Annotated in this window: 55 protein-coding genes and 1 tRNA gene (2 of these 56 cut by a window edge); 23 read left to right on the forward strand and 33 right to left on the reverse strand. The window is 67.2% G+C overall.

Features of this window, described 5'->3' with window-relative positions; translation table 11 throughout:
• On the reverse strand, positions 1-853 hold the 5' portion of the coding sequence (locus Q0053_RS04525) for a polyhydroxyalkanoate depolymerase (protein ID WP_298096626.1). The gene continues 428 nt to the left of window position 1, outside the view; only the first 853 of its 1,281 coding nucleotides appear in the window; its start codon is at positions 851-853; its stop codon lies off the left edge, out of view.
• A gap of 93 nt (positions 854-946) precedes the next feature.
• Positions 947-1,576, reverse strand: coding sequence for an SCO family protein (locus Q0053_RS04530; protein WP_367276676.1), 630 nt, complete (start codon positions 1,574-1,576; stop codon positions 947-949).
• Between the two features lie 51 nt (positions 1,577-1,627).
• Between Q0053_RS04530 and Q0053_RS04535 the strand changes: the two genes are divergently transcribed.
• Positions 1,628-3,121 (forward strand): ActS/PrrB/RegB family redox-sensitive histidine kinase, encoded by a 1,494-nt coding sequence (locus tag Q0053_RS04535; RefSeq protein WP_298096629.1) that lies wholly within the window; start codon positions 1,628-1,630, stop codon positions 3,119-3,121.
• 71 nt (positions 3,122-3,192) lie between these two features.
• Complete coding sequence (locus Q0053_RS04540) at positions 3,193-3,747, forward strand: ActR/PrrA/RegA family redox response regulator transcription factor (protein ID WP_298096632.1); 555 nt, start codon at positions 3,193-3,195, stop codon at positions 3,745-3,747.
• Between the two features lie 375 nt (positions 3,748-4,122).
• Here the strand turns inward: Q0053_RS04540 and pnp are convergent, their stop codons facing one another.
• The 16 genes from pnp to Q0053_RS04620 all read right to left on the reverse strand — a co-directional run bounded on the left by pnp (position 4,123) and on the right by Q0053_RS04620 (position 20,892).
• Positions 4,123-6,351 carry a polyribonucleotide nucleotidyltransferase gene (pnp, locus tag Q0053_RS04545; protein WP_298096634.1) on the reverse strand — a complete coding sequence of 743 codons (2,229 nt, stop codon included), beginning with the start codon at positions 6,349-6,351 and terminating at the stop codon, positions 4,123-4,125.
• Between the two features lie 293 nt (positions 6,352-6,644).
• Positions 6,645-6,914, reverse strand: a complete 270-nt coding sequence (rpsO, locus tag Q0053_RS04550) for a 30S ribosomal protein S15 (protein ID WP_292097849.1) — start codon at positions 6,912-6,914, stop codon at positions 6,645-6,647.
• A gap of 48 nt (positions 6,915-6,962) precedes the next feature.
• Positions 6,963-7,892 carry a tRNA pseudouridine(55) synthase TruB gene (truB, locus tag Q0053_RS04555; protein WP_298096637.1) on the reverse strand — a complete coding sequence of 310 codons (930 nt, stop codon included), beginning with the start codon at positions 7,890-7,892 and terminating at the stop codon, positions 6,963-6,965.
• Positions 7,892-8,365, reverse strand: a complete 474-nt coding sequence (gene rbfA, locus Q0053_RS04560; RefSeq protein ID WP_298096639.1) for a 30S ribosome-binding factor RbfA — start codon at positions 8,363-8,365, stop codon at positions 7,892-7,894. Before rbfA ends, truB begins: the two co-directional genes overlap by 1 nt.
• A 61-nt stretch (positions 8,366-8,426) precedes the next feature.
• Positions 8,427-9,101 (reverse strand): DUF2459 domain-containing protein, encoded by a 675-nt coding sequence (locus tag Q0053_RS04565; RefSeq protein WP_298096642.1) that lies wholly within the window; start codon positions 9,099-9,101, stop codon positions 8,427-8,429.
• A 131-nt stretch (positions 9,102-9,232) separates the two neighbouring features.
• Positions 9,233-9,745 (reverse strand): hypothetical protein, encoded by a 513-nt coding sequence (locus tag Q0053_RS04570; RefSeq protein WP_298096645.1) that lies wholly within the window; start codon positions 9,743-9,745, stop codon positions 9,233-9,235.
• A gap of 70 nt (positions 9,746-9,815) precedes the next feature.
• The gene (infB, locus tag Q0053_RS04575; RefSeq protein WP_298096648.1) at positions 9,816-12,818 is read right to left on the reverse strand and encodes a translation initiation factor IF-2; all 3,003 of its coding nucleotides are present in this window, start codon (positions 12,816-12,818) and stop codon (positions 9,816-9,818) included.
• A gap of 80 nt (positions 12,819-12,898) precedes the next feature.
• Positions 12,899-13,567, reverse strand: coding sequence for an RNA-binding protein (locus Q0053_RS04580; protein ID WP_298096650.1), 669 nt, complete (start codon positions 13,565-13,567; stop codon positions 12,899-12,901).
• Positions 13,568-13,585: 18 nt separating this feature from the next.
• A complete protein-coding gene (nusA, locus tag Q0053_RS04585) occupies positions 13,586-15,310 on the reverse strand; it encodes a transcription termination factor NusA (RefSeq protein ID WP_298096653.1) in 1,725 nt (574 codons plus the stop codon).
• A 3-nt stretch (positions 15,311-15,313) separates the two neighbouring features.
• On the reverse strand, positions 15,314-15,856 hold the full coding sequence (gene rimP, locus Q0053_RS04590) for a ribosome maturation factor RimP (protein ID WP_298096655.1): 543 nt from the start codon (positions 15,854-15,856) through the stop codon (positions 15,314-15,316).
• 145 nt (positions 15,857-16,001) lie between these two features.
• The gene (locus Q0053_RS04595) at positions 16,002-16,496 is read right to left on the reverse strand and encodes a hypothetical protein (protein WP_298096658.1); all 495 of its coding nucleotides are present in this window, start codon (positions 16,494-16,496) and stop codon (positions 16,002-16,004) included.
• A gap of 12 nt (positions 16,497-16,508) precedes the next feature.
• A complete protein-coding gene (locus Q0053_RS04600; RefSeq protein ID WP_298096661.1) occupies positions 16,509-17,018 on the reverse strand; it encodes a DUF1993 family protein in 510 nt (169 codons plus the stop codon).
• Between the two features lie 17 nt (positions 17,019-17,035).
• Complete coding sequence (gene trmB, locus Q0053_RS04605) at positions 17,036-17,731, reverse strand: tRNA (guanosine(46)-N7)-methyltransferase TrmB (RefSeq protein WP_298096663.1); 696 nt, start codon at positions 17,729-17,731, stop codon at positions 17,036-17,038.
• A 29-nt stretch (positions 17,732-17,760) separates the two neighbouring features.
• Positions 17,761-18,960, reverse strand: a complete 1,200-nt coding sequence (metK, locus tag Q0053_RS04610; protein WP_298096666.1) for a methionine adenosyltransferase — start codon at positions 18,958-18,960, stop codon at positions 17,761-17,763.
• Between the two features lie 226 nt (positions 18,961-19,186).
• On the reverse strand, positions 19,187-20,443 hold the full coding sequence (locus tag Q0053_RS04615) for a pilus assembly protein TadG-related protein (RefSeq protein ID WP_298096669.1): 1,257 nt from the start codon (positions 20,441-20,443) through the stop codon (positions 19,187-19,189).
• Positions 20,440-20,892, reverse strand: coding sequence for a response regulator (locus Q0053_RS04620; protein WP_298096672.1), 453 nt, complete (start codon positions 20,890-20,892; stop codon positions 20,440-20,442). Before Q0053_RS04620 ends, Q0053_RS04615 begins: the two co-directional genes overlap by 4 nt.
• A gap of 193 nt (positions 20,893-21,085) precedes the next feature.
• Here Q0053_RS04620 and Q0053_RS04625 point away from each other — a divergent pair, with 193 nt between their 5' ends.
• Positions 21,086-24,442, forward strand: coding sequence for an EAL domain-containing protein (locus tag Q0053_RS04625; protein WP_298096675.1), 3,357 nt, complete (start codon positions 21,086-21,088; stop codon positions 24,440-24,442).
• Positions 24,443-24,506: 64 nt separating this feature from the next.
• Positions 24,507-24,920: a response regulator gene (locus Q0053_RS04630; RefSeq protein ID WP_298096678.1), complete on the forward strand. Its 414-nt coding sequence runs from the start codon at positions 24,507-24,509 to the stop codon at positions 24,918-24,920.
• Positions 24,921-25,023: 103 nt separating this feature from the next.
• Here Q0053_RS04630 and Q0053_RS04635 read toward each other — a convergent pair whose 3' ends face one another.
• The 6 genes from Q0053_RS04635 to Q0053_RS04660 all read right to left on the reverse strand — a co-directional run bounded on the left by Q0053_RS04635 (position 25,024) and on the right by Q0053_RS04660 (position 30,772).
• Positions 25,024-25,794 carry a hypothetical protein gene (locus Q0053_RS04635; RefSeq protein WP_298096680.1) on the reverse strand — a complete coding sequence of 257 codons (771 nt, stop codon included), beginning with the start codon at positions 25,792-25,794 and terminating at the stop codon, positions 25,024-25,026.
• A gap of 250 nt (positions 25,795-26,044) precedes the next feature.
• Entirely contained in the window at positions 26,045-27,139 is a 1,095-nt protein-coding gene (locus Q0053_RS04640) for a sugar kinase (protein WP_298096683.1), read from the reverse strand.
• Complete coding sequence (locus tag Q0053_RS04645) at positions 27,136-28,416, reverse strand: TRAP transporter large permease (RefSeq protein WP_298096686.1); 1,281 nt, start codon at positions 28,414-28,416, stop codon at positions 27,136-27,138. The genes Q0053_RS04640 and Q0053_RS04645 overlap by 4 nt, the downstream gene beginning before the upstream one ends.
• Before the next feature lie 2 nt (positions 28,417-28,418).
• Positions 28,419-28,931, reverse strand: a complete 513-nt coding sequence (locus Q0053_RS04650) for a TRAP transporter small permease (protein ID WP_298096689.1) — start codon at positions 28,929-28,931, stop codon at positions 28,419-28,421.
• Positions 28,932-28,970: 39 nt separating this feature from the next.
• Positions 28,971-29,963, reverse strand: a complete 993-nt coding sequence (locus Q0053_RS04655) for a TRAP transporter substrate-binding protein (protein WP_298096692.1) — start codon at positions 29,961-29,963, stop codon at positions 28,971-28,973.
• The gene (locus Q0053_RS04660) at positions 29,960-30,772 is read right to left on the reverse strand and encodes a 2-keto-4-pentenoate hydratase (RefSeq protein ID WP_298096694.1); all 813 of its coding nucleotides are present in this window, start codon (positions 30,770-30,772) and stop codon (positions 29,960-29,962) included. Before Q0053_RS04660 ends, Q0053_RS04655 begins: the two co-directional genes overlap by 4 nt.
• Positions 30,773-30,898: 126 nt before the next feature.
• On the opposite strand from Q0053_RS04660, the gene Q0053_RS04665 reads away from it, so the two are divergent.
• The gene (locus tag Q0053_RS04665) at positions 30,899-32,293 is read left to right on the forward strand and encodes a pectate lyase (protein ID WP_298096696.1); all 1,395 of its coding nucleotides are present in this window, start codon (positions 30,899-30,901) and stop codon (positions 32,291-32,293) included.
• 50 nt (positions 32,294-32,343) lie between these two features.
• Complete coding sequence (locus Q0053_RS04670; RefSeq protein WP_298096698.1) at positions 32,344-33,411, forward strand: LacI family DNA-binding transcriptional regulator; 1,068 nt, start codon at positions 32,344-32,346, stop codon at positions 33,409-33,411.
• Positions 33,412-33,423: 12 nt separating this feature from the next.
• Here Q0053_RS04670 and Q0053_RS04675 read toward each other — a convergent pair whose 3' ends face one another.
• Positions 33,424-34,065, reverse strand: a complete 642-nt coding sequence (locus Q0053_RS04675) for an RpiB/LacA/LacB family sugar-phosphate isomerase (protein ID WP_298096700.1) — start codon at positions 34,063-34,065, stop codon at positions 33,424-33,426.
• 120 nt (positions 34,066-34,185) lie between these two features.
• Between Q0053_RS04675 and kduD the strand changes: the two genes are divergently transcribed.
• Positions 34,186-34,944 carry a 2-dehydro-3-deoxy-D-gluconate 5-dehydrogenase KduD gene (gene kduD / locus Q0053_RS04680; RefSeq protein WP_298096701.1) on the forward strand — a complete coding sequence of 253 codons (759 nt, stop codon included), beginning with the start codon at positions 34,186-34,188 and terminating at the stop codon, positions 34,942-34,944.
• On the opposite strand, the gene Q0053_RS04685 is transcribed toward kduD, so the two are convergent.
• A complete protein-coding gene (locus tag Q0053_RS04685) occupies positions 34,945-36,315 on the reverse strand; it encodes a pectate lyase (RefSeq protein WP_298096703.1) in 1,371 nt (456 codons plus the stop codon).
• 150 nt (positions 36,316-36,465) lie between these two features.
• Here Q0053_RS04685 and Q0053_RS04690 point away from each other — a divergent pair, with 150 nt between their 5' ends.
• The 3 genes from Q0053_RS04690 (at position 36,466) to Q0053_RS04700 (ending at position 42,471) form a co-directional block, all read left to right on the forward strand.
• A complete protein-coding gene (locus Q0053_RS04690; RefSeq protein ID WP_298096705.1) occupies positions 36,466-39,456 on the forward strand; it encodes a TonB-dependent receptor in 2,991 nt (996 codons plus the stop codon).
• Between the two features lie 1,170 nt (positions 39,457-40,626).
• Positions 40,627-41,481: an alpha/beta hydrolase-fold protein gene (locus Q0053_RS04695; protein ID WP_298096708.1), complete on the forward strand. Its 855-nt coding sequence runs from the start codon at positions 40,627-40,629 to the stop codon at positions 41,479-41,481.
• An 87-nt stretch (positions 41,482-41,568) separates the two neighbouring features.
• The gene (locus tag Q0053_RS04700; RefSeq protein WP_298096711.1) at positions 41,569-42,471 is read left to right on the forward strand and encodes a PHB depolymerase family esterase; all 903 of its coding nucleotides are present in this window, start codon (positions 41,569-41,571) and stop codon (positions 42,469-42,471) included.
• Between the two features lie 111 nt (positions 42,472-42,582).
• Here the strand turns inward: Q0053_RS04700 and Q0053_RS04705 are convergent.
• From Q0053_RS04705 to hemC, 3 genes are all read right to left on the reverse strand, one after another.
• Positions 42,583-42,658, reverse strand: a tRNA-Thr gene (locus Q0053_RS04705).
• 42 nt (positions 42,659-42,700) lie between these two features.
• A complete protein-coding gene (locus Q0053_RS04710; RefSeq protein ID WP_367276677.1) occupies positions 42,701-43,381 on the reverse strand; it encodes a uroporphyrinogen-III synthase in 681 nt (226 codons plus the stop codon).
• Positions 43,378-44,328: a hydroxymethylbilane synthase gene (gene hemC / locus Q0053_RS04715; RefSeq protein WP_298096713.1), complete on the reverse strand. Its 951-nt coding sequence runs from the start codon at positions 44,326-44,328 to the stop codon at positions 43,378-43,380. Before hemC ends, Q0053_RS04710 begins: the two co-directional genes overlap by 4 nt.
• A 56-nt stretch (positions 44,329-44,384) precedes the next feature.
• Here hemC and tsaD point away from each other — a divergent pair, with 56 nt between their 5' ends.
• The 3 genes from tsaD to Q0053_RS04730 are packed head-to-tail and all read left to right on the forward strand — an operon-like array spanning position 44,385 to position 46,907.
• Positions 44,385-45,509: a tRNA (adenosine(37)-N6)-threonylcarbamoyltransferase complex transferase subunit TsaD gene (gene tsaD / locus Q0053_RS04720; protein ID WP_298096716.1), complete on the forward strand. Its 1,125-nt coding sequence runs from the start codon at positions 44,385-44,387 to the stop codon at positions 45,507-45,509.
• A 10-nt stretch (positions 45,510-45,519) separates the two neighbouring features.
• Positions 45,520-46,518 carry an NAD(P)H-dependent glycerol-3-phosphate dehydrogenase gene (locus tag Q0053_RS04725; protein ID WP_298096719.1) on the forward strand — a complete coding sequence of 333 codons (999 nt, stop codon included), beginning with the start codon at positions 45,520-45,522 and terminating at the stop codon, positions 46,516-46,518.
• Positions 46,519-46,526: 8 nt separating this feature from the next.
• Entirely contained in the window at positions 46,527-46,907 is a 381-nt protein-coding gene (locus Q0053_RS04730; RefSeq protein WP_298096722.1) for a Rieske (2Fe-2S) protein, read from the forward strand.
• Positions 46,908-46,912: 5 nt separating this feature from the next.
• On the opposite strand, the gene Q0053_RS04735 is transcribed toward Q0053_RS04730, so the two are convergent.
• A complete protein-coding gene (locus Q0053_RS04735) occupies positions 46,913-47,674 on the reverse strand; it encodes a cyclopropane-fatty-acyl-phospholipid synthase family protein (RefSeq protein ID WP_298096725.1) in 762 nt (253 codons plus the stop codon).
• Positions 47,675-47,938: 264 nt separating this feature from the next.
• Here Q0053_RS04735 and Q0053_RS04740 point away from each other — a divergent pair, with 264 nt between their 5' ends.
• From Q0053_RS04740 to Q0053_RS04760, 5 genes are read left to right on the forward strand one after another with little or no spacing between them, the layout of a single operon-like run.
• Positions 47,939-48,262 carry a multidrug efflux SMR transporter gene (locus Q0053_RS04740; protein WP_298096728.1) on the forward strand — a complete coding sequence of 108 codons (324 nt, stop codon included), beginning with the start codon at positions 47,939-47,941 and terminating at the stop codon, positions 48,260-48,262.
• Positions 48,263-48,303: 41 nt separating this feature from the next.
• Positions 48,304-48,927 (forward strand): hypothetical protein, encoded by a 624-nt coding sequence (locus Q0053_RS04745; RefSeq protein ID WP_298096730.1) that lies wholly within the window; start codon positions 48,304-48,306, stop codon positions 48,925-48,927.
• A gap of 3 nt (positions 48,928-48,930) precedes the next feature.
• Complete coding sequence (locus tag Q0053_RS04750; RefSeq protein WP_298096733.1) at positions 48,931-49,233, forward strand: transcriptional regulator; 303 nt, start codon at positions 48,931-48,933, stop codon at positions 49,231-49,233.
• Positions 49,234-49,279: 46 nt separating this feature from the next.
• On the forward strand, positions 49,280-50,059 hold the full coding sequence (locus Q0053_RS04755) for a tyrosine-protein phosphatase (RefSeq protein ID WP_298096735.1): 780 nt from the start codon (positions 49,280-49,282) through the stop codon (positions 50,057-50,059).
• Entirely contained in the window at positions 50,056-51,360 is a 1,305-nt protein-coding gene (locus Q0053_RS04760; RefSeq protein ID WP_298096738.1) for an anthranilate synthase component I family protein, read from the forward strand. Before Q0053_RS04755 ends, Q0053_RS04760 begins: the two co-directional genes overlap by 4 nt.
• Here the strand turns inward: Q0053_RS04760 and Q0053_RS04765 are convergent.
• From Q0053_RS04765 to Q0053_RS04775, 3 genes are read right to left on the reverse strand one after another with little or no spacing between them, the layout of a single operon-like run.
• A complete protein-coding gene (locus Q0053_RS04765) occupies positions 51,357-51,890 on the reverse strand; it encodes a TadE/TadG family type IV pilus assembly protein (RefSeq protein WP_298096740.1) in 534 nt (177 codons plus the stop codon). The genes Q0053_RS04760 and Q0053_RS04765 overlap by 4 nt on opposite strands.
• Positions 51,890-52,444, reverse strand: a complete 555-nt coding sequence (locus tag Q0053_RS04770) for a TadE/TadG family type IV pilus assembly protein (protein ID WP_298096742.1) — start codon at positions 52,442-52,444, stop codon at positions 51,890-51,892. Before Q0053_RS04770 ends, Q0053_RS04765 begins: the two co-directional genes overlap by 1 nt.
• 13 nt (positions 52,445-52,457) lie before the next feature.
• Positions 52,458-52,877 carry a pilus assembly protein N-terminal domain-containing protein gene (locus tag Q0053_RS04775; RefSeq protein ID WP_298096745.1) on the reverse strand — a complete coding sequence of 140 codons (420 nt, stop codon included), beginning with the start codon at positions 52,875-52,877 and terminating at the stop codon, positions 52,458-52,460.
• Positions 52,878-53,144: 267 nt separating this feature from the next.
• Here Q0053_RS04775 and Q0053_RS04780 point away from each other — a divergent pair, with 267 nt between their 5' ends.
• From Q0053_RS04780 to cpaB, 5 genes are all read left to right on the forward strand, one after another.
• Positions 53,145-53,324, forward strand: a complete 180-nt coding sequence (locus Q0053_RS04780) for a Flp family type IVb pilin (RefSeq protein WP_298096748.1) — start codon at positions 53,145-53,147, stop codon at positions 53,322-53,324.
• A 284-nt stretch (positions 53,325-53,608) separates the two neighbouring features.
• A complete protein-coding gene (locus Q0053_RS04785) occupies positions 53,609-53,788 on the forward strand; it encodes a Flp family type IVb pilin (protein ID WP_291833198.1) in 180 nt (59 codons plus the stop codon).
• A 228-nt stretch (positions 53,789-54,016) separates the two neighbouring features.
• The gene (locus Q0053_RS04790; RefSeq protein ID WP_298096751.1) at positions 54,017-54,196 is read left to right on the forward strand and encodes a Flp family type IVb pilin; all 180 of its coding nucleotides are present in this window, start codon (positions 54,017-54,019) and stop codon (positions 54,194-54,196) included.
• A gap of 117 nt (positions 54,197-54,313) precedes the next feature.
• Positions 54,314-54,826: a prepilin peptidase gene (locus Q0053_RS04795; RefSeq protein WP_298096754.1), complete on the forward strand. Its 513-nt coding sequence runs from the start codon at positions 54,314-54,316 to the stop codon at positions 54,824-54,826.
• A 111-nt stretch (positions 54,827-54,937) separates the two neighbouring features.
• On the forward strand, positions 54,938-55,457 hold the 5' portion of the coding sequence (cpaB, locus tag Q0053_RS04800) for a Flp pilus assembly protein CpaB (protein WP_298096757.1). The gene runs 392 nt beyond the window's last position; the window shows 520 of its 912 coding nt (coding positions 1-520); it begins with the start codon at positions 54,938-54,940; the stop codon falls past the right edge of the window.

Consider the following 55,457-nt stretch of genomic DNA (forward strand, 5'->3'; position numbering starts at 1 on the left):
AGACCAGGTGGCCGAAATAGTCGCGATGGGCGTCGACGTGCTTGTCCTCGTTCATGGACATGAAGCTGTAGAGCTGGACGAAGCCCGGATAGACCCGCCGTCCGAAGCCCGGATAGGGCCAGGGCACGGTGTGGATCATGTTGGATTTGAACCAGGTGAAGGGCTTGGCCTCGGCCAGCTGATTGGTCACCGTCGGCGACAGGCGGGCATCGATCGGCGAGCCCATGAAGGTCATGGAAGCGGGCCGGTTCGGGTCCTTGTCCGCGGCCATCAGGGCGCAGGCGGCCAGCACCGGCGGGCCGGGCTGGCAGACGCCGACGACATGGGCGCGGGGCCCTATCTGCCCCAGCATGGTCCGGACGTGGTCGATATAGTCGAAGAAGTCGAACCGGCCTTCGAGCATCGGCACCTGACGGGCGTTGACCCAGTCGGTGACATAGACGTCGTGGTCCTGGAGGAAGCCCTCGACCGTGCCGCGCAGCAGGGTGGCGTAGTGGCCCGACAGGGGGGCGACGATCAGCACAGCCGGGGCGGACGTGGGCTTGCCGGCCCGTTTCAGGTCGCCCAGGTGGCGGGCGAACCGCACCAGCCGGCACCAGGGCGAGGACCAGATCACCTGTTCGGTGGTGCGCACGGTCTTGCCGCCGATGGTCAGGGTCTCAAGGCCCCAGGCGGGCTTGCCGTAACGGCGCGTCACGCTCTCGAACAGGCCGGCCGAGGCCAGGGCCGTACGGCCGATCGCGGTGTCAGAGGCCGGATTGAAGGGAGAGGTCCAGAACTGGCGGGCCAACTGGGCCCCGAACCGGAACGGCGTCGCCGAATGATAGGCGAGCTCGTGAAGCGAATAGAGCATGGAATCCCTGGGACGGCCCTGCCATTGCGCGGCAGAGCACCATAGAACGCATTGCACTGCAAAAAGATTTATTCCTCCCCCGAAGGGGGAGGATTACCCCCGCGCCATGGCCTGTTCGATGACCCGGGCCGCATTGGCGGGCCCCAGATCATGGCCCAGGGCGCTTCGCATCCGGCCGTCCGGGCCCATCAGATAGATGGTCAGCGAGTGGTTCATGGCATAGCCCTCGCCCTCACCGACCTTCTGGTAGACGGCCCTGTAGGCCGTGGCGGCGGCCCGGACCTGTTCCGGCGTGCCGGTCAGGCCGATGACGCCCTCGGGAAAGCCGTCCGAGGACAGATAGTCCTTCAGCGCCTGTGGGGTGTCTCGCTCCGGGTCGATCGAGATGAAGACGATCTGGATGTCGTCGGCCCGGCTCCCCAGCGCCTGTTTGGTCGCCTCGAGCATCTGCAAGGTGGTCGGGCAATAGTCCGGGCAGTAGGTGAAGCCGAAGAAGACCAGCGACCATTTCCCGTTCAACAGGGTCTGGTCGACGGTCTGACCGTCCTGATTGACCAGCTGGAAGGGGCCGCCGACGTCGGGCTGGCCCGTTGAGCTGATCTGGCCCGAGGCCAGACTGCCGTCTTCGCGTCCGGTCACCATCACGATGGTCCCGACCGCCACAACGGCGGCGATGGCGACACAGGCGCCGGCGAACAGCAGGATGGAACGGCGCGGCATCATGGCCCCCTCAAAAACGCGCACGCGCGCGCACGACAGGTCTATAGAAGACAGGTGAGCCTGTCCCAAGAGCCTCAAAAGACGCAGTCGACGTCCGCGTCCAATGATCCGGGCCGTGTGCCGGCCTGGCGTAACCTGCCGCGCCGCAGCCGGGGCCTGTCCCTTCGCACCCTCGTCATCCTGCGCTGGATGGCGATCTTCGGGCAGAGCGCGACGATCGCGACGGCGACCCTCTATCTCCATTTCGACCTGCCGCTGTGGGGCTGTCTGGCCGCCATCGCCGCCAGTGTGGCGATGAATCTGAACGCCACCGCCCGACTGAAGCGGAGCGACGGATCCCTGCCCGACGGCCGGCAGACGGCGGCGCATCTGGGGTTCGACATCCTGCAGCTGTCGATCCTGCTGGGGCTTACCGGGGGGCTGCAGAACCCCTTCTGTCTGCTGCTGGTCGCCCCGGTGACGGTGGCGGCGGCCTCGCTGCCGGGACGGCAGGCCGCGCTCATGGGGTTGATGGTGCTGGCTGCGACGGTCAGCCTGTTCTTCATCGCCCTGCCGCTGCCCTGGCAGGCGGGGACCGAGCTGAACCTGCCGCCGCTCTACAAATTCGGCATCGGCATGGCGCTGGTGACGGGGGTGATCTTCACCGCGGCCTATGCCTGGCGGGTGGCCGCGGACGCCGAGAAGCTGGAACTGGCCCTGGCCACGACCCAGGACGTGCTGCAACGCGAGCAGCGGCTGGCGGCCCTCGGCGGGCTGGCGGCGGCGGCGGCGCATGAGCTCGGCACGCCGCTGGCGACCATTCAGGTGGTGGCCAAGGAGCTGCTGCGCGCCTCCGCCAAGGACGGCGCGGCGGCTGAGGATGCGGCCCTGATCCTGCAACAGGCCGAGCGCTGCCGCGAGATTCTCAAACGCCTTTCGCAACAGCCGGAGGAGGGCGAGACGGCCTTCGCCGAGGTCGGGCTGAAAGCCCTGCTGGAAGAGGTGGTCGAGCCCCATCGCGGTTTCGACCTGGCCTTCGAGGTCTCGGTGCGCACGGCCTCGGGCGAGCCCGTACCCCGCGTGCGCCGGCTGCCCGAAGTGGTTCACGGCCTGTCGACCCTGGTCGAGAACGCCGCCGATTTTGCCGGTTCGAAGGTGCGGGTAAGGGCGCTTGTCGACGCCGGTTTCATTGAGATCGAGGTCGTCGACGACGGACCCGGCTTCCCCGCCGACATCCTGCCGCGTCTGGGCGAGCCCTATGTGACCAGCCGTCCGCAGGGCAAGGCGCGCCGCGCGCTGGCCGCCCAGATCGCCGCCTCGGTCGCCGCCGCTGCGCCGGGCCGCAAGGGACGGAAGGTGGGCAAGGCCGCGCCTCCGCCCGAGACCATCGCCCCCAGCCAGGGCGGGATGGGACTGGGCTTCTTCATCGCCCGCACCCTGCTGGAACGGACCGGGGGCAAGGTCTTTGTCGGCCCCGGCGACGGGGGCCAGACCCCGGCCAGGGGTCAGCCGAAGGGCGCGCGGGTGGCCGTGCGCTGGTCCCGGTCGGCGCTGGAGGTGCCGTCGTGATGTCGCACCCCCCGTCTGAACCTTGACCGTCGCCGTACCCTTACCGACTTGAGCACAGCTGGAGACGCCTGATGCCTGATACTGAAGCCCGGATCGCCGCCCTCGCCGACAAGACCCTGCTGGTGATGGACGACGACAATGCCCTGCGCACCCGACTGGGCCGCGCGCTGGAGAGCCGCGGTTTCGAGGTCACCCTCGCGGCCTCGCTGGCCGAGGCCTTCGAGGCACTGAAGACCTCCGTGCCCGCGTTTGCCGTGCTGGACATGCGGCTGGAGGACGGCAACGGGCTGAAGGTGGTCGAGGCCATCCGCGACCGGCGCGAGGACGCCCGCATCATCATGCTGACCGGCTACGGGGCGATCGCCACGGCGGTGGCGGCGGTCAAGGCCGGGGCGGTCGACTATCTGCAGAAGCCAGCCGACGCCGACGATGTGGTCAAGGCCCTGCTGGCCACCGGCGAGGCCCCCGAGCCGCCCGAAAACCCTATGAGCGCCGATCGGGTGCGCTGGGAGCATATCCAGCGCGTCTATGAGCTGTGCGACCACAATGTCTCGGAGACGGCGCGGCGACTGGGGATGCACCGGCGGACGCTGCAGCGGATTCTGGCGAAGCGGGCACCGCGGTAGGACAGCACCACACGGTCGAAGGCGGGGGCGCCAGTTCTCCTGTCTGGATGCCTTGTCATCCCGGACGCAGCGAAGCGGCGATCCGGGACGATCGCCGCACATCTCTTGACCGCCCGGACGGCCCTTGCCGAGCCGGGCGACGGGGTGGTCGTCCTTACCCTCGCTCCGGGTAAGCTGTCGCTTCCCGGAGCCCATGAAACAGATGTCCCGAACGTCCCGGCTCTCCGCTTCGCTTCGGCCGGGATGACAACTTCTGCGCTGTACTTCGGTCGAGATGACGAGACCGACGCTGACTTTCCTGTCGGCAGAAGGACCAGGAAAAAGGCCCCGGTGTTTCCACCGGGGCCTTCTGCTTTTCAGACGTGACGCCGCGTCCTAGCGACGGCTGCGACCGCGGTCGCGATCACCGCCGCCTTCACGCTTGGGACGGCCGCCGGTGTCGTCGGACAGCGGGGGCTCGCCGCGTTCGGCGCGTTCGGCGTTGATCTTGTCGGTGATGTCCTCGCCGGTGGTCTGGTCGACGACCTTCATCGACAGCTTGGTTTTGCCGCGATCGTCCATGCCGAGGAACTTCACCTTCACTTCCTGGCCTTCGCTCAGGACGTCGGCCGGGTTGGCGACGCGTTCCAGGGAGATCTGGGACACATGGACCAGGCCGTCCTTGGCACCGAAGAAGTTCACGAAGGCACCGAAGTCGACGACCTTCACGACCTTGCCGGAGTAGATGGTGCCGGGCTCGGGCTCGGACACGATCGACGAGATCCAGTTCTTGGCGGCGTCGATCTTCTCCTGCTCCGAGGCCGCGATCTTCACCGTGCCGTCGTCCTCGATGTTGATCTTGGCGCCGGTCTTTTCGACGATCTCGCGGATGATCTTGCCGCCGGTGCCGATGATGTCGCGGATCTTGTCGGTCGGAACCTTGATCGACTCGATCTTGGGCGCGTATTCGCCCAGCTCGGTGCGGGCGCCGTCGATGGCCTTGTCCATCTCGTCGAGGATGTGCATGCGGCCGGCCGAAGCCTGGGCGATCGCCTTGCGCATGATCTCTTCGGTGATGCCTGCGACCTTGATGTCCATCTGCAGCGAGGTGATGCCTTCGCGCGTACCGGCCACCTTGAAGTCCATGTCGCCGAGGTGATCTTCGTCACCCAGGATGTCGGACAGGATGGCGAACTCGCCCGAGGGCTCGAGGATCAGGCCCATGGCGATGCCCGAGACCGGGCGAACCAGCGGCACACCGGCATCCATCAGCGCCAGCGACGACCCACAGACCGTGGCCATCGAGGAGGAGCCGTTGGACTCGGTGATCTCCGACACCAGGCGGATGGTGTAAGGGAAGTCTTCCGACGACGGCAGCATGGGACGGATCGCCCGCCAGGCCAGCTTGCCGTGACCGATTTCCCGACGGCCTGCGCCGCCCATCCGGCCGGTCTCGCCGACCGAGTAGGGAGGGAAGTTGTAGTGGAGGAGGAATTTCTCCTTGTAGGTCCCGCTCAGGGCGTCGACGTACTGCTCGTCCTCGCCGGTGCCGAGGGTGGCGACCACGATGGCCTGGGTCTCACCGCGGGTGAACAGGGCCGAACCGTGGGTGCGCGGGAAGACGCCGACTTCCGAGACGATGGCGCGGACCTTGTCGAGGGCGCGGCCGTCGACGCGGTGGCCGTTGTCGATGATGTCGCGACGCAGGACGTGGGCTTCACATTCCTTGAAGGCCGCGCCGAATTTGGCGGCATCGACGCCGTCCGGGTTTTCGTCGGTCTTCACCAGCTGGGCGGCGGCGGCCTTCTTGGCGGCATCGACGCCCGAGCGGCGCTCGTATTTGCCGGCGTGGGTGTAGGCGGCCTTGATGTCCTCGCCGACCAGCTTCTGGATGGCGGTGACGACCTCGGAGTGGTCCTCGGCGGTGAAGTCGAAGGGCTCCTTGGCGGCGTGTTCGGCCATTTCGATGATGGCCTCGATCACCGGCTGCATGCCGCGATGCGCGAACATCAGGGCGTTCAGCATGATCTCTTCCGACAGCTCCTTGGCCTCGGATTCGACCATCATCAGGGCGTCGAGCGTGCCGGCGACGACGAGGTCGAGCTGGCTGTCGTTCATCTGGTCGAGGGTCGGGTTGAGGACGTATTCACCGTCGATATAGCCGACGCGCGCGGCGCCGATCGGGCCCATGAAGGGCACGCCCGACAGGGTCAGGGCGGCGGAGGCGGCGACCAGGCCGACGATGTCCGGGTCGTTTTCCATGTCGTGCTGCAGCACGGTGACGACGACCTGGGTCTCGTTCTTGAAGCCCTTGACGAACAGGGGGCGGATCGGACGGTCGATCAGGCGGGAGACGAGGGTCTCCTTCTCGGTCGGACGGCCTTCACGCTTGAAATAGCCACCCGGGATCTTGCCGGCGGCGAAGGTCTTTTCCTGGTAGTTGACGGTCAGCGGGAAGAAATCCAGGCCCGGCTTGGGCGCGCGACCGTAGACGACGGTGGCGAGGACGACGGTCTCGCCGTAGGTGGCCAGAACGGCGCCGTCAGCCTGACGGGCGATACGGCCCGTTTCGAGGGTCAGCGGGCGTCCGGCCCAGTCAATCGTCTTGCGTTTGATATCGAACATGTTTCGTCTTTCGTATCCCGCGGGCGAATTCCACGCGGGGTCCCATCAGTGGGTGGAGCGTCGGGCGTTCAGTCCTTCGGTCCATGGGTCCCCGCGCCATCGCGGAAAACCCGGGAGAAGAGGACCGGTCTGGCCCTCGCGTCAGTATCCTCGGGAACCCGATTCACGGCCTCGGCGCGAACGCATCGACCGACCGGGTTCCTGCACCAGTTCGTCCGGCGGTGCGCCGGTCTCTGGATGCGGAAAGAGGCGCGGACATGGCCCGCGCCCCGAAACTCATCCGCTTTCTGTGCCTAGCGGCGCAGGTTCAGCTTGCCGATCAGGGCGGTGTAGCGCTCACGATCAACCTTGCTGAGGTGGTCAAGAAGGCGACGACGCTGCGAGACCATCTTGAGCAGGCCGCGGCGCGAGTGGTTGTCCTTCTTGTGGGTCTTGAAGTGGTCGGTGAGGTTGGCGATGCGTTCCGAAAGGATCGCGACCTGGACCTCGGCCGAGCCGGTGTCGCCGGCGGAGCGGGCGTTTTCGGCGATGACTTCGTTCTTACGCTCGGGCGTAATCGACATCGGGTGTCCTTTCCTTGCCCTACCGCGCTAAGCGCTACTTGAGGGCAGTTAGAGGTTAAATACGCGGTCGGGTTCTAGTCGACCGGCCCGCAACTGACCGAGAGCGACGAGGGTCTGACCCTGAAAGGCTGAAACGGTTCTGGAGCCGTCCCGAAGGCGGCCTTTGAGCGTTTCGACCTGTCGGGGGAGCAGAACGATCGGTCGTCCCTGACGAAGCGAGAAGGCGTCCTGATCCGTCACGGCCAGCTCCGGGATGTCGTCCAGGGCGGTCGCGACGGGAAGCAAGCCTTCCGAGGCGGCGTCCCTATGCACCAGATCGGTCAGGAAATCCAGCGATACGGCGTTTTCCGTCGAGAACGGTCCGACCCGCTCGCGGCGCAGGGCGGAAACATGCCCCTCGGCCCCGAGAACCGCGGCCAGATCGCGCGCGAGAGACCGGACATAGACGCCCTTGCCGGTGCGGATCGTGAGCTCGATGTGGTCGGCGTCGGGTGCATTGCTGACGGCGGCCTCGTGGATCATCACCCGGCGGCTGGCCAGTTCGAAATCGGTGCCCTCGCGCGCCAGGTCATAGGCGCGCTGGCCGTCGACCTTGATGGCGCTGAACTGCGGCGGGATCTGATCGATCTCACCGGTGAAGGCCGGAAGCGCCGCGCGCACCGCCCCGACATCCGGCCGCACATCCGAGCGGCCGGTGATCTCGCCCTCGCGGTCGAGGCTGTCGGTCGAAATCCCCCAGTTGATGGTGAAGCGATAGACCTTCTGCGCCTCCATCATGAAGGGGACGGTCTTGGTCGCCTCGCCCAGGGCGATCGGCAGGATGCCGGAGGCCAGCGGGTCGAGGGTGCCGGCATGGCCGGCCTTCTGGGCGTCGAACAGGCGGCGGACCTTCGAGACGGCCTCGGTCGAACCCATGCCGAACGGCTTGTCGAGACAGACCCAGCCGTTGACGATCTCGCCCTTCTTGCGGCGGCCCATCAGGCCTGACCGCCCTCGTCCCTCTCATCGTCCTCAAACGGCGAGACATAGACGTCGGCGCGGACGCGGGGGTCGTCGAGCAGGCGGTTGAGGCGTTCGGCGGCGGCGAAGCTCTCGTCATGGCGGAAGCGCAGGTCGGGGGTGAATCGCATGGCGATATGCCGGCCCAGCGCACCGCGCAGGAATTTGGCGTGGACGTTCAGGGCCTTGATGATCTCTTCGATATGACCGGCGACGGGGGCGGTCTCGACGCCGGCACCGAGCGGTTCCACGAAACAGGTGGCGTGTTTCAGATCGGGCGACAGCCGCACCTCGGTGACGGTGACCGAGACCCCGATCAGGGCCGGGTCGCGGATCTCGTTCTCGCGCATGACCTCGACGAGGGCGTGGCGGATCATTTCGGAGGCGCGCAGCTGGCGCTGGCTGACCGTGCCGGCCTTGGCGGCGGGCTTTCTGGGTTTGCGGTTGCTCATGGCTTTGTCCTCGTCGCCTGTCGGGGATCGGACCCGGCTCTCAAAAGCGAAGGGGCGGGGTCTAGTCCCGCACGGTCCCTGTGTCCAATTGCGCCCGCTCGACTGCGGCCATGACCTCGGACGAGGTCACGGACCGGAGTGGCCGGACCGGCAGACCCGCGGCGTTCAGCACGCCGGCGCTCCAGTGGTTGCAGAGGCGGCCGATCCAGAAATGCTCGTGGCTGGCGAAGAAGCGGGCGTCGTCGCCGGCGCGGGCCGCGGCGATATGGGCCTGGCCCTGGTCGAGGTCCAGTGAGGCCTCGATATGGGCCACCATGGCCTCAAAGCCGGCGGTGGACAGATGCAGGGTGCGACGCCGGTCGGCGGCGACCAGATCGCGGGGATTGTCCTGGGCCGGGTCGAGCATGATCACCGAGGCATTGCCGGGCCGGAAGAAGGCGCGGGCACCGTCGGCCAGGCGGTCACCGATCGGGCTCTGGTCCACATAGAACCGGGCGTCTCCCCAGCCGATCAGGATCCATTCTCCCGGCGGCAGGCTGCGTACCGCCCCGGCCAGCGGTCCGGAACCGGCCTCCAGATGCGCGCGCGGGACCGCGAGATCGGTGTGGAAGCCGTTGTCCAGCACGAGCACCTCGATCCCGTTGGGGTCGGCAGCGGGGGGCCAAAGGTCGGGCTTGCCCGGCGTGGTCCAGGTCCAGAGGCCGGCGATGGCACCGAGCGTGACGGCGAGGATCATCGGCGCGAGCCCGGTTCCCTTCTGCCGGCGCCTCATCGGGCCGCCCGCCGTCGGGTGCCGCGCGGCGTTGAAACCGGGGCGTCCGGTCCCGTCCGTCCGGGGGCGGGGCTGGGTCTGGCGCGAACGGTGCATCAGGGCGTCGGGGTGGCGGCGTCCTCGCCGGGGCCGCTTTCGGGCGGCAGGGCCCATTCGCCACGCCAGTTGTAGGACAGCCTGACACAGGGCCGGTAGCCGCCGTCCGGCCAGCGACCGACCGCATGGATGCTCATGGGACGGCCCATCCGGACCCGGCCCAGCACCATCCAGGCCTCATCTGCGCCCGGACAGAGGGCCCGGCTCAGGCCCCGGCCGCCGCCTTCCGGCGTGATCGTATAGACCGCATATTCCGGCGACCCGGCCGGCAGGGCCTGTCGCACGGCATCAGGACCGCCGCGCCGGATATCGGCCGAACCGCGATTGGAGGTGGAGATGATGCGTCGCACGCTGATCGCACCGAACAGGCCGCGTTCGGCTTCCAGGGTGATGCCGCGCGTCAGGGCCTGGGTGACCCGGTCCGAGGCGTCATAGGCCAGATAGCGCGTCTCTGCCGCGGCCGGTCCGGCGACGGTGGAGAAGGCCAGCAGCAGGATCAGAAAGGGGCGCATGGCGAACTCATCCACAAAGGATGGGGCAGAATGGCGGCATTCGCCCTCCCCACTTCGGGGGAGGGAGAACCTAGTCCAGCGTGCGCTTGATCTCTTCGACGGTGAAGCACTCGATGTAGTCGCCGGCCTTGATGTCCTGGAAGCCCTGGAAATGCATGCCGCACTCCTGGCCCGACGGGACCTCGTTGACCTCGTCCTTGAAGCGCTTGAGCGTGGTGAGCGTGCCCAGTTCCAGAACCACGACGTCGTCGCGGATGATCCGGACCTTGGCCCCCTTGCGGACCACGCCTTCGGACACCCGACAACCGGCGATCTTGCCGGTCTTGGAGATGTCGAACACCTGCAGCACCGCGGCGTTGCCGAGGAAGGTTTCGCGTTGCAGCGGGGCCAGCATGCCCGAGAGCACGCCCTTCATGTCGTCGAGCAGATCGTAGATGATCGAATAGTAGCGGATCTCCACGCCCTCGCGGTCGGCCAGGTCGCGGGCCTGTTTCGAGGCGCGGACGTTGAAGCCGAGGATCGGTGCACCGGCCGACTTGGCCAGCTGGACGTCGCTCTCGGTGATACCGCCGGCACCCGAATAGACGGTGCGCGCGCGGACCTCCTCGTTGCCCATCTTCTCGAGCGAGCCGACGATGGCCTCGGCCGAGCCCTGGACGTCGGCCTTGATGAGGACCGGCAGCTCCGAGACCTTCTTGGAATGCAGCTTGGACATCATGTCGACCAGCGAGACCTGGTTGATGCCGCCCGTGGCCTTCTCGCGCTTCACGCGGTCGCGATATTCGGTCAGCTCGCGGGCGCGGGCTTCGGATTCCACGACGGCGAGGGGTTCGCCGGGGCTGGGGGCCTCGTTCAGGCCGAGGATCTCGACCGGAACCGACGGACCGGCTTCGGTCAGCTGTTCGTTACGCTCGTTCAGCAGGGCGCGAACCTTGCCCCAGGCCGAACCGGCCACAACGATGTCACCGCGGCGCAGGGTGCCGCGCTTGACCAGCACGGTGGCGACGGGGCCGCGGCCCTTGTCCAGCTTGGCCTCGATGACCACGCCTTCCGAGGAGCGTTCCGGATCGGCCTTGAGGTCCATCATCTCGGCCTGCACCAGGATGGCGTCGATCAGGCCGTCCAGGTTGGTGCGGTTCTTGGCCGAGACCTCGATGATCTGGGTGTCGCCGCCCAGGCTCTCGGCGATGACTTCATACTGCAGCAGTTCGTTGACGACCTTGAGCGGATTGGCGTCCGGCTTGTCGATCTTGTTGACCGCCACGATGATCGGGGCATTGGCCGCCTTGGCGTGCTGGATGGCCTCGATGGTCTGGGGCATGACGCCGTCGTCGGCTGCCACGACCAGCACCACGATGTCGGTCACATTGGCACCGCGCGCCCGCATCGCCGAGAAGGCGGCGTGGCCGGGGGTGTCGAGGAAGGTGACGCGATCGTCGCTGGGCAGGCGAACCTGATAGGCGCCGATGTGCTGGGTGATGCCGCCGGCTTCGCCCGAGGCGACGTCGGTGGTGCGCAGGGCGTCCAGCAGGGAGGTCTTGCCGTGGTCGACGTGGCCCATGATGGCCACGACCGGCGCACGCGGCGTGGTCGCCTCGTCGTCGATCGCATCTGACAGGAAGCCGGCCTCGACGTCCGACTCCGAAACGCGCTTCACGGCCATGCCGAACTCGTCGGCGACCAGTTCGGCCGTGTCGGTGTCGATGACGTCGTTGATCTTCATCATCAGGCCCTGCTTCATCAGGAATTTGATGATGTCGACGCCGCGCACGGCCATCCGGTTGGACAGCTCCTGCACGGTGATGACGTCAGGGATGACGACTTCGCGCGGACGGTTCGGGGCGTCGGTGGAGCCACCCTTGCGCTTTTCTTTTTCGCGTTCGCGGGCGCGGCGGACCGAGGCCAGCGAGCGCATCCGCTCGGCCGTGTCACCGTCGCCGGCGACGGACTGGATGGTCAGGCGGCCTTCGCGGCGCTTGGGCTCGCCGCGGGTGCGGCTGACGGCCTTTCCGGCGTCCGAGAAACGCTTGTCGCGATCATCCTCGGGCTTGACCGGCCGGGCGAAGCCGCCGCCGGGCGCGCGGCTGGGACGGGCGACCTCGGCCTGGGCCGGGGGGGCGTTCGGGGTCGGGCGGCCGCCCGGTCCCGTGCGCGGGCCGGGACGCGCCGCCCCCGGTGCCGGGCGCGGGGTCAGGGCCGAATAGCGGACCGGCTCGGCCGGACGGCTGGTCGGCCGGGCCGGAGCGGCGGGACGGTCAGAATAGGCCCGTTCGCCGCCACCCATGGCTTCCTCACGGGCGGAGCGACCGCCGAAAGCCGGTCCGGCGGGTGCGCGGGACGCACCGGGCGCCTTGGGCACACGCTGGCCGAAATTGACCACGGGACGCGCCGGCGGGGCCGGACGGACGGGGGCGGCCGGCGCAGGGGCCGGGGGTGGAGCGGCAGACTCCACCGGAGCCGGGGTCGGCGCGACCGGAGCGGCCGGTGCCGCGGTCGGCGCGGCGGCGGGCGCGCGCCGGACCGGAGCGGGCGCGGCGGCGGCCAGTTTGGCGGCTTCGGCACGGGCGGCCTCGGCGGCGGCGCGGGCGGCAGCGGCTTCTGCCTGGGCAGCACTGGCGGCCTGGGCGGTGGCGGCGGCCTGCTCATGCGCGGCCTGGTCGCGGCGCGCCTGCTCGGCGGCGGCGGTCTGGGCGCGCTGGGCCTGGGCCTGGGTGGCCAGTTCAATGGCGCGGCGACGGGCCTCCTGTTCCTCGTTCGACAGGCGGCCGCCGGCGGGACCCGCCGGGGCGGCCGGACGCGCGGCCTGGGGCGCAGGCGCGTCCGTGCGGGGACGGGCGGCGACGTCGAAGCCCTGCGGGCGTTGATGCCCGGGCACGGCACCGGCACGGCGCTTGGTCTCGACCACCACGGTCTTGGTGCGGCCGTGGCTGAAGCTCTGGCGCACAGTGCCGGTCGAAACCGATCCTGCCTGCCGGGGCTTCAGGCTCAGCGGTGCCCGCGGACCCGTCGTGGACGGCGTTCCGGTGGGCGCCTGCGGTGCGCCGTCGTTGGTCTTGTCGTTCTCGTCAGTCATCCGGTCGCTTTACTGGGGACGGCGGGTGATCCGCCGTCGTCTCGTTCAAACACAAAAAGCCGCGCGTCGCCCGGCCCCCATCAGGGAGCAGAACCCCGCCCGTCCAAAACCTTGTTCGGGGCCTCAGCCGGCTCACCACCCCATTCCGGGGGCAGAAGCGGTCGAAATCCCGCCAGTCGTTCGACCTCTATGGTCCAGCGATCGGCCCGCCCGCCCTCAAGCAGGACGGCGTGTATCGCATTTTCCAGCCCAAGGGCCAAACCCAAATCGTCCGCCGTGAAGACGCCGCAGACTTTCGGGGCGGGCGTCATGTGTTTCGCCAGCGAAAGCAGCTTGCCGCGACCGTCCGCGGACCCGTCCGCCGCCTCTATGATCCATGCGGCCTTGCCCGACCGGATCGTGGCCAGGGATTTCTCGAAGCCGGAGATGAGCACCCCCTCGCGCCGGGCAAGCCCCAGCTGGTCCAGACAGCGGCGGAACAGCAGGCTTTCGACCATGTCCGCCAGGTCGGCGGCGGGCTTCATCGGGGCCTTTGCCGCGCGCGAGAACAGGTTCTTCTTCACCGCCGTCTCGATGGAGGCGCGGTCTGCCGCGACCCAGAGGCCGCGGCCCGGCAGCTTGCGCGCCAGATCGGGGGCGACCGAACCGTCCGGAGCGGCGACAAAGCGGATCAGGCGAGATTCATCCATGACCTCGTGGGTGACGAGGTCGCGTCTCTCTCTATCTAACGTCGCTTCGCGCAGACTCATGGAGGGTCCGGTTTCCCATCACGCGTTTTCGGGCTGGTCGGGATCCCCGGCGGCTTCGGCTTCCTCGCCTTCCGGCGCGGCGGCGAAGACGGCGTCGGCGTCGTATTCGCCCTCGGCCAGCTCTTCCTCGTATTCCGGCTCCGGCGGCTGCGGCAGCTCCGAGGCATCGATCCAGCCGGCCACGACGCGGGCCTGGAGGATCAGCATCTCGGCCTCTTCCTGGGCCAGGTTGAAGCTTTCCAGAACGCCCGGGACCTTGGTCCGTTCGCCGTTCTTCACCTCATAGCCGCCACGGATTTCGTCGGTGGCCAGATCGGCCAGGTCCTCGACGGTCTTTACCCCGCCCTCGCCCAGGGCGACGGCGATGGCACCGGTGACGCCGGGAACGGCCATCACCTCGTCCAGCACGCCCAGCTCGACGCGTCTGGCATCGAGGATGGCGGCCTGACGGTCGAGGAAGTCGCGGGCGCGGGCCTGCAGTTCCTCGGCGGTGTCCTCGTCGAAGCCCTCGATGTCGGAAATTTCGTAGGATTCCACGAAGGCCAGGTCTTCCACCGTGGCGAAGCCTTCGGTGACCAGCAGCTGGGCGATGACCTCGTCCACATCCAGGGCTTCCTGGAACAGGGCGGTGCGCTCGCTGAACTCGCGCTGGCGGCGCTCGGAGTCCTGGCTCTCGGTGATGATGTCGATCTGCCAGCCGGTCAGCTGGCTGGCCAGGCGGACGTTCTGGCCGCGGCGGCCGATGGCCAGCGACAGCTGTTCGTCGGGCACGACCACCTCGACGCGGTCGGCCTCTTCGTCGAGCACGACCTTGGAGACCTCGGCCGGGGCCAGGGCGTTGACGATGAAGGTGGGCTCGTCCGGGTTCCACTGGATGATGTCGATCTTCTCGCCCTGCAGTTCGGCGACGACCGCCTGGACCCGCGAGCCGCGCATGCCGACGCAGGCACCGACCGGATCGATGGAGGAGTCGTTCGACAGCACGGCCATCTTGGCGCGCGAGCCGGCATCGCGGGCGGCGGCGCGGATCTCGATCACGCCGTCGTAGACTTCCGGAACTTCCTGGGCGAACAGCTTGGCCATGAAGCCGGGGTGTGAACGCGACAGCATGACCTGCGGGCCCTTGGCCTCGGCGCGGACGTCATAGATGTAGGTGCGGATCCGGTCGCCGATGTTGAACACTTCGCGCGGGATGGAGTCGTTGCGGCGCATGATGCCCTCGCCCCGGCCCAGGTCGACGACGGTGTTGCCGTATTCGACGCGCTTGACGGTGCCGTTGACGATCTCGCCGACGCGGTCCTTGAACTCTTCGTACTGGTTGGCGCGCTCGGCGTCGCGGACCTTGCCGGTCACGACCTGGCGGGCCATCTGGGTCTGCACCCGGCCGAATTCGAACGGCGGCAGGTTCTCGATATACTCCTTGCCGACAAAGGCTTCCGGATCGCGTTTGGAGGCGTCGGTCAGGCGGACCATGGCGGAGTCGTTGAACTCTTCCAGCTCGTCTTCCGGCTGCCAGTCATCGGCCACGATGGTGACGTGACGCGTCAGGGACATTTCGCCCGACTTGATGTCGATCTTGGCGCGGATGTCGTGATGGGCACCGTAGCGCGACTTGGCACCCTTCTGGATCGCTTCCTCGATCGCCTCGACGACGATCTCCTTGTCGATGTTCTTTTCGCGCGCGACCGCATCGGCGATCGTCAGCAGTTCGAGTCGGTTCGCGGAAACGCCGGCTACAGCCATGGTCTAGTCCTCGGTCTCTTCAGAGTTGTCGTTACGGGCGGCGCGCTTTTCGGCACCCGCCTTCATCAGTTCGTCGGTCAGCACCAGTTTGGCGTCGACCAGCCAGGCGAAGGGAATGAGGGCGGTGTCCTCCTCCCCCTCCAGATCCATGGCGACATGGTCGCCGTCGGTCCCGGCGATCATGCCCTTGAACCGCTTGCGGCCCTCGATCATGCGATCACTTTCCAGCCGCGCCTCAAAGCCCTCGAACAGGTCGAAATCCGTCAGGCGGGTCAGGGGGCGATCGACGCCGGGCGAGGACACTTCCAGCAGATATTCGCCGGCGATCGGGTCGGCGGCGTCGAACACCTCCGACACGGCGCGGCTCAGGCGGGCGCATTCCTCGACGGCGATGTCGTGATCGCCGGGCCGTTCGGCCATGATCTGCAGCCGCCGGCGCAGGGTGCCGCCCATCAGGCGCACGCGCACGATGTCGAGACCCAGGCTCTCGGCCACGGGTTCGATCAGCTCCAGCAGCTGGCGGTCTTCGGCGGTCTTGGCCTTCAAGGTCATTCTCTTGCCGGCCACCACGCAGGCGCCGGAGGATAGTCCAATAAAAAAGCGGCGGGCCCGACGGCCGCCGCTCAAACGGCGCCGTTAGGACGCCGGTCTAACGATGTGAGGGGGCGTATAGCTCCCCGAACAGCCTTTGTCAGCCCCTCTTGGCGAGGGCCGCGTAGATCAGTCCGGCGGCGGCGCCCGAGACAAGGATACTGGCCACTATCCCCCAGGCGTCCCTGCTGCCGTTCGACCACAGGTCGGGCATGGCCCAGGGTGCGAAGAACATTGCCGCGCCCGCCGACAGTCTGGCGACACCGAGTCCCGCCAGCAGATAGAGACCAGCCGCCACAAGGCCGCCGATCAGGTAGATGATCACACCGGGCGGTCTGCGCCACGGGATCCGCTGGATGATCGCCAGCACGAGTCCCCCGAACACAAGGCTTGGAATCGCGCCCCAGACTGTCGCCAGGAGGATCAGGAATATCATGCCGAAGAGCGCGGAGCCCTGCCCGCTCAAGCCTCCGGAGGAAGACAGGGCGAGTATCAGCGAGCCTGCGGCGAAGGTGATCGTCGCCAGCCCCGGTGCTGAGAGCGCGGCGGCCAGGAAGCCTATGCGGTTGGCAGGTGGTCGCGAACCCGGCGCCATTACGACGACTCCTCAGTCCTGGATGAGCTCAATCTGCCCGAGGAAGTCCCGCTTGCCCAGCGGCGCGCCCAGATGGCGCAGGATGGCGTAGGCCATGGACAGGTGGAAATAGAAATTCGGCAGGGCGAAGCTGGTCAGATAGCCCTGGCCCTCGAAATTCAGCTCGATTCCGGGGAACCGCAGCTCGATCCGACGGGTCTCGCCGCCCGCGAAGGCCGTGGCCTCGACGCCCTCGATGAAGGCGATCGACAGGGCGACGGTGGCCTTGAGTTCGGACAGGCTGGCTTCGGCGTCGTCGGTCTTCGGCCAATCCTGACCGGTCAGGCGGGCGATGCCGCTACGGGCCGAGAAGGCCGCCATGCGGACCTGATCGGGGAAGGGCCGCATGTCCGGCGCCAGCCGCGCCTCCATCAGCACCGCCTCGTCCAGTCCGGACTCCGCCGCCCGGTCGATCAGTCCGGACAGGACGTTCAGGCCGCGAAGGAACATGGAGGTCGAAAGGGTGTCGAGGGCGAGGCTCATCGGTCGGTCCTTGGGGTTCAGGTGCGGAGGAAGTCGAGAAAGATCGGCGCCGTGTCGCCCAGCTTCTTCTCTTCATAGCGGGTGACCACATGGTCGGCCGGGGCGAGGCGCCAGTCGTCGGCGGCCTCGGCCTGCCAGACCAGGCCGGGCGTGCGCTCGAACGTCTCCAGCGCCCAGTCGGCATAGTCCTTCCAGTCAGTGACGAAGCGCAAGGCGCCGCCGGGCTTCAACAGCCGGGCGATCTCCGCCGCCGTTCCGACCTGCACCAGCCGGCGTTTGTTGTGGCGTGCCTTGTGCCAGGGATCGGGGAACAGGATCATGACCCGGTCCAGCGAGGCGTCCGGCAGGGCGGTCATCACATCGCGGGCGTCGTCGGCATGCAGCCGCACATTCTTCAGCCCGCCCTCCTCGATATGGCGCAGGGCCGAGGCGACGCCGTTCAGGAAGGGCTCGCAGCCGATCATCAGGGTGTCGGGGTGGCGCGCCGCCTGGGCCGCCAGATGTTCGCCGCCGCCGAAGCCGATCTCCAGCCAGACCGCCTGCGCTTCGGGCATCAGGGCGAGCGGATCGATCGGCCCGGCTTTCGGATCGGGCAGGGCGATGCCGGGCAACAGGGTGTCGAACAGGGCCGCCTGCCGCGGCTTGATCGCGCGCGACTTGATGCGGCCGAACGAGCGGAGGGGAGGGTGGGCGGGTTGGTCGGAAGGGGCCATGAGGGCGCCTGTTAGACGCGCCCGGTCGATCAGGCCAGCGCCTTCAGCCGCTCCACCAGATCGGTCTTCTCCCAGCTGAACCCGCCGTCGGCATCCGGCGCGCGGCCGAAATGGCCATAGGCGGCGGTGCGGGCATAGATGGGTTTGTTGAGGCCGAGGTGTTCGCGGATGGCGCGCGGCGTGGCCCCGCCGATCAGGCCGAGGATGTTGGCCTCCAGCACCGCCTCGGTGATGGCGCCCTTGCCGGTGCCGTGCAGGTCGACGTGGATCGACTGGGGCTTGGCCACGCCGATGGCGTAGGAAATCTGGATGGTGCAGCGGTCGGCCAGGCCGGCGGCGACGATGTTCTTGGCCAGGTAGCGGCAGGCATAGGCGGCCGAGCGGTCGACCTTGGTCGGGTCCTTGCCCGAGAAGGCGCCGCCGCCGTGCGGGGCCGCGCCGCCGTAGGTGTCGACGATGATCTTGCGGCCGGTCAGGCCGGAGTCACCGTCCGGTCCGCCGATCTCGAAGATGCCGGTCGGATTGATGTGCCAGACGGTGGTGTCGTCGGTGAAGCCCGCGGGCAGGACGTCGAGAATGTGCGGTTTGACGATCGCTGCGACCTCGGCCTGGGTCAGGCCCGGGGCGTGCTGGGTGGACAGGACGATCGAGGTGGCGCGCACCGGCACACCGTCCTCATACTGGATGGTGACCTGCGACTTGGCGTCGGGTTCCAGCCGCGTCTCGCCGCCGTGGCGGACCTCGGCCAGGCGCTTCAGGATGTTGTGGCTGTACTGGAGGGTCGCCGGCATGAGCTCGGGCGTCTCGTTCGAGGCATAGCCGAACATGATGCCCTGGTCGCCCGCGCCCTCGTCCTTGTTGCCGGCGGCGTCGACGCCGACCGCGATGTCGGCCGACTGGCCGTGCAGGCGGTTGATGAATTCGAAGGTCTCCCAGTGAAAGCCGGTCTGCGCATAACCGATGTCGCGCACGGCGGCGCGCACCGCGGCCTCGATCTCGGCCTCCACGCCGGCGGCCCACTGCCCGTCCGTGTCCATGATTCCCTGACCCCGGATCTCCCCCGCCAGCACGACCAGATTGGTCGTCGTCAGCGTCTCGCAGGCGACGCGGGCATAGGGGTCCTTGGACAGGAACAGGTCCACGACGGTGTCCGAGATGCGGTCCGCGACCTTGTCAGGATGGCCCTCGGAGACGCTTTCCGAGGTGAAGAGGAAGGACGAACGGGACAAGACGGAACTCCGGCGCGGCGGGACGGCCGCAAGACATATAAAGATATGTTTATATGTTCAAGACGGTCTCTGCGTTCCAGCCGACATGCGGAAGGGCGACCGCCGGGCGGTGCCGGCCCGGGCCGCCCGGGGCCGCTTCTGTCGGGTTATCGCGGATGCAGGCAGACCGCCGTTACCGCGACCCATATGCCGGACTGCAGCGACGCCGGAGCGCCCCGGTTGCCGTCTACTGGATCAGGCGCGAACCGCCACGACTTGCCCCACCGGCATTCGGACCGACGCCGCCGGGCACCGGCACGTCGGAGTCTCCGTAGTTGGCGTTGATGAAGACGTCCGGCGAACCCTTGAGCATCAGGCTGGCTGCGACGATCACGGTCCAGGCGCTCTGGCGGGCGACGTCGGCATTGCCCGCGATCTCCAGAATCGCGTTCGGTACATAGATCGCACCCTCGAGTCGTTCGACCCGCGAGCTGTTAATCGAGATGAGGTCGTCATGTTCGGGCAAGGCAGCGATGACAATGCCCGCAAAGGGCCCGGTCCTGCGACCGGTCAGGTTGATCCGGGCGTTTCCCCTGAAATTGATCTGCCCATCCTCGCCGATCAACAGGACGACATCCTCGCCTCTGAGGGTGGCGGTTCCGCCGACGTTCAGCGCGCCGTCCGTGAACCAGTGCTCGCCCGGCTCCAGCGTGTAATCGTCCTTGCCGGTGATGCTGATGGCACAGTGCAGGCCGGGCCTGATCCGTTTGTTGACGCGGTCAACATTGGCGGTGCTGCATTTACCGTCCGGGTCATCGAGGGGAAGTTTGGCAAAGGGGTCCTCGATGCGCGCCGCGCCGGTTCCGGCCTTGGGAACGATGGCTCCACTCGCACTCCCGACGGCCTGGATCGCCTCGCCGATCATCTGGCTGCGGTCCTTGACCGTAATCGTGTGGTTCGAATGGACCAGACATTGGGGGGCCTCAATCCGGGACTGTGTGGCCAGCTCCAGCAGGCGGTCGCCCGCCGTGGCGATATTCAGCACACACAGGGGGACCAGTCCGACGGAGGTGGCGGTCGCATCGCCCACGAAATCCCAGCCGCCCGGCGGCAGCATATTGGCGAAAAACGACGGCCGGTTGGCCCGGAGCAGGACCCGGATTCCGCGCTGTGCGCCCCGCTCCACGACTTCATAGGTTCCGACCACCGTCGGGGCATCGGGCCATTGGCTGAGTTCTGCGGCCACGAAGGAGGCAGCGCGCTCGCGGGCCGCAGCACCATCGGTGGCCAGGGCCAGGGCCGGGGCAGCGGCCAGGGCTGCCGCGTCGGCGACAGCCTGCAGGCGGGTCTGGGCCGAGGTCACGGCCATAAGATCGACCGCGCCGACGCTGAGCATGGCGACCGCCGGAACGATCAGGGCGAATTTCAGGGCTATGGACCCCCGGGTCTCGCGCAGAAGCCGATGCAGCAGCCCCCCGGCCAGACTCGCCAGGCGGAAGATCACGCGGCGTGATCCCGCCGCCCGGACGCCGCCCGACGGACCAGCCGCTCGGCCCCCGAGGCGCGCAGCACATAGCGGATCTGATAGCTCAGCAGACGCCAGTTCAGCGGCTTGGTCACAAAGGCTGTCGCCCCGAGCCGGAAGGCGCGGTCGATCGCCTCGACGTCCTCACGGCCGGTCTGGACGATCACGGGCAGGTCCTTTGTCGCAGCATCGGCCCGCAGCCGGGCCAGAACGGAAAACCCGTCCATCACCGGCATCTCCAGATCCAGCAGGACCAGATCATGGTTGCCGGCGGCGAGGATGTTCAGGGCTTCAAGTCCATCGGCGGCCACATCGATGGAGGTCGTCGGTGTCTCAAGATTGACCTGGGCGAACTCGCGAAGGATCGGATCGTCGTCGACGAACAGAATTCGCGTCGGTTCATCGAGAACATAAAAGAAGCCGGTCATCGAGAAACCTTCTCGGTATCCTGATTTTCAGACGGCGACCGAAAATGCGAACCAGCGCCTTAAGGGAGAAGTCATCAGTATATGTCAGAACTGAAATTGGTATTAATACAGGGCCGGGACGCTGGTTTTTTCACTGTTCAGGAACACCGGGTCGATACGCCGGAAACTGGTCGTCCTCGTCCTGACATCTCTGGTGTCGGCCGGGCTGGTGACGGCCGGGCTGTCCAGCTGGACCGATGCGCGCCGCCAGGCCGGCGTCGAGACCGACCGGCTGACCCAGACGGCCCGGGTGATCGGCTCGATGGCCGCGCCTTCGGTTGCCGCCAGGGACGCCTCCGGTGCCTTTCTGGCCGTGCGATCGATCGGCCAGATGCCCGATATCGTCTATGCCCGCATCCAGACCGCGGACGGACATCTCCTGGCCGAAACCGGGGGTGGTGTTCGCCTCAACTCTGACGCCGACCTTCAGCAGACCGACAGTCTGTCACTGTGGTCGGCGCTCAGGACCGGCACCATCCAGATCCGGACCCCCATCCTCAGTGAGGGCGTCCGGGCGGGCGAGATCACCCTGCTCAGCAAGGTGTCCGGGCTGCGGCCACGCATCCTGTCAGCGGTCCTGATCAGCCTTGCGGGTGTCGGCGTGGCGCTGCTGGCCGGGCTGCTGGTCGCCATGCAGATGGCCCGACGGATCAGTGATCCGATCATCCGTCTCGCTACGTTCATCAACGGCGTCCGGCAGTCCCAGGACTATTCCGGGACGGCCGACATCCGGGCCGAAGGGGAGCTGCGGGACCTGGTCAGCGGCTTCAACGACATGCTCGACGGCATTCGGGTGCGCGATGAGAAGATCGCCGCCCAGGTGGCCGGACTGGAGGGGCAGGTCGCCTCGCGGACGGCGGAACTCGCCGTCGCCAAGGAGGCCGCCGAGAGCGCAAACGCCGCCAAGTCCGACTTTCTGGCCGTGATGAGCCACGAGATCCGCACGCCGATGAACGGGATCCTCGCCCTCAGCGAGATGCTGTCGCGGTCCGATCTTCCGGCCCGCCAGAAGCGCTATGCCGACGTCATCGCCAAATCGGGCCAGTCGCTGCTCAGCATCATCAATGACATTCTCGATTTCTCGAAGGTCGAGGCGGGCAAGCTCGAGATGGAGGCCGTCCCGGTTGACCTGACCGAGGTCGCCGAGGACGTCGCCAGCCTGTTCATGGAACGCGCGGTCAGCAAGGGGCTGGACCTGGCGGTGTTTGTGGATCCGCGCACACCGGTCGTCGTCGGCGATCCCGTTCGCCTGCGCCAGGTGCTGGGGAACCTCGCCAACAATGCCATCAAATTCACCGAGACCGGTGGTGTGCTGATTACGGTCGAACCGGTTGCCGAGGCGCCGGGTCACATGCGGTTCGCCATCGTCGACACCGGTCCGGGCATCCCCGCCGATCGCCTTCCTCGTCTGTTCGAAGCCTTTACCCAGGCCGACCAGAGCACCACGCGCAAATACGGCGGGACGGGGCTGGGCCTGACCATCTGTGATCGTCTGGTGCGCGCCATGGGCGGTGAGTGGGCGCTCGAGAGCGTTCTCGGCCAGGGTTCGACCTTCGCCTTCCAAGTTCCCCTCGTCGCGGCGGAGGACGCCCTGCCCGAGGTGCCCGATTTCGATGCCTGGCCGGTACATGTCGCCCAGACCGGCGGCCAGACCGCGACAGCCCTTGACCGTTATCTGAAGGCCTGGGGTGTGATGGCGACCGGTGATCCGGTGCCGATGGGCAGCTCGATCCAGCTGGATCCGCAGCCCGACGCGGGAACGGGCGGACTCTCGCTCATGATCTGCACCACGGAGGATGAGGCTGCAGCCTTCTCCGAGCGCGGCGTCTGCGCCATGGTCAAACCCCTGCGCCGTCATGATCTGCTCCAGGTCCTGCAGCAGATGCACGCCGGCAAGCGTCCGTCGCTCGACCGGCTGACGTCCCAGTCCGCAAGCCACCAGACGTTTCCGGGCACCCGCGTCCTGGTCGTCGATGACTCGGAGGTCAATCGGGAAGTGGCCGGTGCTGCGCTCGCGCGTTTCGGCGTGGATGTCTCCCTCGCCGAGGACGGGCTGCAGGCGATGTCGGCGCTCAGGGAGGCGGAATACGATCTCGTTCTCATGGACGGATCCATGCCGAACCTGGACGGGTTCGAAGCCACCCGCCGCATTCGCGCCGAGGAAGCCGATACCGGTCGTGCCCGGACGCCCATCGTGGCCCTGACCGCCCACGTCGTCGGCTCCGCTGCCGAGGCCTGGCGGATCGCCGGCATGGATGATGTGATCCACAAACCCTTCACCCTCGATGACCTGGCCCGGATACTCGGGCGCTTCTGTAACGATCTTGCCCGGGACGCAGGCGTCGCGCCGGAAGACGGGGCAGGCCTGCAGGCCGCCGCCCCTGATACCTCCCATCTTCTGGACCCCGCCATTCGCATGGACCTGGCGGCGATGGCGGCCAATGGGCGGCCGGACTTCGTCGAGAAGGTCGAGGGCCTGTATGCGGTCAATGCCCCGCTGAAGGTCGCCGACATGCGCGAAGCCCTGAAGGCCGGTGATCTGGATGCCCTGGCCCGGGCCGCCCATGCGCTGAAATCCATGAGCCTGAGCCTTGGGGCTTCGATGGTCAGCGCCGCCGCCTCGGAGATCGAGCAGGGGGCCCGCAACGGCGATGCCTCAACCGTCGATCCTGACGCCGTCGCCGCCCTGATCAACAGCACCCTCGCGGCCATGGGACGTAGCCCCGACCCGGCCCCGACTCCGGAGCCGGAGCAAACCCCGGGCACCGACTGGGCCGCGCGGGTGCGGCAGGCCATGGCGGCCGGACATATCCGACTGGAATACCAGATGATGACCGACCGGTCCGGAGAGTTCTCCGACAAGGTCGAGGCGCTCGTCCGCTGGACCGATCCGGTCCTCGGCAACCTGTCCCCGGCCGACTTCATTCCCGATCTGGAAAAGAGCGAGGCGATCGTCGAGCTGACGGATTTCGTCCTCGGCACCGCCATGCGTGAACTGGCGGCGCGAACCGATCTTCGCGTCTCGGTGAACGCCTGTCCCCGCGACTTTCAGGATCCCGGCTTTGCCGTCCGCGTCGCAGCGATTGCCAAGCGCGAGAATTTCCCCGTGAAGCGGCTCGAGATCGAGGTCATCGAAACGGCGATCCTGAACATCGAACCGGCGCGCAATACCATCCAGATGCTGTCGGCCCTCGGTATCGGCATCGCCCTCGATGATTTCGGCTCCGGCTACACAAGTCTGCATGCGCTGCGGGAGCTGAAATTCAGCACGCTCAAGATCGACAGCAGTTTTGTCGAACGCTGCTGTGCCGATACCGCCTCGGCGGCCATCCTTCACGCCGTCATCGGCATCGGCCGGGCCATGGGCATGAAGGTCGTCTGCGAAGGCGTGGAGACTGAAGACCAGGCGGTCTTCCTCAGGACTGCCGGGGTCCATTATCTGCAGGGGCATCTCTATCATCGCGCCTGCCCCGTCACCGACCTTCCTGCAGCAAGGGCAAGGGCTGCCTGATCGTTAAGCATCCATCTTCACGGAACAGTGTAATTTCCGGGGCATGATGGATCAGGAGATAAAAATGGCCATCATCGTAATCGTCGACGACGATCCGACCATAAGGCTGATCGCTTCTGAAATGCTTCGGCATGAAGACTATGCGGTTGTGCAGGCGTCGGATGGTGATGAAGCCCTGGAGGTGGTGTCCATACTGCCGGTCGATCTTGTCGTCCTGGACATGCTCATGCCCAACAGGGACGGGCTGGAAACGATCACCCAGCTGAAAGCCGCCCATCCCGAGGTCCGCATTCTGGCCATATCGTCCGGTGGCCAGATGGGCAGTGGCCTGCTGCTGCGGACGGCTCTCGCTTTCGGGGCCGACGAAGCCCTGCCCAAGCCCCTGCATGCCGACACCTTTACCCAGGCCGTCGCCCGGATCCTGGCCGGTTCCGTGCCGAAAGCGCCCGCACAGATGATCGGGCTGCAGGCCGTCTAGCCGCCCGGAAAGAGCGGCCACAGGGAGCTGCCCGGGTGGCCCGAACACCGGATCCGCTTGTTTGCCCGAGGTGCAACAGCAACCCTGTCGGAGCCGGCGCCGGTCATTCAATCGATCGACGCAGGTCTTCCATAGGTTGCTGAGAAACCTGGATGCTTCCGGCCCGGGGTCGGTCCAGATCGAGGACCATCACATGCGCCAGGGTAAGCAGCACCAGTAGCAGCGCCGTCTGTGGCAGATGCTGCTTGAGACTGTTGCCGAGCACGGTCCCGAGCATCGCCATCGACAGAATGGCATAGACCAGCAGCAGCCCCTGCACCAAGGCGGGGATGTGAGCCGCGCGCGCGGCGGTGCGGGCAGAGGCCAGGTCAATGCTCTCGTTCAGGGAGTCCATGACGCCGCGCGTCAGGAGCGGCGGACTGTCACTGCGCAAGGCGACGCCTGTGGCTGCCCACAGCTGCTGCTGCAGGACCACGGCACCGACCTCGGGCGGACTCTCGGCCGTGCTGTTGGACCAGGCCAGGCGAGCATCGACATAGCGGCGCAACAGACCACTCATCACGGCTCTGTCCGGCTCATCCAGAAGCTGGACGCGCAGCCAGGTCGTGCCGAGGGCGTTGGCCTCCTGGATCACCAGCTGGCGGCGGGTCTCGTAGCGATCCATGGCCATCGAAAAGGAGAAGCCCAGCAGAAGCGCCAGAAGGCCCAGAACCGCGGACAGCAGATGCGCGCCGCCGGACGACGGCTCGATCCCGGCGCCGGCCCTTCGTTGAAGCCGGATCTGCCCCGCATAGCCCAGGGCGACGGCGACGGTCAGTGCGGACAGCAACAGCAGCCCGATTACCCAAAGGGGGGTCATAACCAGCCAGGACATCGCCGCTCCTTGCCGCTCCCGTCACTCGTCTGCGTTTCCCGGACAGGCCGGGGCCGACCGGCGCTCGGGGGCGCTGACAACCAAACCATTGCACGGGCCGAAACCGGGGCCCGGCCCCATACCTATTGCCAAGCGCCCGGGCTGAACAGCGCCGTCAGCGCCCCGGAGCCGGTGAAAACAGAACGGCCCGGTCCCGGGGCGCTGCGGCCGGGCCGGGTGGTCAGGCGGCCGATGGGCAGGCAGACGAGCGCTAACGGATTGCGGCGGCTCCCCGACCCGCGGACAGGGCCTGCACCTCGGCCAGCGATGTCATCGCGTTGTCGCCCGCTGTGGTCATGGCCAGGGCCCCGTGGGCTGCGCCATAGTCTACACCGACCTGGGGACCGAGACCCTGCAGGAAGGCAAAGGCCAGACCGGAGACGAAGCCGTCGCCGCCGCCGACCCGGTCCAGGACGGCGATCTCGCGCACCGGTGCCGCATGGCGCTTTCCATCTGCCCAAAGCACCGCGCCCCAGCGGTTGACCGAGGCCGAGACCGGATCGCGCAGGGTGGCGGCGAAGACCCGGACGTTGGGCAGGTCTGCGGACGCGCGGGCGACGAGGGCGTCGAACGGCGCGGCATCGGTCGGGTCCTTGCGGGCGGCATGGCCGCCGATGCCGAGGCAGGATTCAAAGGCGTATTCGTCGCCGACCAGCACATCGACCAGCCCGGCGATCTCGCGGTTGACCCGCCGGGCGGCGTCCGGATCGGGATGGCTGGACCAGAGGCTGGCGCGGTAGTTGAGGTCATAGCTGACCACCACGCCGTGCCGTTTCGCGGCGCGTATTGCGGCCAGGGTGGTCGCGGCGGTGCTCTCGGACAGGGCCGCAAAAATGCCGCCGGTGTGCAGCCAGCGCACGCCCTCTCCGCCGAACAGGGCATCCCAGTCGACCTCATCGGGCCGCATCTGGGAGGCGGCGGAGTTCGCCCGGTCCGAGGCCCCCAGCGCGCCGCGCACGCCGAAGCCGCGCTCGGTGAAATTCAGCCCCATCCGGGTGTTGCGGCCGACGCCGTCGGCCTCGCGCCACAGGATGTGGGCGGTATCCACGCCGCCCTGCAGGATCAAATCCTCGGCCAGGGCCCCCATCTCGTTGCGCGGCAGGGCCGTGACGACCGAGGTCCGCATCCCGAAGGTTTTGCGCAGGCCACGGGCGACATTGTATTCGCCGCCGCCCTCCCAGACCTGGAAGCTGCGGGCTGTGCGGATCCGGCCCTCACCCGGGTCGAGGCGCAACATGACCTCGCCCAGGGCGACACAGTCCCAGCGGCAGTCTTCGGCCGGACGAACGGCCAGCAGGTCTGTCATTTCATCAGCGAGGGCAGCCACAGCGAAAGTGCCGGGACGAAGGTGACCAGCATCAGGACGGCGAGGCAAGAGAGCCAGAACGGCCAGATGGTTTTCAGCGCGCGCGTCATCGGGATTCCGGCGATGGCGCTGCCGACAAACAGGACCGATCCGACCGGCGGGGTAATCAGGCCGATGCCGCAGTTGAGCAGCAGGATGACGCCGAACTGGACGGGATCCACGTCGAAGGCCTTGGCCACCGGCAGGAAGATCGGCGTGCAGATGATGATCAGCGGCGCCATGTCCATGAAGGTGCCGAGGATCAGGAGAATCACATTGATCAGCAGCAGGATCAGGATCGGGTTGTCGGTCAGGGTCTGCAGCAGGTCGACCATCAGGGTCGGCACCTGCATATAGGCCATCAGCCAGCCGAAGGCGCCGGCGCAGCCGATGATGAACAGGACCATGCCGGAGGTCCGGGCGGCCCCGAGACAGGCGGCCTTGAAGGCCGACCAGGTCATGTGGCGGTAGACCAGGCCGGTGACCACGGTGGCATAGACCACGGCGATCGAAGCGCTCTCCACGGCGGTAAAGACGCCCATCCGGATGCCGGTGAAGATGATGCCGACCAGCAGCAGGCCGGGGATGGCGGCGACCAGTCGGACGGCGATGGTGCGGAAGCCGGGGAAGGCCTCGGCCGCATAGCCGCGCTTGCGGGCCACGACATAGGCGGTGACCATCAGGGTCGCGGCCAGCAGCAGGGCCGGGATGATGCCGGCGGCGAACAGGTCGGAGATGGAGACCCCGCCTCCGGCCGCAGCCGAATACAGGATCATATTGTGCGAAGGGGGCACCAGCAGGGCCACCAGGGCCGCCGAGATGGTGACGTTGACGGCATAGTCGGCGTCATAGCCGCGCTTCTGCATCTGCGGGATCATGGTCCCGCCGACGGCCGAGACGTCAGCGATGGCGCTGCCCGAGACGCCGCCGAACAGGGTCGAGCCCACGACGGTAACCTGGCCCAGGCCACCGCGGACGTGGCCGACCATGGAGGAGGCGAGGGCGATCATGCGATCGGACAGGCCGCCCTTCATCATCAGTTCCCCGGTGAAGATGAACAGGGGAATGGCCAGCAGGGCCACCGAGGTGATGTCAGACCCCATCTGCTGGAACACCACGATCGGCGGCAGGGCCAGATAGAGGACCGTCGCCAGGGTGGCGGCCAGAAGCGAAAAGGCGACGGGGACGCCGATGGCCAGAAGCACAAACAGCAGGCCGAAGAGGATGATGTATTCCATGCTCAGTCCTCAGCCTGGGCGTCGGTCCCGGGAGCGGGATAGTCGCCGGTCAGCAGGCGTTCGATCGCGAACAGCAGGATCAGCGCCCCGCCGAAACACAGGCCGGCGAATTTGAGGCCCGCCGGGAGCGGCGCGCCGGCCATGACAACGGACCAGTCATCGACCATCAGGGTTCCGCCGAGGACCATCAATCCGGCCCCGCCGGCGGCGGCGATCAGGCGGGAGATCGACTTCATCACCCATTGCCGGGGCCCCGGCATCGCGTCCCGCAAGGTCTGGAAGGCGAAATGGGTCTCGCGCCGGACGGCGACGGCGGCCCCGAACATGACGGCGAAACTCATCAGCAGCAGGGCGAGCGGTTCGGTCCAGCCGGGGCTGTCGTTCAGCACATAACGGGCAAAGACCTGCCATGCCTGAATCAGGGCCATGGCGACGAGGGCAAGGCCTGCCAGCGCCATGACCAGGCTGTCCAGGCCGTCGAGCGCGCGTACGCTTCCGCGTCGTGGTTCAGACATTCAACGCCCTCCCTGAGCGCCGTGAAAATGCGCGGCCGTTCAGGCGACCGCTGCGATCCGTTCGTGGAGCGCGCGCAGGCGCGGCTCGGCAAGATATCTGTCCAGCACCGGCCGGACAGTGGCGGCGAAGGCTTCCTTGTCGACCTCGGCGACCTGCGTTCCGGCGGCGATGACCGTGGCGCGGGCGGTGGCCTCGCGCTCGTCCCACAGGGCGCGCATGATCGGTACGGAGCGGCGGGCAACGTCGCGGACCAGATCCTGATCGGCGGCGCTGAGGCGCTCGAGGCTGGCTTTCGACATCAGCAGGGCGTCCGGCGAGAAGGAGTGCTCGGTCTGGCTCCAGTAGCGGGCCACCTCGAACTGGCGGCTGGACTGATAGCTGGGCCAGTTGTTCTCGGCCCCGTCGATCAGATGGGTCTGCAGCGAGGAGAAGACGGCCCCGAAGGTCAGGGGCGTGGGATTGGCCCCCATGGCGCGGATGGAGTCGAGGAAGATGTCCGACTGGGGCGCGCGCATCTTCAGCCCGCGCATCTGCCCCGGCTCGGTGACCGGGTGGCGGACATTGTAGAAGGAGCGCGGGGCGGCGTCATAATAGGCCAGACCCACCAGTCCCCGGCCTTCGAAGACATTGAGCAGTTCGGTGCCGATGGCGCCGTCGACCACGGCCCGCACATGGCCGACCGAGCGGTAGACATAGGGCAGGGCCAGCAGACGGGTCTCGGGGAAGGCATTGTTCAGGGCGGCGACCGCGACGCGGCAGATATCGACCGCCTGGAAGCGCGTCAGGCCGATGGAATCGTCCTCATTGCCCAGCTGCCCGGCCGGAAACTGGCGTATGCCGAGGCGGCCGTCGGTGAGGCGGCCCAGCTCCTCACCCATCCATTTGACCGCGGTGACGGTCGGATAGTCGGCGGGGTGGACGTCGACGGCATTGAAGATCGTCTGGCCGCCGGCGACCGGGCGCGGGGCACAGGATGCCAGGCCAAGGCCGGAAAGGCCTGCAAGGCCGAGCGTGCGACGGGTCAGGCTCATGCGATGGCTCCTGTCGCCGGGACCGCGAGGCAGTCGATGTGGCCGTCGGGTCCGAAATCGGCGATGGCGGCCTGTCCAGCGAGGATGTCGTGGACCCCGGTCGCTGCCCCCGTCGAGACCAGCTGGCCCGCCTCGAGACGCCGCCCGCGCCGGTGCAGCAGATTCAGCAGGAAGGCCAGGGAATCGAGCGGCCCGCCCGGAATCGCCGCCGCGCCGCCGCGCCCGATGACGATGTCATTGATGGACATGGTGCAGGACAGACCGGACAGACGCTCGCGCCAGTTCGCGACCTCGCCGCCGAGGATCAGGCCCGCATTGTTGCCGAAGTCCGAGGCCGTGACGGCCGGACCATGCTCATTGATGCCCGCGAAGGGGCTGCCGGCGATCTCCACGCCGATGAAAACCCGGGACACGAGCGGCGCGACCGTATCGACGGTCCAGTCGTCGCGGTCCGGCGCGTTCTCGCCGATCTCCAGCACATATTCCGCCTCGACTGCCGCGAAGCCGTCCTCGATGACGCCGAAGCGGGTCGGGGTGTGGCCGGCCGTCCAGACACTGCGCGAGAAAATCGGTCCTGCCAGCCGCCCGGCGCCGAAGCGCACGTCATGCGGGGCGTTGATGCGGCCCAGTTTCCAGCCCGCGATCCGGTCCGGCCAGGCGGCGATGGCCTCGTCCTGGATGGCATAGGCCGCCTCGAGCGATGCGGGCAGGACGCCGGGGTAATCACCGAGCGCCCGGCCGCCGCGACGCGCGCCGACAAAGGCGCGCGCGATCGGTGAAGTCGCTGAATTGTCGTATGCGTGGCTCACGCAGCCTCCCTGTTGCGGCAGACATTGCGCAGGAAGGAAACCGGTGTCAATTTGAATCCGGCAGGGCCCTGTTCGAGGGTCCCGGGAAGGTCGCGGATCACAGCGACGACGGATAGGATGGAACGCATGACCCTGAACCGCTTCATCGTCGGCCTGGCAGCCCTTGTCATGGCGGTTGCCATGCCGCTCGTGGCGAATGCCCAGATCCTCAGCTTTTTGCGCGGCGATCCCGCGCCGGAACAACCTGCCGCCGAGGCCCCGCTGACCGCCTTTCCGGGAGCCCTTGGCTGGGCCGCCCAGACACCGGGCGGGCGTGGTGGTCGCATCATCCGCGTCACCAATCTGGACTCCGCCGGTCCCGGTTCACTGCGTGAAGCCATCGAGGCCGAGGGGCCGCGGATCGTCGTGTTCGAGGTCGGCGGGGTCATCGACCTCGGTCGCCAGACCCTGCGTCTGCGCAACCCCTTCATCACCATTGCCGGCCAGACCGCGCCCTCGCCGGGCATCACCCTCATCCGTGGCGGCATGGACATCAGCGCCCATGACGTCGTGGTCCAGCACATCCGCATCCGTCCGGGCTCGGCCGGTGGCGAATGGATGAGCGGCTGGGACGAGGACGGCATCTCCACCATCGGCGCGTACAACGTCATCATCGACCACTGCAGCCTGACCTGGGCGACCGACGAAAACCTGTCGGCCTCGGGCCCGCGCTTCACCGGCTCGACGCCGGAAGAATGGCGTCGCGGCACCAGCCACAACATCACCTTCTCGAACAATCTGAACGGCGAGAGTCTGGCCTATTCCACCCATTCCAAAGGCGAGCACTCAAAGGGGTCGCTGATCCACGACAATGTCACCGGCCTGCTGATCGTGGGCAATCTCTACGCCCACAACTATGAGCGCAGCCCCCTGTTCAAGGGCGGGGTGCACGGGGTCATCGTCAACAACCTGATCTACAATCCCGGCCCGCGCGCCATCCACTACAACCTCGCGCCGGAAGAGTGGGGAACCGTCCCGTTCGAGGTCGGCAAGATGACGGTGATCGGCAATGTTCTGCGGGCCGGGCCGTCGACGCCGGTCGATCGGCTGGCCTTCATGATGATCGGCGGGGCCGGCGATGTGGAATACTATGGCCGAGACAACATCGCCGTGGACCAGGTCGGCGAGCCGCTGCGCATGTTCGGCCGCTACACCACCACCAACGCCCGGATCATCCAGACACGCCGCCCGCCGGTCTGGTGGGAAGGCCTGACCCCGATGCCCGCGGTGGATGTCCAGCGCGCCGTGCTTTCGCAGGTCGGGGCCCGTCCCTGGGACCGCGACATGCGTGATGTGCTGCTGATTGCCGAGGTGGCCGAGGGCCGGGGCGAGATCATCGACCACGAGCGCGAGGTCGGCGGCTATCCGGCCGTGGTCCCGGCGACGCGCAAGCCGTTCAACCCCGATGACTGGGACCTGCGCTTCATGACGCCGCTGCGCGATGATGTCCTGGATCGTCCGGCGGTCCGGCGCGGGACGTAGGCGCTGACACGGCGGACGGCAGGGGTTAAGGACTGCCCTCGACCGGAGAGATGGCCTCAGTGAACGAACCCAGACGGACCGGTGGCAAGCCCGCCACCATAAACGACATCGCCCGGCTGGCCGAGGTGTCGAAGAAGACCGTCTCGCGGGTCATCAACAACTCGCCTTTCGTCAAGGCAGAGACGCGCAAACGGGTCGAGGCGGTCATCGCCGAACATGGCTACAGCCCCGATCCGCAGGCGCGGGGCCTGGCCTTCCGGCGGTCATTCCTGGTCGGGATGATCTATGACAATCCCAGCCCGAACTATGTCGTCAACATGCAGCAGGGCGTGCTGGACGCCGTGCGGGGTGCCGGGCTGGAGCTGGTCGTCCACCCCTGTAACCGGGGGACCGACGCCTTTCTGAACGACGTCCGGAACTTCATCGTCCGGCAGAAGCTGTTCGGTGTGATCATGCCGCCCTCGGTGTCCGAGGACGACCGGGTGATCGCGATCCTGAAGGAGGCGGACTGCCCCTATGTGCGGATCGCCTCGGTGTCCCTGGACGAGCCCGCCCGCATGGTGGTGACGAACGACAGCCGCGGCGCGGCCGAGGCGGCGCGGCATCTGGCCGGGCTGGGCCATACGCGGATCGCCTTCATCTCGGGGCCGGATACGTTCCGCTCATCGCACGAACGGGGGCGGGGATTCGCCGAGGGTCTGGCGGAGCATGGGCTGACGCTGGATCCGGCCTATGTCCGGCGGGCGGCCTATACGTTCGAGTCCGGCGTTGAAGCCGCAGCGGAGCTGCTGGCCCTGCCGCAGCGTCCGACCGCCATCTTCGCCGGCAATGACGAGATGGCCATCGGGGTGATGAAGGCGGCGCGTGACGCCGGTCTGGATGTGCCGGGCGACCTGTCGATCGTCGGGTTCGATGACCTGCCCATGGCCTCGCGCGTCTGGCCTAATCTGACCACTGTCCGCCTGCCGATCCGCGACATGGGCCGGATGGCGGCCGAGAAACTGACCGCCGGACTCCGCGGTCTCGACCCGGCCACCCTGGTCCAGCCGGAAGTCGATCCGTCGCTGGTGGTGAGGGATTCGACCGCGGCTCCGGGAGACCGCAAGCCGCGCCGCTGACGCGGTCGCGCGTCAGCCGCCGACCACGCCCCGGATGTAGTCGCGGATGCCTTCGTCCGTGGCATTGGCGAAGAAATGTTCCTGGAAGCGTTCGCCGGCGACGGCGGCCTTCAGCAGGTCCTGGTCCACGGACTTCAGCACGGTCAGCATGTCGTGGCAGGTGGCGGCCTTGAGGTCCTTCAGGATGCCGCGGTTCTTGCGCATGATCTCGGCGCGTTCCCTGGGGTAGCCGAGGCCGCGCTCGCCCTCGAACAGCTTGCGATAGCAGTCCTGCAGGTTCAGCTCGGCGGCCCAGCCGAAGCCCTTGGCATAGGGCATGGAGATGGCATTGCCGTCGTTGATCTGGCCGAACAGGAAGGCGTCCGTGGGGTCGATGACCAGGCCGCAGAACACGCCCGGCATGGCATTGGCGGCCAGCATCGAGCCCATGCCGGTGCCGCAGCCGGTCACGACGAAGTCCGCCGCGCCCGAGTTCAACAGGATGCCGCTCAGCAGGCCGTTCATCACATAGGTCAGGGACGCCTTATCCTCGGGCGTATACATGCCGTAGTGGAAGACCTGATGGCCCTGGGGCTCGACGACGGCCGTCAGGGCCGTGTGGACGATCTCGCTCTTGGCGGCCTGGCTGTTCTCGATGATGAGGGCGATTTTCATGGATTTTTCTCGAGGCAGGGGGATGGGGCGGACCGCCGACCATCGTTTGCATAAGCTTATGACACCGGTTACCTATCGGCACAATCCGCCGCAAACGCGCGCGACAAGGGCAAGCTGAAAATGAGCGTCTCCTTCGACCTGACCGGGCGGGTGGCCATGGTGACCGGTGCCAATACCGGTCTGGGCCAAGCTATCGCCGTCGGACTGGCGCAGGCCGGGGCCGATATCGTCGCTGTGGGCCGTTCGGCACCGACCGAAACGGCGGCCATGATCGAAGCGGCCGGACGGGTTCTGCACGCCATCCCTGCCGACCTTTCGTCCATCGCGCCCGTTGCCGACGTCGTGGCGCAGGCTGTTGCGTCCGTCGGTGCGATCGACATCCTGGTCAACAACGCCGGCATCATCCGCCGCAACGACAGCCTCGACTTCACCGAGGAGGACTGGGATGCGGTCATCGACACCAATCTGAAGACCGCCTTCTTCCTCAGCCAGGCCGTGGCCCGGACCTGGGCGACGACGGGCCGGGGCGGCAAGATCATCAACATCTGTTCGATGCTGAGCTTCCAGGGCGGCATCCGGGTGCCGTCCTATACGGCGTCCAAGAGCGGCCTGGCCGGGCTGACGCGGCTGCTGGCCTGCGAATGGGCGTCGAAAGGCATCAACGTCAACGCCATCGCGCCGGGCTATTTCTCGACCAACAACACCGAGGCCCTGCGCGCCGACGAGACCCGCAGCCGCGACATCCTTGCGCGGATCCCGGCAGGCCGCTGGGGCGATCCGTCCGACATCAGCGGCGCGGCGGTGTTTCTGGCCTCGGATGCGGCGGCCTATGTCCACGGCACGGTGCTGGCGGTCGACGGCGGCTGGCTGGCGCGGTGATCAGAGGCTGTTCAGCCAGTCCTCGAGGTGGGTGAAGCCGTCGCCGTCACGGTCGGCGTTTCCGTCGGCCGGATGGGCCGGATCCAGTCCCTGCGCCCGCTCCCAGTCATCCGGCATGCCGTCACCGTCGCTGTCGACCCAGGGTGATCCCGCCTCCAGTGCCGGCCAGCCGCCGACCTGGGCCTGGCTGTCTATGATGTGGCCGGTGCGGTTGCGGACGCCCTCGATGATGCGGGCATCCACGGAGTCGCGGACCCGGCCCGCTCCGACATGAGCCAGCACCCGGACTTCAGCCTCGGCCGCCGTCTCGTCGGCCGGCTCCGCCCAGTCGGGCCTGGCCGGCAGGCGGTAGCCCGGCCGGTCTGAGTCCCTGACAAGACTCCAGGGGTCAGCCGGGACCGTGCCGTCCATCGCGTTGCCGTCAAACCAGGCGCAGGCCAGCGGGTTGGATTCCTCGAACGCCCATCGCCCCGTCGTGTCCGGCCCGGGGATGTAGGCATTGCCGATGAAGGCATAGGCCGACAGGCTTTCGGTGTCGGCATTGTAGCCCGCATGGCCACCGCTCCAGTCGTAGAAGACGTTCGACCGGAACTCGATCCGGGGGCCCTCGGGGTCGACGGACGGCGGATTGTAATTGCCGGGCCGGGGCATCCGCGCCCGGTGCGCGGCCCACAGGTTGTGGTGGAAGGTCATGCGGGCACCGTGCCCGCCGCGCACCAGCGAGCCATAGCCGTGCTCACCCTTGGCGTGGCCGGAGGCGTTGAGCGATTCCGCGATCAGGGACCACTGGACCGTCACATCGTAGATGCCCCGCTCCGGCGGGTCATAGCGGCTGCCGACCGACAGGGTTTCGTCGATCGACCAGGAGGCGGAGATGTGGTCGAGGATGATGCGCCGGCCACGGGTGATGGAGACGGCATCGGCCTCGACCCCGCTCTCGTCGCCGAGACGGGAGCGGATGTGCCGGATCACAACGTCGTCCGCGGCCACGATCAGCGGCTGGTCGCGCAGGGTGATGCCGCCGCCGGGTGCCGTCTGGCCGGCGATGGTGATGCGGCCGCGCCGGATGGTCAGGGGCGAGCTCAGACGGATCACGCCGCCGATATCGAAGACCACGGTACGGGGGCCGTCCGCCTCGACCGCCGCCCGCAGGCTGCCGGGCCCGGAATCGCCCAGATGGGTCACGCGCAGCACCGACCCGCCGCGCCCGCCGAGAGCGAACCGGCCCGCGCCCTCCGCGTCGGGAAAGGCGAGGGTGGGCTCAAGGCTCTGCGCGGCCGCCGGGTGTGTTCCGGACGACACGAAAATCGCAGTTACGGCCACGCCCCTGAGGATGCGACATCGAAGCGCGCTTGCGAGAACACGGAACATCAGGTTAGGTTCATCATTGCTACCGGTGTCACAAGCTCTTTCGCGCAGATATGACACCGGTGTCAAACGATTGGGCCAAGGGCGCCGGGTCGCAATAACACATAGACCGGGGCTACCTCGGCGTTCTGTATGCCCAATGGGAGGGAGCATATGATGCAAGCCATTCAGCCGGGGATGACCCGCACTCTTCGCCGTAGCCTGTTCGCTGGAGCCTCTGGCCTGGCCGTTGCCCTGTCGCTCGGCCTGGGTGCCGGCGCGGCCGCAGCCCAGACCGCCCCGCCCCAGGAAGAGGCCGCCGAGATCGACGAGATCATCGTCACCGGCTTCCGCGCGAGCCTGACCGCCGGCCTCGACGCCAAGCGGCGTGACGCCAACGTCATCGACGTGATCGTCGCCGAGGACATCGCCGACTTCCCGGACCTGAACCTGGCGGAATCGATCCAGCGCGTTCCGGGTGTCGCCATTGACCGTGACGCCGGCGAGGGCCGTTCGATCACTGTTCGCGGCCTCGGCTCCGACTTCACCCGCACCCGTATCAACGGCATGGAGGCCCAGGCCACGGCCGGCGGCACCGATTCCTCCGGCGGTGCCAACCGCGGTCGCGGCTTTGACTTCAACGTCTTCGCCTCCGAACTGTTCAGCCGTATCACCGTGCGCAAGACCGCTGCCGCCGAGACCGAAGAGGGCTCGCTGGGGGCCACGGTCGACCTTCAGGCGACGCGTCCGTTCGACTACGACGGCTTCAAGATGGCCGCCTCCTTCCAGGCCGGCTACAACGACCTGTCCGAGAACTGGAGCCCGCGTACGGCCTTCCTGATCAGCGACCGGTTCGGCGAGAACGATCAGTTCGGGGCCCTGGTTTCGGTCGCCTACAGCGAGCGTGACTCGCTTGAAGAAGGCTTCAGTTCGGTGCGCTGGGCGCCGGCTGCAGCGCCGGGTGCCACCAACAGCGGCGGCTTCTGCTCGCCGGTCGGTCTCACGCCGGTCAATCCGACGGGAACCTCGAACGGTGCGAGCGCCACCAACTGCGCCACCGGCGTCCTGCGCCCGGCCAATACGGCCGCGAACATCAACGCGTACAACATCGCGAACCAGGCCAATGTCTTCGTTCCGCGTCTGCCGCGCTATGGCCGCCTGAGCCATACCCAGGAGCGGCTGGGCGTGACCGGTGCCTTCCAGTGGCGGCCGGCCGACAGCACGACGATCTCCCTGGACGTCCTCTATTCCAAGCTGGATGCAACCCGCCGGGAAGACTTCCTTGAGTCGCTTTCGTTCAGCCGCAACGCTGCGGCGGGCGGTCAGACCCAGATTCACGTCCGCGATGCCGTCGTGGAGAACGGCATGCTGGTCTATGGCCTGTTCGACAACGTCGACATCCGGTCGGAGAGCCGCTTCGACGAACTTTCGACCGAGTTCCTGCAGTGGAGCCTGACGGCCGAGCATGACTTCAGCGACCGCCTGCGCGGCAGCTATTACTATGGACGGGCGGAGTCGAATTTCGACAATCCGATCCAGACGACCGTCACCCTCGATCGCTCCAATACCCAGGGCTATTCCTGGGACTTCCGCGGCAACCCTGACGCCCCGGTGATCAACTACGGCTTTGACGTCACCAATCCCGCGAACTGGGAATGGCGTCCGTCGACCGCCGGTGTCCCGCGGTCGGAAATCCGCCTGCGGCCCAACGGTGTCGATACCCTGTTCGAGTCTTTCCAGGGCGACATCGAATACGACGCCCAGGACTGGCTGACGTTCAAGGCCGGCATCAACTGGAAGAGCTACTCCTCTGCCTCGTTCGAGCAGCGCCGCACGGACGAGACCCTGGTTCCGGTCCTGCCGGGTGGCTCAACGGTGGCCAATATCTCGAACCTGCTGACCGGGTTCGGTGTCAATCTGGTTCCGGCCGGTACGGATACCCGGTGGATCCGCCCGGACCTCGATGCCATCGCCGCGCTGTTCAACATCTACTGCAACTGTGACACGGGCGTCCCCGGCGGGGATTTCCGCCTGACGGGAGTCACGAACGGCAACGCCCGCGGCGGCAACCGCAACATCGAGGAAGAGGATTTCGCCGCCTATCTGCAGGCCGATTTCAACACCCTTCTCTGGGACATGCCCTTCCGGGGCAACGTCGGCGTGCGTCAGGTCCAGACCGTGCTCAATGCCGAAGGTTACAGCTCGACCGGCGGCGGCACCCTTGTCACCGGCGAAAACGAATACATGGACACCCTGCCGTCCATGAACCTGTCGCTGGAGCCGGTTGACGATCTGATCCTGCGCTTTGGCGTAGCCAAGGTCATGGCCCGGCCGCAGATCGGCAACACCCTCGCCGGCACCAACTATCTGGTGCCCACGACCTCGCTGGCCGCCACCGGCCCGAACTTCACCGCCGCGATCGGCAATGTGAAGCTCGAGCCCTTCCGGGCCACCACCTATGACCTCAGCGTCGAATGGTATTTCGCCCCGGAAAGCCTGCTTTCCTTCGCCTATTTCTACAAGGACATCGACACCTACATCCAGATCCTGCGCCAGGACCTGCCCTATGCCAGCCTGACGACGCTGAACCCCTCGGCCTTCGATCCCGCCTTCTGCACCGGCGTCTGCACGGCCAGTACTGTGTTCCAGCTGACCGCCGCGGTGAACACCGAAGGCGGCCCGCTGAAGGGCTTTGAGGTCAGCTACCAGCAGCCCTTCCGCTTCCTGCCGGGCCCGCTGTCAAACCTCGGCGTCCAGCTGAACTACACCCACGTCGAGTCCGAGATCGACTATTGCGCCAACGCCCTGTGCACGGTGTTCCAGACCGCAGACCTGGTGAACCTGTCACCGGCCTCCTGGAACGCGACCCTGTACTATGAGGACGACGCCTTCTCGGCGCGTGTCTCGGCGGCCTCGCGTGACGGCTACATCCAGAACGTCCCGGGCCGGAACGGCAACTCGATCGAAGGCAAGAAGGAGACGCTCAACATCGACGCCTCCGCCGCCTGGCAGATCAGCGAACAGGTCGAGGTGACGTTTGAAGCCCTGAACCTGACGGACGAGGAGAACCACCAGTTCGTCGGCGACGGCCTGGATCGCGAAAGCACCTCTGTCTTCCACCACACCGGCCGGCAGTATTTCGTCGGTGCCCGCTACCGCTTCTGATCTCTCCTGATCATGACGACTCCAGCGCCGCCGGTTCCCTGAACCGGCGGCGTCTTCTTTTCCGGTCCGGGCAGCTCCAGCCGGATTCGCCCCCCAGAATGGTGCGATCCGGAGCCGGTGTATGGCCGGTGCTGTCGGGTTGACGCCACGACGTCGAAGCCCGCCCCGCCCTGCCTGATCCTGGCAACCGTGCCCGATTACCCCAGGGAAGCCCTCTCTCCTTGCCGGAAGCCACCCGGCACGGACCCACGCGCCGACCCGGCGCGTACCGTGTGGGCCCCTGCGTCATGCTTGTCGGGCTTCCCGACAGCGAGGGCTGAAAGGCAAGGCTGTGGTTCCAGGACCTTGCTGCCCCAACGATCCGCGAGGAGGCAGTCGCCTTTTGCGTCGATGACCCACCACCGGCGGGTTGCGTTGACGCAAGGAACCGCTCCGGGCGACGGCTAGTCTCTCTTTGGGAGCGCGGGAGAGGCGGGTGATCGTCGATCAATACAAGGGCCGCGGCCGCCAGGCGTGCGCGACAACTGAACAGCGACAGCGATACGGTTTCCTCTATCGCCTGTTCATGCGCTGCTTCTTCGGTTCCCACCGGATGCGGCTGTAATGGCCAGGCGGGAGATCCTTCGAGTGGCCGTGGCGGGCGTGTAGTTGATGGAAGTTGTGCACCAGATGTCGCGACGGGTCCTTTCCCGTTACCTCGTGACCACCCGGTGCGGGCGCAGCCGCCGCGACTTCGTCAGCATGAGAAGGGCACGGCGGTCCTTTGACGAGGTTGTAGCGATGACCGGGCCCCCGTCCCGGCCCGTGGCCATAACGGGCGTCGGCGGGCTTCATGGCCAGGGTGCCGCTTGAGTGATGGTGCGCCGGGGTGACTCCGGCCTGCCCCTTCGGGGTGATCCAGTTTCAATGTTTGTGCACGTCGGCCTCTGATGCCGAAGTTGAGCGTCCTCGCCCATGGCACCCTGCCAGCTCCCCGGCGTTACCCAGTGCCCGGCCCACACGATCGGCGACGGAAATCGCCGCCGGCCCGGTTTGAAGGTAGTCTGATCAGATATTGTGAGGTCCGGTCTGATGAACCGACGAAGCCACCTTATGGGCCTGGGCGCCTCCCTCGTTGGCCTTGCCGCAGGGAGTGCCGCCCTGGCACGACCGGCCCAATCGCCCAGACGGATGCCTCCCCTAACGCCGCTTCAGTGGGTGACGCCGAGGGTCGAAGGTTCCGGCCTGTCCTTCCACACATTCCGGAGCCACGCCGCGGGCACGGAGGTCAGCTTTCACATATATGCGCCTCCAGCCTATGCCGCCGATCCGGACCGCCGGTTTCCGGTCGTCTACTGGCTGCACGGCTCGGGAGGCGGGGTCTCCGGCATCTCCCGCCTGTCTTCACTGGTTGACGAGGCCGTCGCGACCGGCCGGGTGCAGCCTTTCCTCCTCGTGTTCGTCAACGGCCTGCGGATGGGGATGTACGTTGACTGGGCCAATGGTCGGGCACCCCTTGAGACCGTCATCGTCCAGGAACTCCGTCCCCATGTCGATGCAAACTGGCGCACGATAGCAACCCGCGAGGGACGATTGCTCGATGGCTTCAGCATGGGCGGCTATGGCGCCGGGCGCTTCGGGTTCCGTTACCCTGAACTGTTCCGCAGTGTGTCCATGATGGGCGCCGGGCCTGTGCAGGAGACGCTGGAAAGGACGCCACGCGCCAGTAGGGTCCGGGCGGAAGACCTCCTCAGGGACGTCTATGGCGGCGGCCAGGACCGCTTCCGGGCAGTGAGCCCGCGCCGGTATGCGGAACAGAACGCAGCCACCCTTGCCCGGGACTCTCGCCTGCGTCTGGTCATTGGAGACCGGGACGAGACCCTGGAGAATAACCGGGACTTCCATGAGCACCTGACCCGGCTGGGCATCCCCCACGACTGGATCGTCCTGCCCGGCGTCGGTCACGACCCGATGGGCGTGTTGACCGCCCTCGGCGACCGGCATTGGGCCTTCTATCGGGACGCCTTTGCAGCGGCGGGCGGCTGACGCAAGCTCAGATCCCAGTCTGATCAGATGCCCGCATCCCTTCGATCGGCATCAATCCGTTAGTCCCCGTCCAGCAAGGAATCTGACATGTTTCTCGCTCGAACTCTCTTGCTGCTGTTGGCGTTCGTATCGCTTGGCCCTTTCGCCCGAGCCCAGGACACGCGGGATATCCAGATCGTCGTCGACGGGACCCCTCGACGCGCGTTGCTTGTCAACAACTTTGGGCCAGATCAGGCGGTGCCGGTCGTCATCGTCCTGCATGGTGGTATGGGCAGTGCGGAGGCTCAACGCGAGAGAACGGGTTTTGACAGGCTTGCCGTCACTGAGGGCTTCACCGTGGTTTACGCGGAAGGCACCGAAATTGTGCCGGGTCGACACGCTTGGAACACCGGCTTCCTCATGCGCCGTCAGGTCGGACTGGCGAACGACATTGCCTACCTGGACACACTGATTGACCTCCTGATCCGCGATCACAGCGCCGACCCCCGCAGGATTTTCCTGACCGGGGGTTCCAACGGGGCCATGATGACACTCGTCTATGCAACCCAACGCGCCGAGCGCCTCGCAGCTATAGCGCCCGTAGTCGGCGCCATGTTCAGTTTCGAGATGAAACCCAGCGGACCTCTTCCGATCATGCTCATCAATGGTGCGCAGGACAACGAGGTGCCGATCGAAGGCGGTTTCAGCAGAAACCCTCTGGTGTCGCGCGCACAGTCAGCGCCTTACATGCCGCTGGAAGATACAGTCGGGTTTTGGGTCGAGGCCAATCGTTCACAAACGCCGCCGTTGATTACGACAACGGGAACCGTGACCACCTCCGTCTACGCTCCGACGCCTAATGGTGCCGTCACGATCTCTGTGGTTGACCAGATTGGCGGACACGGCTGGCCAGGCAAGAGGCCAGTGCGCGGGACCAGCAACCCTATCCAGTCCTTTGACGGCGCAGAGCGTGTCTGGGAATTTTTCAAAACACAGTCTCGGGTGCCCTGATCGACGGTGACGACAGTTTGTCCAGACCAAGTCTTTTGCCGTGCCGAACTCACGAAATCAGTCAACCGCCGCTCGCCCGTCTGCTTCCTACTCAGAGTGTCATTGGAGTGATGGTGCCGCCTAGGTGACTCGAACACCTGACCCCCGCATTACGAATGCGATGCTCTACCGGCTGAGCTAAGGCGGCCCTGGCGCAGCGGAGGATGTCCGTCCGTGCGAGAGGCGCTCTTTATACGCGGCGGGGGGGATTGCCAAGCGTTGTGAGCAGGGCCGTTTCATCGGGGGTGAGGGCGAGGCGGATCGCCAGATCGACCCGGTCGGCGAGCGGGGCGGCGGCCGCCTCGGAGAGGGCGATCGCCGTCTGGCCGGCGAAGGGGCCGAGGGCTGCCAGGGCCCGGGCTGCGCGGGCGGAATGGATCAGGACGGCGTCAAAGGTGGCGGGGGGCGTGGCCCCGGTCCCGACGGCCTCATAGACCGGCAGGGCCCGGGCCTCGATCCGGTCCCGCAGCAGGGCCGGCAGGTCTCCGGCCGGCTCCCGCGCGCCGGGGACCAGCAGGGGGCCGATACCGGGACCCTGCGCCAGCAGCAGGGCGGCCAGCCGGTCCAGATCCCCCCCGGCCGACTGCACCCGGTCGAAGCCCGCCGCCCGCGCCGCAGCGGCGGTCGCATCGCCGACGGTGAAGACGGGGCGCGTGCGGTCCGGCGTGAGGGCGGCGAAGGCGGCCAGGCCGTTGGCGCTGGTGAAGGCCAGGGTGGTGATCCCCGTCAGGTCGGGCGCAGCCTGGGGGATCGGCCGGATCGCCAGCAGGGGCGCGATGACCGGTTCGAAGCCCAGCAACTGGAGGCGGCCCGCGGTGCGTCCGGCACCCGGCTCGGCGCGCGTGACCCAGACGCGGTGGATCGTCGTCAGGACCCGACCCGCCGGTCAGCGGCGGCGGCCTGGACCTCGGCCCCCAGCCGCAAGCCGAGCGCGCGCGCCTGATCCATGGCATCGGCGGCGGTGGCGTCGCTGAGTTCGCCTGTGCACCGCCAGCGCGCGGCGCCGTCGGGCGCCAGCATTTCGGTGGTCAGGCGCAGCCGGCCCCCGGCGATCTCCGCATGGGCCCCAATGGCTGTGCGGCAGGAGCCCTCCAGCGCCGTCATCGCGCCGCGCTCTGCGGCGACGGCCACGGCGGTCATCGGATCGTTCAGGGCGGCGACCCAGGCGGCGCCGAGGTCTTCGCTCCGGGTCTGCAGGGCCAGGGCTCCCTGGCCGGGGGCGGGCAGGAAGTCATCGAGCGACAGCCGCTCGCGGATCACCCCTTCGAAGCCCAGCCGGTTGAGCCCGGAGACCGCCAGCAGGATGGCGTCGAACTCGCCCTCCGCCAGTTTGCGCAGCCGGGTGTCGACATTGCCGCGCAGCATTTCGATGGTCAGGTCCGGGCGCAGCGCCAGCGCCTGGGCCTGCCGCCGCAGCGAGGCGGTGCCCAGGCGCGCGCGCCGGGGCAGTTCCGCGAAGGTGGCGAAGGTCTCGCTGACAAAGGCGTCGCGGGCGTCCTCGCGCGGCGGGACGGCGGCGATGCAGAGGCCATCCGGCTGGTCGGCCGGGACGTCCTTCATCGAATGTACGGCGACATCGACGCGGCCTTCTAGAAGGGCTTCCTCGATCTCCTTGGTGAACAGCGCCTTGCCGCCGATCTCCATCAGCCGGCGGTCCTGCACCCGGTCGCCGGTGGTGACGATCTCGACCAGGGGCACCGCTTCGGGGATGTCGGGGTCGGCGACGCCGAGGGCCCGGCCGATGGCGCGCTGCATCATGCCCGACTGGGTCAGGGCCAGTTTCGAGCGGCGTGTGCCGATGCGGACGAGAGGGACCATGAGTGGTTGCGCCATGAGTCGTTGCACCAGCGGGACAGGGTCGCTACCTCGACCCGATGGAGAGGTCCGCCGACTATAGCAGCGAGGGGAGCCGGGCAACCGCGCCCCTGACCATACTGGGCCTCGAGACCAGCTGCGACGAGACGGCGGCCTCTGTGGTGCGGCTCTCCGCGGACGGTGAGGCGACGGTGCTGTCGTCGGTGGTGCACAGCCAGATCGACGATCATGCGGCCTATGGCGGGGTCGTCCCCGAGATCGCGGCGCGCAGCCATGTCGAGATGATCGACGGCGTGGTCCGCCGCGCCATGGACGAGGCGGGGCTGGGCTATGACGGTCTGGACGGTGTCGCCGCCACCGCCGGGCCGGGACTGGTCGGCGGGGTGATGGTGGGCCTGAGCTTCGGCAAGGCCGTGGCCCTGGCGCGCGGCCTGCCGCTGATCGCGGTCAATCATCTGGAGGGACATGCGGTCTCGGCGCGGCTGGGCCAGCCGGTCGACTATCCCTTCCTGCTGCTGCTGGTCTCGGGCGGGCATTGCCAGTTGCTGGAGGTCCGCGGCGTCGGTGACATGACGCGGCTGGGCACCACCATCGACGACGCGGCCGGCGAGGCCTTCGACAAGATCGCCAAGGCGCTGGGCCTCGGCTACCCCGGCGGTCCGGCGCTCGAGAAGCTGGCAGAGGGCGGCGACGGCGCGCGTTTCGACCTGCCGCGCGCGCTTCTGGGCCGCAAGGACTGCGACTTCTCCTTTTCGGGGCTGAAGACGGCCGCGGCCCGGCTGGCCCAGGCCTGCGAGACCGACCAGCAGCGCGCCGACCTGGCCGATGCGGTCCAGACCGCGATCGCCCGCCAGCTGGCTGAGCGCTCGGACCGGGCGCTGAAGGCCTGTGCGGAGGATCATCCCCACCGCCTTTTCGTGGTGGCAGGCGGTGTGGCAGCGAACCGGACGGTGCGCGCGACCTTGCAGGCGACGGCGGAGAAGAATGGATTCGCCTTTCTGGCCCCGCCCATGGCCTATTGTACCGACAATGCGGCGATGATCGCACTGGCGGGGGCGGAACGGTTGCGCAAGGGATTGGTCTCGGACATCGATACCGCTGCCCGGCCGCGCTGGCCGCTCGACGAATACAGCGCGCTCAATGACCCGACGCACGCGCCGGGCCGCAAGGGTGCCAAGGCTTGAGGGAGTGACCATGCAGTTCAAGACCGCAGGCGTGATCGGTGCCGGGGCCTGGGGCACGGCCCTGGCCCAGGTCGCGGGCTGGGCCGGGCTGGATGTCCTGCTTCAGGCGCGCGAGCCCGAGGTGGTCGAGAGCATCCGCGCCCGCCGCATCAATGAGGCCTTCCTGCCGGGTGTCGTGATCGATGACCATGTGTCGGTGACCGGTGATCTGGCGGATCTCGGGGCCTGCGACCTGATCCTCGCGGTGCCGCCGGCCCAGCATATGCGCTCGACGCTGCAGGCCTTTGCGGCCCATCACCGGCCGGGCGTGCCGGTGATCCTCTGTTCCAAGGGCATCGAGCGCGGCTCGCTGAAGCTGATGACCGATGTGCTGGCCGAGACCCTGCCGGCGGCCCCGGCGGCGGTCCTGTCCGGTCCCAGTTTCGCGGGCGAGGTGGCGCGGGGCCTGCCCAGCGCGGTCACCCTGGCCTGTGCCGACGAGGCGCTGGGCGAGGCGCTGATGGGGACCCTCTCGGCCCCGGGTTTCCGGCCCTATCTGGCCACCGACCTGATCGGGGCGGAGGTCGGCGGGGCGATCAAGAATGTGCTGGCCATCGCCTGCGGCATGGCCGAGGGCCGCGGTCTGGGCCGCAGCGCCCACGCCGCCCTCATCACCCGCGGCTTTGCGGAAATGACGCGGATGGGCGTCGCCCTCGGCGGTCAGGCCGAGACGGTGGCGGGGCTGTGCGGCCTCGGTGATCTGGTGCTGACCTGCTCCAGCCCGCAATCGCGCAACATGAGCCTGGGTCTGGCGCTCGGCCAGGGTCAGACGGTGGAACAGGCCCTGGCCGGCAAACGGTCGGTGGCCGAAGGTTACGAGAGCGCCCCTGCCGTGCGCGAGCTGGCGGCACGGGTCGGGGTCGATATGCCGATCTCCCTGGCCGTTGCGGCCCTGCTGAACGGCGAGACGACGGTCGAGGCGATGATCGAAAGTCTGCTGTCCCGCCCGCTCAAGGCCGAACGGCACTGACCAGGGGCATGGACGAGACCCTGCCCGCGGGCGAACGCAAACGCGTCTGGGCCACACCGCCGGGCGTGGCGCTGTGCGCCGAGGCCGATGTCGCTGACCCCGGCTCGCGCGGGTTCGTCCTGCAGATCGGCGAGGCCTTCTTCCACGGCTTCATTGTGCGCAAGGCCGGACAGGTCGCCGGCTATGTCGACCGCTGTCCGCATCAGGGGTTTCCGCTGGCGATCGAGCTGGACCGTTATCTGGTTGCGGACGGCTCGCTGATCCTGTGCGGCTGGCATGGAGCGGTGTTCGAGCCCCTGACCGGTGCCTGCGTCGGCGGTCCCTGCGCCGGAGCCCGGCTGACAGCCTGGCCGGTCGTCGTCTCGAACGGCATCATTCACACGGCCTGAACCGCTCAGGCGGGGTTGCGCAGCAGATAGATGCCGAAGTCGATGTAATCGCGACCGAAGTCCGTGATCGCCTGCACCCGGTCTGCATGGAACAGGATCGATCCCGCTTCCGGTGCGTCGGGGTGGCGCTCGGCCCAGGCGCGGGCGGCCGTGATCGAGTCGCGGGGATAGGCCTCGAAGACCTCCTGCGGCGAAATCCGGCCATGGACGACCTCGAACCCCGCTGCAACGGCGGCGGCTCGCCAGCCGGCGTCGTCCGTGTAGAGGTTGGTGACCTCCGTGATCTGGCGCAGCGGGGCGGGCGGTTCGGTGCGCCAGATGATATCTCCCCACAACAGCCAGCCGCCGGGTTTCAGGCTCCTGCGCAGGGCGATGAAGCCGGCTTCGGGCGTCGGCCGGCCCTCGCCGCTGACATCGGTGGTCCCGAGAGCCACGATCAGATCGGCGGGTGGGGCGGACGCGAGAACCTCGGCCGAGCGGGCGACACTCAGGGATACCCGGTCCCCGAGGCCGGCTGCGTCGATCCGGCTCCGGGCCAGTTCGGCCATGACCGGATCCAGCTCGATGGCCTGGACCATGAGGTTGAATCGCCGGGCCAGGTGGATGGCCACCGTCGCATTGCCGGTGCCGATGTCGATCGCCCTTGCGCCCTCACCGAGGCCCGTCAGCGCCACGGCTGCCTCGAGCGCGGCCAGCTCCACGCCGTTGCAGACCTCGCGGACTTCATAGGCGATGCGCTGGAAGCTCATGGGGAGGCGAGCAGTCATGAGGGCTTGTCCCGCATCGGGGCCGACCGGGCAAGGCCGTCGCTCCAATGGCTGCGTATGACCAAGCACTTTACATAACAAAGTTGATATGACATGGAGTGTCCCTACACAGAGGTTCGTCTCCGCACAGAGAGGTTCATCCATGGCAATCACGTATTGCAGCGACTTCGGGTTCGACGCTGTCGGCCTGCCCGGTTGGAAAGGCGTGATGATCGCCGAAACCATGACCCCGCGCCCACGCCGGTCGCTCGAGGAGAAAAGCCGATGACAGCTTGGATTTTCCTGGCATTGGCAATCACGCTGGAAGTGGCGGGCACCTTCCTGCTGAAGCTGTCGAACGGCTTCGAAAAATGGCACTGGGGAACGCTGTCGATCCTTTGCTACTCAGCCTGTTTCTGGATGCTCGCTCCGGCCATGAAGGTGTTACCGGTCGGTGTCGTCTACGCCATCTGGGCCGGCGTGGGGATTGTTGCCGCGTCCGTGATCGGCGTTTTTGCCTTCGGGGAGCGGCTCTCACCTTTCCAGTTCGCATGCATCGCCCTGGTTCTTGTCGGTGCGGTCGGCCTCAGAATCACGGCGACCGATTGACCGATGAACAGAGACACCCGCCTTGAAAGGACATCAAACCCATGACCGAGAACACCGAAGACCCCGCCGCCGACATCGCCTGGATGCGCAACCTCGCCGAAGAAGGCGCCGGCACGCCTTTCCAGGGCGGCTCCATCCTCATGTCCGCAGGCCTGATCTACGGCATCGCCAGTCTGATCCATTGGGCCCAGATCAGCCAATGGGTTGAACTGCCCGGGAGGGCCATCGGCATCGTCTGGCTGATCGCCACCGGCCTGTTCCTGGCCGTTCTCGTCTTTCTGATCAGCTGGCTGAAGCGCCGGGAAGGCGTCATGACCAGCGGAAACCGGGCCTCCAGCACCGCCTGGAGCGCGCTGGGGTGGGGCATATTCGCGATGTTCGCCTCACTCGCCGCCCTCGGCTACCAGCTCGGAGAGGATGCGATCCTGCTCGGTGTCGGCCTGATCCCCTCGATCATCATGGTCTTCTACGGCATCGGCTGGGCGGTCACCGCGACCATGCACCGGAACCGTGTCCTGTGGTGGCTGATGACCGGCTCCTTTGTGGCCGCCCCCCTGCTGGCCCTGCTGGCCGGTCAGAATGCCCAGTATCTCGCCTATGCCGCCGCGCTGTTCCTGCTGATGGCCCTCCCCGGCTGGATGCTGATGCGGCAGGCGCGGGCCTGATCCATGACGGACGAATTCGACATCAGCCGGATCGACGATGTCATCCACGGCCGGGTGCGTCTGGGGATCATGGCGGTCCTGTCCGGCGTCGACAGTGCGGATTTCAACACCCTGAAGGCGCGGCTGCAGGCCACGGACGGCAATCTGTCGGTGCACCTGCGCAAGCTGGAGGAGGCCGGTTTCGTTGCCGTGACCAAGCGGTTCGAGGGTCGCAAACCCCTGACCGAGGCCTCGATGACGCCGATCGGCCGCAAGGCCTTTGTCGCCTACCTCGACGCCATGCAGGGTCTCGTCGGAAAAGCGTGACAACCGGGCAGTGGTTCGCGCCGGGATGGTCGTCTAGACAGGGCGAATGACCGGCCGCATCCATCGCTTCGACGCACTCGACAATTTCCGGGACTACGGGGACTACGCGACCGTGGCGGGCCGATACCTCGCCCCGGGCCTGCTCTTCCGGTCGGGCCATCAGGCCCGGGCCAGCGAAGCGGATCTGGAGCGTCTCGCCGCTCTCGGCATCGCGACCGTGGTTGATCTGCGCCGACCGTCCGAGCGTCGTGACCAGCCCTCGAAACGGCCGCCGGGGTTTGCGGCTACCGTGATCGAAAGCGCCCATGATGACGGGGGTGAGGCGCCGCACATGACCTTTCTGAGGACCGCCGACCTGACGCCGGACTCAGGCCGGCGCTTCATGACCGACGTCTACCGGAGGCTGGCCTTTGAGCCTGCACATCTCGACCTGTTCTCGCGCTATTTCCGGGCTCTCGGAGACGCCGACGGTCCCGTGTTGATCCACTGTGCTGCCGGCAAGGACCGTACGGGCCTGCTGGCGGCCCTGACCCACCATCTGCTCGGAGTCCATCCCGACGACATCGTCGCCGACTATCTGCTGACCAACACGGCGGTCGATCTGGAGGGACGGGCCCCCGGCATCGCCCGCCAGCTTGAGACCATGACCGGCCGGTCCGTCGCCCATGACGCCGTGGTCGCCTTTCTCGGGGTCGAGCCTGTCTATCTGGATACCGCACTCGCCGGGATCGCTGCGCTTCACGGGTCGACGGACGGCTATCTGGAGCAGGCGCTCGGCGTCGATGCGGCCTTGCGCGACCGGATCGGCGCCCGGCTGACAAGGTGAACCGGGCGGCACGCCCGGTCGAGATCCGCGAGCGGCCCTGGCGGGATCCCCTGGCCGTCGCTGCGGGTCTGCGCCGGCTGGAAGGGCCTCTGGCCCTGCTGTCGGATGGTGGAACCCTGGGGCGCTGGTCGTTTGTCGCCGCTGAACCGGACCGGGTCCATGTCGGCGGTGCTGGGCCGGGTGGGAAGCTGGACCGGTTGCGGAGCCCCGACTTCCAGACCGGGGTGGTCGGCCTGCTGGCCTATGATGCCGGAGCGAGGCCTGCGACCGGCCCGCGTGATCCGGTCTGGCCGGATCTGATGCTGGCCCGCTATCCCGCCATGCTGGCCTTCGACCACAGGGCCGGGGCCGTGCGTGTGTTCGGGCGGGGAGAGGATGCGGAGTCCGCCCGTACCGCGGCCGACCGGGCCGAGGGCTGGCTGGCCGCCGCCATTGACCTGGTCGTCCCGCCGGCTCCTGCCGATGATTTCGTCGAGGAGGCGACGCCGGCAGCCTATTGCGCCGCTGTCGCGGATGTCGTGGAGCGGATCGCGGCCGGCCAGCTTTACCAGGCCAATATCGCCCGGGCCTGGTCCGGCGCCTTGCGCGCCGGTGGTGATCCCTTCGACGTCATGTTGAGGCTGGCCGGGCGCGCAGCGGCCTATGGCGCCTTCTGGCGTCTGGGAGACCGGGCCGTCGTATCAAACTCGCCCGAGCTGTTTCTGGCCTTCGATCCCTCGAGCCGGCGCATCGAGAGCCGGCCGATCAAGGGAACCCGGCCGCGCCATCCCGATCCGGCCGATGACGCCGTGCTTGCGACCGAGCTCCGCTCAAGCGCCAAGGACCAGGCTGAGAACCTGATGATCGTTGACCTGATGCGCAATGATCTGTCGCTGGTCGCGGAGCCCGGCTCGGTCGCCGTCACGGCGCTGTTCGAGGTCGAGAGCCATCCGACCGTCCATCATCTGGTTTCGACGGTGACGGGCCTGGCCCGGGCTGGAACCGGAACCGCAGGCCTGCTGGAGGCGACCTTCCCGCCAGGGTCCATCACCGGCGCCCCCAAGCATGAGGCGATGAAGGTGATTGCCCTGCACGAGCCGCCGCGCGGTGCGTGGTGTGGCAGCCTTTTCCATATTGAGGATGACGGCCGGCTGACGGCGTCCGTGCTGATCCGGACCGCCTCGTTCGAACGGGTCGGGGGGCGTTGGCGCTTTCGAACCCTGGCCGGTGCCGGCATCGTGGCCGACAGCGATCCGACGGCCGAACTGGCGGAGACAGACGCCAAGATCCGGGCGCTGAGGGAGGCGCTGGTCGGCCCCTAGCAGTTTGAGCAGAGCGTTTTGTCCACGGTCCTGGGCCGCAGATAGTAGGTCTGCGAGAACCGGGTGATCCCCGGCATGAAATAGTCGACCGGTGAGTCGTAGTCGTAGGTGGCTTCCGACACCACGACGCTCTGGCCGTCGACAATCAGATTGTCCGGAAGGGTGATCGTGGAATTGACGGCCCGGGCGACCATGCCGTCGCCGCGGCTCCAGTCCACCCTGGCCACGCCGCCGGTGCGCGTCACGCTGCTGACCCGCTGTTTCAGGCCGCTGGCATTGAACGGCTTCATGATCAGACCACCGAGGTCGAAGATGTCATCGAGGTTGGCGGTCCCGACCGAATCTTCCTGCGCCACCAGATCGGCGACCATGGAGGTGACGTGGCCCATTCGCTTCTGGGCCATATAGCCCTGGCAGAACTCGGCCATGCCGAAATAGAAGGCGATCAGCACCGGAGCCAGCATGGCGAATTCAACCGCCGAAACACCGCGCTCGTCACGGCCGAGTCTCGAGAACAGACCGCGCCGCATCATAGCGGTTCGTTCCGGAACGCGGTGGCCGCGGTCAGCATGGCGGTCCCGTCATTCAGGCGCGACAGGCCCTGGGACAGGAAGGTCGTGATCAGCGTATGCCGGTACCAGACCCGCACCAGGATCAGGTCGCCGGGTGCGCCGTTGCTGTAGGTCAGATCCCCCTGGTCGAACGTACCGCCGTCCATCGGATCGGGCGGGACAGTGGCGAACTGCGGGATCACGCGGACGTCAATCTGTGCGCGGCTGGCGCAGTCCGAGGAGAAGATACTCATCCGGCTGCACAGCGATGCCTTGAATGTTTCGGACGTCATGCCCAGGGCCGAAGCCTGGCCGGTTCGCACCAGCCGCCCCGTCGTGATCGTTGCATTCTCGAGGATGGAATCCGTCACAAAGACGAGTCCGATCTCGAGGATGGCAAAAACCATCAGCATGAAGGGCAGGGCGAGCATGCCGAACTCGACCGCTGCCGAACCCCCGGAGTCGCGCAGCAGGCTGCGCGAAAGGCGTGACCTTTGCCGGCGGCCTTTTCCGGGGCGGAGAGGGTGCGACACGGGTACCGGGCTCCTAGGGAGTCGGCAGATTGCCGACGTTGCCGCGGATGGTGGCCGAGCAGGAGGCCCCGCAAGCCATTTCCGTGGACTGGCCACCGCGCCAGATCCGGACCCGACCGGAGCCCGCACCGTCGCTTACCACCACCTGGCTCTGGAACACCGTGCGCCCGACGGTGTCGACCGCCACGACTTCGGTGACCCCGAAGCCCTTGCCGGTGATGTAAAGTGTGTTGGCGTCTACCACCGTCACATCGGCGATGGCGGGGTTGCCGACGATGACCGAGCCGGCGGGACCGCGCAGCTGGACCCGCTGGGCCTGATCGATTTCGACATTCAGGCTGGCCGACTGGGCTGTTCCGATGGTCGGGACCATCAGCATGGCGGTCGCTGCCAGGGCAGGGATGAATCGGGCGGGGCGAACGGATCGGATCATGGCGTCGACTTCCAGTGAACAGGGCGCGCGCGTGAGCGTAGGCGGACATTGCCCTGCAAACCTCAAGAAAGTCTGAAATCGATCGTCCGGGACCGAAATCATAGTAAACGAGCTATCAATAAAGAATAGAATTCCAGTTCTATTCGCTTTACTTGTCTTTAATCTGGCCTGGGTATGTTGAGATCGTAAAAAGGGGTCAAGCGGGCAAAAACCGATGACTCTGTTGGTGACAAAGATCGCTCGCTTAAACCAAGAAGGATTTCAGCCATGACCAGGTTTGTTTCGCAGTTCATGTCCGACGAGTCGGGCGCTACCGCCATTGAGTACGGCCTGATCGCCGCGCTCATCGCCGTCGTCATCATTTCGGCCGTGACCGCTCTCGGCACGACCATCAAGACCAAGTTCAACTCTGTCGTGACCGGCATGGGCGGCACCGCCGGCGCCTGATCGCTGACGACAGTCCTGAAACCGGGAAAGGGCCGGAGCGGCAACGCTCCGGCCCTTTTCTTTCAGGTGCACGATTTCCTTTCGGGCCTGACGCCTCACGCGCAGCACGGCAGCGCGGTGCCCGACAAATCCCGGAATATTTTAGAGTAAATCGCCGAGTAACCACGCGAGACCACCTGAGTTTAACTCCTTTCGGCGAAAACGATCCTGCGTCTGGGGGTCAAGCGGGCTACCGGCTCCCCCCGCCTCAACAGCTCGCTTCACCCTGTCCAAAGGAAAATCCAATGACCAAGTTTGTTTCCAAGTTCATGTCCGACGAGTCGGGTGCCACGGCCATTGAGTACGGCCTGATCGCCGCGCTTATCGCCGTCGTCATCATCTCGGCCGTGACCGCCCTGGGCACGACCATCAAGACCAAGTTCAACTCGGTCGTGACCGGCATGGGCGGCACCGCCGGCGCCTGATCGCCGACGACAGTCCTGAAACCGGGGAAGGGTCGGAGCGGCAACGCTCCGGCCCTTCTGCCTTTCCGCCACGGGGCCGCTGATCGTCATCAAGCTTTGAGTAACGACGCTCATACGCCTAGGCTTAACCTGCCGGGCTCATGGTGATGATATTCAATGGGTCAGCTGGTTGATCGGTTTTTCCCCCCCGCCGGTCACCAGCAACCCCCAGTCCGGAGATAAAGATCCATGACCAAGTTTGTTTCGCAATTCATGTCCGATGAGTCGGGCGCCACGGCCATTGAGTACGGCCTGATCGCCGCCCTGATCGCTGTCGTCATCATTTCGGCCGTGACGGCCCTGGGCACGACCATCAAGGGCAAGTTCAATGAGGTCGTGACCGGCATGGGCGGCACCGCCGGCTCCTAAACGCCGACCGGACCTTGAAACCGACGGGAGGCCGGAGCGGCAACGCTCCGGCCTCTTTCGCTTGCAGGGGATGCACATGGCAACCGGCCTTTAACCGTCACCGGGTGATAACAGGGAATGGACACTGTCACCCTGATCCTCCTGGGCATCATGCCTGCTCTCGTGATCGTCGCAGGTCTCAAGGACCTGACGTCGATGAAGATCCCCAACTGGATCTCCGGACTTCTGATCATCGCCTTCTTCCCGGCGGCCCTGGCGGTCGGAATCGACCCCATGACCGTCGCCGTGAACCTCGGTATCGCGGCCCTGGCCCTGGTGGTCGGAGCCGGGATGTTCGCCCTTCGCTGGATCGGCGGCGGCGACGCCAAGCTGATGTCGGCGACCTGCCTGTGGCTGGGTGCGACCGGTTCTGGCATGTTCCTGTTGTGGACCGGAGTGATGGGCGGCCTGTTCTGCCTGGTGCTGCTGTTTGCGCGCTTTCACTCGCGCCCCTATCTGCTCGGGGCACCCGGATGGGTGGTGCAGTTGATGGAGCCGAGGGGCGACATTCCCTATGGCGTCGCCATCGCGGCCGGTGCGCTGATGGCCTATCCGGCCTCGCCCCTGCTGGCCGCCTTTATCGCAGGATAGCGAGGGCCGGCCTGACTTTAGGCCCGCGTTAACTCTCACCCGGCATGATCGTTAACGGCAGGGGCCCAAGGACCGATTCAAGGGTTCGGCCCAGCCTGCCGGAGACCGTCGATGAACCCCGCCCGTATCATCGTGATCTGCGTAGCCGCGGTGGCCGCCATCGGTCTCGCCCTGGCCGTGCGCGCCATGGGATCGCCTTCGAATGCACCGACCGCCGTCGCCGCTGCCGCTGCCGTTCCGGCGCGCCCGATGGCGAAGGTCCTGGTCGCCGCCAAGGATCTGGAGCCCGGCCAGCGCCTGACCGAGGCGGACATGGCCTGGAAAGACTGGCCTGTCGACGAGGTCAATCCCGCCTTCATCACGGATGGCTCGGTTCCCCTGCCGTCAGCCGCCGCCGAAGACCCGCCGGCCGCGCCGCCCGAAGGGGCGGTGGCCTCGGTCACCCGGGTCGCTTCCAATCTGACCACCCGCAGCAGCAAGGCCGATTATGCCGGCTCGGTGGTGCGCGAACCCATTCTGGCCGGCGAACCGATTGTCAGCCGGAAGATCGTGCGTGCGGGCGACAGCGGCTATATGGCCGCCTATCTTGAGCCGGGCATGCGGGCGATGGCCATTCGCGTCACGGTCGAGA

It is taken from the genome of Brevundimonas sp., from assembly GCF_027487935.1.
Taxonomy (GTDB): domain Bacteria; phylum Pseudomonadota; class Alphaproteobacteria; order Caulobacterales; family Caulobacteraceae; genus Brevundimonas.

What these genes read in the sequence shown, in the direction of transcription:
- Q0053_RS04655 (WP_298096692.1), bottom strand. Translation starts at nt 29,963, where the DNA reads ATGAGCCTGACCCGTCGCACGCTCGGCCTTGCAGGCCTTTCCGGCCTT.
- Q0053_RS04755 (WP_298096735.1), top strand. Translation starts at nt 49,280, where the DNA reads ATGACCGGCCGCATCCATCGCTTCGACGCACTCGACAATTTCCGGGAC.
- kduD (WP_298096701.1), top strand. Translation starts at nt 34,186, where the DNA reads ATGAGCGTCTCCTTCGACCTGACCGGGCGGGTGGCCATGGTGACCGGT.
- Q0053_RS04620 (WP_298096672.1), bottom strand. Translation starts at nt 20,892, where the DNA reads ATGACCGGCTTCTTTTATGTTCTCGATGAACCGACGCGAATTCTGTTC.
- Q0053_RS04695 (WP_298096708.1), top strand. Translation starts at nt 40,627, where the DNA reads ATGCCTCCCCTAACGCCGCTTCAGTGGGTGACGCCGAGGGTCGAAGGT.
- Q0053_RS04670 (WP_298096698.1), top strand. Translation starts at nt 32,344, where the DNA reads ATGGCCTCAGTGAACGAACCCAGACGGACCGGTGGCAAGCCCGCCACC.
- pnp (WP_298096634.1), bottom strand. Translation starts at nt 6,351, where the DNA reads ATGTTCGATATCAAACGCAAGACGATTGACTGGGCCGGACGCCCGCTG.
- Q0053_RS04635 (WP_298096680.1), bottom strand. Translation starts at nt 25,794, where the DNA reads ATGTCCTGGCTGGTTATGACCCCCCTTTGGGTAATCGGGCTGCTGTTG.
- Q0053_RS04790 (WP_298096751.1), top strand. Translation starts at nt 54,017, where the DNA reads ATGACCAAGTTTGTTTCGCAATTCATGTCCGATGAGTCGGGCGCCACG.
- Q0053_RS04735 (WP_298096725.1), bottom strand. Translation starts at nt 47,674, where the DNA reads ATGACTGCTCGCCTCCCCATGAGCTTCCAGCGCATCGCCTATGAAGTC.
- Q0053_RS04630 (WP_298096678.1), top strand. Translation starts at nt 24,507, where the DNA reads ATGGCCATCATCGTAATCGTCGACGACGATCCGACCATAAGGCTGATC.
- Q0053_RS04570 (WP_298096645.1), bottom strand. Translation starts at nt 9,745, where the DNA reads ATGCGCCCCTTTCTGATCCTGCTGCTGGCCTTCTCCACCGTCGCCGGA.
- Q0053_RS04740 (WP_298096728.1), top strand. Translation starts at nt 47,939, where the DNA reads ATGACAGCTTGGATTTTCCTGGCATTGGCAATCACGCTGGAAGTGGCG.
- Q0053_RS04745 (WP_298096730.1), top strand. Translation starts at nt 48,304, where the DNA reads ATGACCGAGAACACCGAAGACCCCGCCGCCGACATCGCCTGGATGCGC.
- Q0053_RS04775 (WP_298096745.1), bottom strand. Translation starts at nt 52,877, where the DNA reads ATGATCCGATCCGTTCGCCCCGCCCGATTCATCCCTGCCCTGGCAGCG.
- Q0053_RS04780 (WP_298096748.1), top strand. Translation starts at nt 53,145, where the DNA reads ATGACCAGGTTTGTTTCGCAGTTCATGTCCGACGAGTCGGGCGCTACC.
- Q0053_RS04595 (WP_298096658.1), bottom strand. Translation starts at nt 16,496, where the DNA reads ATGGCGCCGGGTTCGCGACCACCTGCCAACCGCATAGGCTTCCTGGCC.
- rbfA (WP_298096639.1), bottom strand. Translation starts at nt 8,365, where the DNA reads ATGAGCAACCGCAAACCCAGAAAGCCCGCCGCCAAGGCCGGCACGGTC.
- Q0053_RS04675 (WP_298096700.1), bottom strand. Translation starts at nt 34,065, where the DNA reads ATGAAAATCGCCCTCATCATCGAGAACAGCCAGGCCGCCAAGAGCGAG.
- Q0053_RS04700 (WP_298096711.1), top strand. Translation starts at nt 41,569, where the DNA reads ATGTTTCTCGCTCGAACTCTCTTGCTGCTGTTGGCGTTCGTATCGCTT.
- Q0053_RS04540 (WP_298096632.1), top strand. Translation starts at nt 3,193, where the DNA reads ATGCCTGATACTGAAGCCCGGATCGCCGCCCTCGCCGACAAGACCCTG.
- infB (WP_298096648.1), bottom strand. Translation starts at nt 12,818, where the DNA reads ATGACTGACGAGAACGACAAGACCAACGACGGCGCACCGCAGGCGCCC.
- Q0053_RS04530 (WP_367276676.1), bottom strand. Translation starts at nt 1,576, where the DNA reads ATGATGCCGCGCCGTTCCATCCTGCTGTTCGCCGGCGCCTGTGTCGCC.
- nusA (WP_298096653.1), bottom strand. Translation starts at nt 15,310, where the DNA reads ATGGCTGTAGCCGGCGTTTCCGCGAACCGACTCGAACTGCTGACGATC.
- Q0053_RS04565 (WP_298096642.1), bottom strand. Translation starts at nt 9,101, where the DNA reads ATGATCCTCGCCGTCACGCTCGGTGCCATCGCCGGCCTCTGGACCTGG.
- Q0053_RS04795 (WP_298096754.1), top strand. Translation starts at nt 54,314, where the DNA reads ATGGACACTGTCACCCTGATCCTCCTGGGCATCATGCCTGCTCTCGTG.
- Q0053_RS04650 (WP_298096689.1), bottom strand. Translation starts at nt 28,931, where the DNA reads ATGTCTGAACCACGACGCGGAAGCGTACGCGCGCTCGACGGCCTGGAC.
- Q0053_RS04785 (WP_291833198.1), top strand. Translation starts at nt 53,609, where the DNA reads ATGACCAAGTTTGTTTCCAAGTTCATGTCCGACGAGTCGGGTGCCACG.
- Q0053_RS04580 (WP_298096650.1), bottom strand. Translation starts at nt 13,567, where the DNA reads ATGAGTCTGCGCGAAGCGACGTTAGATAGAGAGAGACGCGACCTCGTC.
- hemC (WP_298096713.1), bottom strand. Translation starts at nt 44,328, where the DNA reads ATGGTCCCTCTCGTCCGCATCGGCACACGCCGCTCGAAACTGGCCCTG.
- Q0053_RS04645 (WP_298096686.1), bottom strand. Translation starts at nt 28,416, where the DNA reads ATGGAATACATCATCCTCTTCGGCCTGCTGTTTGTGCTTCTGGCCATC.
- Q0053_RS04765 (WP_298096740.1), bottom strand. Translation starts at nt 51,890, where the DNA reads ATGCGGCGCGGTCTGTTCTCGAGACTCGGCCGTGACGAGCGCGGTGTT.
- Q0053_RS04690 (WP_298096705.1), top strand. Translation starts at nt 36,466, where the DNA reads ATGATGCAAGCCATTCAGCCGGGGATGACCCGCACTCTTCGCCGTAGC.
- Q0053_RS04685 (WP_298096703.1), bottom strand. Translation starts at nt 36,315, where the DNA reads ATGTTCCGTGTTCTCGCAAGCGCGCTTCGATGTCGCATCCTCAGGGGC.
- truB (WP_298096637.1), bottom strand. Translation starts at nt 7,892, where the DNA reads ATGGGCCGCCGCAAGAAGGGCGAGATCGTCAACGGCTGGGTCTGTCTC.
- Q0053_RS04600 (WP_298096661.1), bottom strand. Translation starts at nt 17,018, where the DNA reads ATGAGCCTCGCCCTCGACACCCTTTCGACCTCCATGTTCCTTCGCGGC.
- Q0053_RS04725 (WP_298096719.1), top strand. Translation starts at nt 45,520, where the DNA reads ATGCAGTTCAAGACCGCAGGCGTGATCGGTGCCGGGGCCTGGGGCACG.
- Q0053_RS04750 (WP_298096733.1), top strand. Translation starts at nt 48,931, where the DNA reads ATGACGGACGAATTCGACATCAGCCGGATCGACGATGTCATCCACGGC.
- trmB (WP_298096663.1), bottom strand. Translation starts at nt 17,731, where the DNA reads ATGGCCCCTTCCGACCAACCCGCCCACCCTCCCCTCCGCTCGTTCGGC.
- Q0053_RS04640 (WP_298096683.1), bottom strand. Translation starts at nt 27,139, where the DNA reads ATGACAGACCTGCTGGCCGTTCGTCCGGCCGAAGACTGCCGCTGGGAC.
- tsaD (WP_298096716.1), top strand. Translation starts at nt 44,385, where the DNA reads ATGGAGAGGTCCGCCGACTATAGCAGCGAGGGGAGCCGGGCAACCGCG.
- Q0053_RS04665 (WP_298096696.1), top strand. Translation starts at nt 30,899, where the DNA reads ATGACCCTGAACCGCTTCATCGTCGGCCTGGCAGCCCTTGTCATGGCG.
- Q0053_RS04730 (WP_298096722.1), top strand. Translation starts at nt 46,527, where the DNA reads ATGGACGAGACCCTGCCCGCGGGCGAACGCAAACGCGTCTGGGCCACA.
- rpsO (WP_292097849.1), bottom strand. Translation starts at nt 6,914, where the DNA reads ATGTCGATTACGCCCGAGCGTAAGAACGAAGTCATCGCCGAAAACGCC.